Raw genomic sequence first — 56,479 nt, 5'->3', positions numbered from 1 at the left:
CGACGCGACACTCGGGCTGTCGGTCTGCCCGGCATCAGCCACCGAAAGCGAAACGGTCCGCCGACTCCGTCGGCGGACCGTCAAGAAAGATCGAGGTAAGTGATTGAATGCCATCGCGGCTGGCGAACCGTCCCGGGGGCTTGGCCGAGATGCCCCAAGGGCGACCGCTCGATAGCTAGGTGCTGGAGGATCCGTGGACCTGTCCCTGTCGACCGAGACCATGGGCGATCGCACGATCGTCAGGGTCGGTGGCGAAATCGACGTATATACCGCGCCCAAGCTGCGCGAGCAGCTGGTCGAGCTGGTGAACGACGGCAGTTTCCACCTTGTCGTCGACATGGAAGGTGTGGACTTCCTCGACTCCACCGGACTCGGCGTGCTGGTCGGCGGCCTGAAGCGCGTTCGTGCCCATGAGGGCTCGCTGCGCCTGGTCTGCAACCAGGAGCGCATTCTCAAGATCTTCCGTATTACCGGCCTCACCAAGGTGTTCCCGATCCACACCTCGGTCGAGGAAGCGGTGGCGGCCACTGACTGACCACCCCGGTCCGGGCCGAAGCGCCCGGGCGGCAGAAGCGAACCAGGAGGCGGGCCGGGCTTTCGGCGGCCCGGCCTCTCCACAGCACGCCCGTAGTTGCGAGGGGGATGCATGGCCACCGTTGAACTCCGCTTCAGCGCGCTGCCCGAGCATGTCAGGACCGCCCGACTCGTGGCGGCGGCGGTTGCGCGCAGGGCCGGAGTGGACGAGGCCGTCCTCGACGAGGTCAGGCTCGCTGTCGGCGAGGCGTGCAGCAGAGCCGTGGGACTGCACCAGAACGGCGGCATCTCGGCACCCGTGAAGGTGCTGCTGATCGAGGAGGAGAAGCAGTTCTCCATCGAGGTCGGCGACGAGGCGCCCCACGCGGCCCCAGGTGAGCGGGCGTCCGGCGATGCCGAGGAGACCGAGGAGGACGAGATGGGCCTCGCGGTCATCAGCGGCCTCGTCGACGATGTCGAGGTCAGCGCAGGGGAGCAGGGCGGATCGATCCGCATGCGGTGGCCGACCGCGCCGCCGGCCACCCTCCTCGCCTGATCCGGTTCACTCGGACGGCGACTGTTTTTCCCGAAGGGCCCCCTCGTGGGGCCCTTCGGCATGTGCGGGTGCCGGTAATCGTGCTTACAGTGGTCTCGTGCGATTGATCGCGTGAATTCCTTCACGATCGATCGCCTCGTGAAAATGCGATCACGTGAATGCTCCGAAGGCATTACCGATTTCCGGTCGACGATGGTCCTGCGATCATTGAGGAAGAGTGGTTGCAGGCCATTTACATTTCACGCGCTCTGTTTTGATCAGGTTCCGGTACCTACAATCCCGTCCACATCTTGAGCTCAGCCCAAGCGTCAAGGAGGACGAATGGCGGGGCTTTCCATCTCACATGAGTCGGGCCAACCCACATCCCTCGCAGCCGCCGTGCTGACCGATGACAACCGCCTGCTCGTGGTGGTCATCGGCGTCGTCGCGCTGGCGGCGCTGGTGGTCGCGGGAGTCCTGGTGCGCCAGGTACTCGCGGCCGGCGAGGGCACCGACAGCATGAAGAAGATCGCCGCAGCGGTCCAGGAGGGCGCGAACGCCTATCTGGCCCGGCAGCTGCGCACCCTCGGCGTATTCGCCGTGATCGTGTTCTTCCTGCTCATGCTGCTGCCCGCGGACGACTGGAATCAGCGTGCCGGAAGGTCGGTGTTCTTCTTGATCGGAGCGGCGTTCTCGGCGGCCACCGGCTATATCGGTATGTGGCTCGCCGTGCGCAGCAATGTGCGGGTCGCGGCGGCGGCACGCGAAGCCACTCCGGCCGAAGGTGAGCCGGAAAAGGATCTCACCGCCGTCTCGCACAAAGCGATGAAGATCGCTTTCCGTACGGGCGGCGTCGTCGGCATGTTCACCGTGGGCCTCGGCCTGCTGGGCGCCACCTGCGTGGTGCTGGTGTACGCGGCCGACGCGCCGAAGGTGCTCGAGGGATTCGGGCTCGGTGCCGCGCTGATCGCGATGTTCATGCGGGTCGGCGGCGGCATCTTCACCAAGGCCGCCGACGTGGGCGCCGACCTGGTCGGCAAGGTCGAGCAGGGCATTCCGGAGGACGATCCGCGCAATGCCGCGACCATCGCCGACAACGTGGGCGACAACGTCGGCGACTGCGCGGGCATGGCGGCCGACCTGTTCGAGTCGTACGCCGTGACCCTGGTGGCCGCGTTGATCCTCGGCTCGGCGGCGTTCGGCGACGCGGGGCTGGCGTTCCCGCTGCTGGTGCCCGCGATCGGTGTCCTCACCGCGATGATCGGTATCTTCGCGGTGGCCCCGAGACGAGCCGACCGCAGCGGCATGAGCGCGATCAACCGGGGATTCTTCATCTCCGCGGTGATCTCGCTCGTCCTGGTCGCGATCGCGGTGTTCGTCTATCTGCCGTCGTCCTACGCCGACCTCGACGGCGTCACCGATGCGGCGATCCAGGGCAGGGACGGCGACCCGCGGATCCTCGCGCTCGTCGCGGTGGCCATCGGCATCGTGCTCGCCGCCCTGATCCAGCAGCTCACCGGCTACTTCACCGAGACCACCCGGCGTCCCGTGCGGGACATCGGCAAGACCTCGCTCACCGGTCCGGCCACCGTCGTCCTCGCCGGTATCTCGATCGGTCTCGAATCCGCCGTCTACACCGCCCTGTTGATCGGCCTCGGCGTGTACGGGGCGTTCCTGCTCGGCGGTACGTCGATCATGCTGGCGCTGTTCGCGGTGGCGCTGGCGGGCACCGGACTGCTCACCACGGTCGGTGTGATCGTCGCCATGGACACCTTCGGTCCGGTCTCCGACAACGCGCAGGGCATCGCCGAGATGTCCGGCGACGTCCAGGGTGCGGGCGCCCAGGTGCTCACGAACCTGGACGCGGTCGGCAACACCACCAAGGCCATCACCAAGGGCATCGCGATCGCCACCGCCGTACTGGCGGCGGCGGCGCTGTTCGGCTCGTACCGGGACGCCATCACCACCGGCGCGCGGGAGGTGGGCGAGAAGCTCAGCGGTGAGGGCGCACCGATGAGCCTGATGATGGACATCTCCCAGCCCAACAACCTCGTCGGTCTGATCGCGGGCGCGGCGGTCGTCTTCCTCTTCTCGGGGCTGGCGATCAACGCGGTGTCGCGGTCGGCGGGTTCGGTGGTCTTCGAGGTGCGGCGGCAGTTCCGCGAGAAGCCAGGGATCATGGACTACAGCGAGCAGCCGGAGTACGGCAAGGTCGTCGACATCTGCACCAAGGACGCCCTGCGGGAGCTCGCCACACCCGGTCTGCTCGCCGTGATGGCGCCCATCTTCATCGGATTCACGCTCGGCGTCGGCGCCCTGGGATCCTTCCTCGCGGGTGCGATCGGCGCGGGCACGCTGATGGCGGTGTTCCTCGCCAACTCCGGTGGCGCGTGGGACAACGCGAAGAAACTCGTCGAGGACGGCCATCACGGGGGCAAGGGCAGCGAGGCGCATGCGGCCACCGTCATCGGCGACACCGTCGGCGACCCCTTCAAGGACACCGCGGGACCCGCGATCAACCCCCTGCTGAAGGTGATGAACCTGGTGGCGCTGCTCATCGCGCCCGCGGTCATCGAGTTCTCCTACGGGGCGGACCGGAGCATCGGGATGCGGGTGCTCATCGCGGTCCTGGCGCTGGCCGTGATCGTCGGCGCGGTGTACGTGTCCAAGCGGCGCGGCATCACCGTGGGTGACGAGGACAACTCCGAGCCGAAGCCCAAGTCGGCCGATCCGGCGGTGGTTTCCTAGAGAAGGGCAGTGAACGCCACGTCAAGGTGTGGGCGGGCAGCGCGTTGTGACGCGGTGCCCGCCCTTTCCCTGGGCGCGCACGCCCCGGCCGTGAGCCTTATCTCGCTTGGTGCAAATGGCTTCAAATGCGTCTTAGCGGACGTTCGGCGGGTGGGTGTAGCCCATCTGGCGTGTATGTTCCGGGGCCGAGAGCCATGGAAGGGACCAATCCGGTGAACAAGAAGCTCGCGGCCGCACTGTCCGGCGGTGCGGTACTGGTACTGGCGCTGACGGGGTGCGGCGGCGACGACACCAACGAAAAGCTGGACGCCTGGGCGAAGCAGGTCTGCGACGCCGTGCAGCCGCAGGCCGCGAAGATCAGATCGGCCAACGCCGCCATCCAGAAGGAGACCTCGGACAACAGCACGCCGGACGAGGTCCAGAAGGTCGACTCGAAGGCCTTCCAGGACATGTCCGACGCCTACAAGGCGATCGGTGCCGCCGTGACCAAGGCCGGGGCTCCGGACGTCGAGAACGGCGAGAAGAAGCAGACGGACGCGGTCAAGGAGCTCAACGGCATCTCCGCGTCGTACGCCTCGCTGAAGAAGCAGGTCGACGGCCTCGACACCGACGACCAGGCGAAGTTCGCCGACGGCCTCAAGGACATCGCCTCCGAGCTGGACAAGCTGAGCAAGAGCGGCAGCAACGCCCTCAGCGCGCTGGAGGAGGGCGAGGTCGGTTCGGCGATGTCCCGGCAGTCCAGCTGCCAGACGGCCACCGCGACGGCGCAGGCCACGAAGAGCTGACGCCGCGACAGTGGCCGCGGGGGCGCCGGGTGAGGGCGGCGGCCACAATGGAGGGTGTGAGTGACGCCAGCCTGCCGCCCCTGCCCTCGTCCGACCGTCCCGAAGCCGCCGCCCGGCTACGGGACGCACTGCTCGGAGCCTCCTTCACCGCCGACGGACTGCTCGAACTGCTGGGCGCTCCCGCGTACGCGGCGCTGGCCCGCAGCGAGACCGTGCCCGCCCTTCGGGTGACCCGCGGGGACACACCGCTGGAGCTGCTCGTACGGCTGTTCCTGTTGCAGCAGCCCGTCGCGCACGCGCGCGCGGCGGAGGTGCTGCCCGTCGACGTCTGCCTGGAGAGCGGGTGGCTGGAGCGCGCCGACGCGGACCGGGTCACCGCGACCGTGGACGTGCGCCCGTTCGGCGGGCCGGCCGGCGAGGACTGGTTCATCGTCTCCGATCTCGGGTGCGCGGTCGGCGGCGCCGGGGGCATCGGCAGCCGGGACGAAGCCGTCGTGCTCGGCGTCGGCGGGGCGTCCACGACCCTGGCCGGCATCACCGTCCGTACGCCCGTGGCCTCCGCGCTCGACCTCGGCACCGGCTCCGGCATCCAGGCGCTGCACGCCGCCCGGCACGCCACGCGCGTGACGGCCACCGACGTCAACCCGCGCGCGCTGCACATCACCGCGCTGACCCTGGCCCTCTCCGGGGTCCCGGCCGCCGACCTGCGTGAGGGGTCGCTGTTCACGCCGGTCCGGGACGACGAGACGTACGACCTGATCGTGTCCAACCCGCCCTTCGTGATCTCGCCGGGGGCGCGGCTCACCTACCGCGACGGCGGGATGGGCGGGGACGATCTGTGCCGGGTGCTCGTTCAAGAGGCGGGGGAACGGCTGAACGAGGGCGGGTTCGCGCAGTTCCTCGCCAACTGGCAGCACGTCGAAGGGGAGGACTGGCAGGACAGACTCAGGTCATGGGTGCCTCGCGGGTGCGATGCGTGGATCGTGCAGCGCGAGGTGCAGGACATCACCCAGTACGCCGAACTGTGGCTGCGGGACGCGGGCGACCACCGCGGGGACCCGGCCGCGTACCGGGCGCGCTACGACGCGTGGCTGGACGAGTTCGAGGCACGCAAGGTGACGGCGGTCGGCTTCGGCTGGATCACCCTGCGCAAGTCGGGCTCCGCCGTGCCGTCGGTCACCGTGGAGGAGTGGCCGCACCCGGTCGAGCAGCCGCTCGGCGAGACGGTCAGGGCGCACTTCGAGCGGCTCGACTACCTGCGGGCGCACGACGACGCGGCGCTGCTGGAGGCACACTTCAGGCTGGCCTCCGAGGTCGTGCAGGAACAGGTCGGGCTGCCCGGCGCCGAGGACCCCGAGCACGTCGTGCTGCGCCAGAACCGCGGGATGCGCCGGGCCACCCGGGTGGACACCATCGGCGCGGGCTTCGCGGGCGTGTGCGACGGCACGATGAGCGCCGGCCGGATCCTGGACGCCATCGCCCAGCTCCTGGGCGAGGACCCGGTGCTGCTGCGCGACCGTACGCCGACCCAGATCCGGCTGCTGGTGGAACAGGGGTTCCTGGAGCCGGCCGGCTGAGGTGCGCGGGTCGGGAAGCGGGGGCGGGCCGCGATGGTCCCATAAATCACATCACTGTCATAAGCCGCAGCTTTCACACGGGCACCAGTCGCCGCCCGGCCTTTTCCCATCGATCCGGAAATCTCCGTCGTGGAGATTCCGGGCCGGTTCCGGCCCACTCGCTCCGGCCCGCGGCCCCCGCGTTCACCTTCGGTTCGCCCGCCCGCCGCCCGGGCGTGGCAGCGTCCCCCTCGGGCCGGTACCAGCGCACGGGAAAGAGGGGGCCGGGGGCCATGGAGAGTGGACCGGCGATCTTCGCGGGGATGGTGTTCTGCCTGTTCGGAGCAGGGTTGCTGGCCTGGACCGTGACCCGCGCGCGGCAGCACCGACCCGTCGCCCAGGGTGTGAGCCCCGTCGCATCGGTCACCGTCGCGGGACTCGCCGCGATGATCTCCCTGGCCCTCGGCGCATGGTGCTTCACCCGCCTGTGAGGAGCGACGGAGCACAGCCGCTCCCGGTAACCGGTAGATCGCGCTCCGCATAAGGGCGGGCGGAGTCTGGACACTCCGGGCGGCAGGAACGGCGGTAGTCGGGTTACCGTTCGAGTGGCCGTTGCGGGCTTTTCCCGTTTGACACGGGGGCGGGATGTACCGTCACACTCCGCAGCGTCACCATGACCCGACCCCGGGGGATCGCCTGGGGAGGCCCCAGCGTCGACCGGAGAGAAGAGCGAAGTTGTCCCCGACCAGCGAGACCGCGAAGGGCGGCCGCCGACTCGTCATCGTCGAGTCGCCTGCCAAGGCGAAGACGATCAAGGGCTATCTCGGCCCTGGCTACATCGTCGAGGCGAGCGTCGGGCACATTCGCGACCTTCCCAACGGTGCCGCGGAAGTGCCCGAGAAGTACACCGGCGAAGTCCGCCGCCTCGGTGTGGACGTCGACCACGACTTCCAGCCGATCTATGTGGTCAACGCGGACAAGCGGGCCCAGGTCAAGAAGCTCAAGGACTTGCTGAAGGAGTCCGACGAACTCTTCCTCGCCACCGATGAGGACCGCGAGGGCGAGGCCATCGCCTGGCACCTGCAGGAAGTGCTCAAGCCGAAGATCCCCGTCAAGCGGATGGTCTTCCACGAGATCACCAAGGACGCGATCCGCGAGGCCGTGGCCAACCCGCGCGAGCTCAACCAGAAGCTGGTCGACGCCCAGGAGACCCGCCGCATCCTCGACCGGCTCTACGGCTACGAGGTCTCGCCGGTCCTGTGGAAGAAGGTCATGCCCCGGCTGTCCGCCGGCCGTGTCCAGTCCGTCGCCACCAGGCTGGTGGTGGAGCGGGAACGCGAGCGCATGGCTTTCCGTTCCGCTGAGTACTGGGACCTCACGGGCACCTTCGCGACCGGCCGGGCCGGGGACGCGAGCGACCCGTCGTCCCTTGTCGCCCGGCTGCAGACCGTCGACGGCAGGCGCGTCGCACAGGGCCGCGACTTCGACTCCCTGGGACAACTGAAGAGCGCGAACACCCTCCACCTCGACGAGGCGAACGCCCGCGCCCTGGCCGCCGCCCTGGAGAGCACGCGGTTCTCCGTCCGCTCCGTCGAGTCCAAGCCGTACCGCCGCTCGCCGTACGCCCCGTTCCGTACGACGACGCTGCAGCAGGAGGCGAGCCGCAAGCTCGGCTTCGGCGCGAAGGCCACCATGCAGATCGCGCAGAAGCTGTATGAGAACGGCTACATCACTTACATGCGTACGGACTCGACGACCCTGAGCGAGACGGCGATCGCCGCCGCCCGCGCCCAGGTCACACAGCTGTACGGCGCCGACTACCTCCCGCCGCAGCCGCGCACCTACGCGGGCAAGGTCAAGAACGCGCAGGAGGCGCACGAGGCGATCCGTCCCTCGGGCGACCGTTTCCGTACGCCCGCCGAGACGGGGCTGACCGGCGACCAGTTCAAGCTGTACGAGCTGATCTGGAAGCGGACCGTCGCCTCGCAGATGAAGGACGCCACCGGTAACTCCGTCACCGTGAAGATCGGTGGCAGGGCGTCCGACGGCCGGGACGTCGAGTTCAGCGCGTCCGGCAAGACGATCACCTTCCACGGCTTCCTGAAGGCGTACGTCGAGGGGGCCGACGACCCGAACGCCGAGCTCGACGACCGCGAGCGCCGGCTGCCGCAGGTCGGCGAGGGCGACGCCCTCACCGCCGAGGAGATCACGGTCGACGGGCACGCCACCAAGCCCCCGGCCCGCTACACCGAGGCGTCGCTGGTCAAGGAGCTGGAGGAGCGGGAGATCGGCCGCCCGTCGACGTACGCGTCGATCATCGGCACGATCCTCGACCGCGGCTACGTGTTCAAGAAGGGCACCGCCCTGGTGCCGTCCTTCCTCTCCTTCGCCGTGGTCAACCTGCTGGAGAAGCACTTCGGCCGGCTCGTCGACTACGACTTCACGGCCAGGATGGAGGACGACCTCGACCGCATCGCGCGCGGCGAGGCGCGGGCCGTGCCGTGGCTGAAGCGGTTCTACTTCGGCGAGGGTGCCAGCAACGGCGACGCGGCCGACGCCGGCAACGGCGACGGGGACCACCTCGGCGGCCTCAAGGAGCTCGTGACCGACCTGGGCGCGATCGACGCGCGCGAGGTGTCGTCGTTCCCGGTGGGCAGCGACATCGTGCTGCGGGTCGGGCGCTACGGCCCGTACATCGAGCGCGGCGAGAAGGACACCGAGCAGCACCAGCGCGCCGACATCCCGGACGACCTGGCACCCGACGAGCTGACCGTCGAGCTCGCCGAGGAACTGCTCGCCAAGCCGAGCGGCGACTTCGAGCTGGGCACCGACCCGGCGACCGGCCACGCGATCGTCGCCAAGGACGGCCGCTACGGCCCGTACGTCACGGAGATCCTGCCCGAGGGAACGCCGAAGACCGGCAAGAACGCGGTCAAGCCGCGCACGGCGTCCCTCTTCAAGTCGATGTCCCTGGACACGGTGACCCTCGACGACGCGCTGAAGCTGATGTCGCTTCCGCGGGTGGTCGGCGCCGACGCCGAGGGCCAGGAGATCACCGCGCAGAACGGCCGCTACGGGCCGTATCTGAAGAAGGGCACCGACTCGCGGTCGCTGCAGTCCGAGGAGCAGCTCTTCACGATCACGCTGGAGGAGGCGCTGGCGATCTACGCCCAGCCCAAGCAGCGCGGTCGTGCCGCGGCCAAGCCGCCGCTGAAGGAGCTGGGCACCGACCCGGTGAGCGAGAAGCCCGTCGTGGTGAAGGATGGCCGCTTCGGCCCGTACGTCACCGACGGCGAGACCAACGCGACCCTGCGCTCCGACGACAGCGTCGAGACGATCACGCCGGAGCGCGGGTTCGAGCTGCTCGCCGAGAAGCGGGCGAAGGGCCCCGCCAAGAAGACCGCGAAGAAGGCCACCACCAAGAAGACGGCGGCCAAGAAGGCGCCGGCGAAGAAGGCGACGGCCGCCAAGAAGACCGCGGCGAAGAAGACCACGACCGCGAAGAAGGCGACGGCGAAGAAGACCGCCGCCAAGAAGGCGACCGCCTCGAACGCGGCGGAGGACTGAGTCCTCCCGGGATCCCCGCCCGGGGATCTTCGCCAAGGGTTCGGAATGCGAACGCCCCGGCAACACTTCGGTGTCGGGGCGTGTGCATGTCAGGCGCGTCGTGCCGGGCTGTCGGCGCGGGCCGATAGGCTGAACGCATGACGCGAGCCGAGCCCCCGACGGCCCCACCACCCGCCCCCGACGACGCGCTTGTCGCGGACTCCCGAGAGCGCGCCGTCCGCGCCCTGCTGCGCCGGCCGCAGATGAAACGCCTGTGGAGCGCACAGCTCGTGGGCGGGGTCGGTGACGTCCTCGCCCTCCTGGTGCTGGTCCTCCTCGCCCTTCAGGCGGCGGTCGCCGAAGGTTCCTTCGGCGGGGGCTACCGGGGAGCGGCGTTCGCAGTGGCGACCGTTTTCGGGGTGCGCATCCTGGCGACGCTGCTGTTCGGCGCCGTGCTCCTCGGCCCGCTCACCTCGCTCACCTCGCAGGACGGCCCGCTGGACCGCCGCTGGACCATGGTCGGCGCGGACGGGTTGCGGGCGGCGCTGCTCATCGTGGCGCCGCTGTGGATCGACTGGACACCCGAGGACGCGCTGGCCGTCCTCCTCGTCACCGCCTTCGTGACCGGTGTCGCCGAGCGGTTCTGGACGGTGTGCCGTGAGAGCGCCGCGCCCGCGCTGCTGCCCGCGCCGCCCCCGGAGGGCGCGACCGTGCGGCCGCTGCCCGACCACATGGACGCGCTGCGCCGCCTGTCGCTGCGTACGAGCTTCGTGGCGATACCGCTCGCGGCCGTCACGCTCGTCGTCGCGGCCCTGTTCAACAACCTGCTGGGCACGGGCATCGACTGGTTCGGGGAACACCGGGCGGCCCTCGCCTCGTACGTCGCGGCCGGACTGTTCGCCGCGTCGCTGTCCGTCCTGACCTTCCTGGAACTGCCCGGCACGCGCACCCCCCGCCCCCGGTCGCCGCTGGAGGGGCTGCGCCGCCCGAAGAGCGTCGCCGGCGCCGAGAAGGGCCGCACCGGTGCGATGCCGCTGCTGGTGCTCGCGTCCGCGTCCGTCGCCGGCGCGGTGTCGGCCGCGGTCGCCGTGTCGGTGCTGCACGCCAAGGACCTGGGCGGCGGCCCCGTGCTCTACGGCCTGCTGGTCGGCGCGCTGACCGGCGGTGTCGTCATCGGCATCCGCACGGCGCCCGCCCTGTTGCCGGCCCTGTCGCGCCGCCGGCTGCTCGCGCTGACCCTCGCCTTCACCGGTGTCGCGCTGCTGGCCGCGGGACTCGTCCCGGACGTCACCAGCGTGCTGCTGATCATGGCGCTGGCCGGCGTCGGCGCGGGCATGGCCGCCAACACCGGGCACACCCTGCTCGACCAGGAGACCGAGGACCAGCGCCGGGCCCGCACGACCGGGCATCTGCACGCCGCGGTCCGGGTCCTCGTGGCACTCGGCGCGGTGATCGCCCCGGTCGTGGCCGCGGGCATCGGGCCGCACCGGCTGGAGAACGGCCGGTTCGTCTTCGCACACGGCGGCGCCGCGTTCACGCTGATGCTGGTGGGCGCCCTGCTGCTGCCGGTGGCCGCGCTCGTACTGGCCAAGGTCGACGACCGGTCCGGGGTGCCGCTGCGGCAGGACCTGCGCGACGCGCTGCTCGGCGGCGACGACCCCGAGCAGGCACCCGCCGCCGCCGGCTTCTTCATCGCCCTGGAGGGCGGCGACGGCGCCGGGAAGTCCACCCAGGCCGAAGCGCTCGCCGAGTGGATCAGGGCCAAGGGCCACGAGGTCGTGCTCACCCGCGAGCCCGGGGCGACACCGGTCGGCAAGCGGCTGCGCTCCATCCTGCTGGACGTCTCCAGCGCCGGTCTCTCGCACCGCGCGGAGGCGCTGCTGTACGCCGCGGACCGGGCCGAGCACATCGACACCGTCGTACGGCCGGCCCTGGAGCGGGGCGCGGTCGTCATCTCCGACCGGTACATCGACTCCTCGGTGGCCTACCAGGGCGCGGGGCGCGATCTGTCGCCGACCGAGATCGCCCGCATCAACCGCTGGGCGACCAACGGGCTGGTCCCCCACCTGACGGTGCTCCTCGACGTGGCGCCGGAGACCGCGCGGGAGCGCTTCACCGAGGCGCCCGACCGGCTGGAGTCGGAGCCCGCCGAGTTCCACGCGCGCGTGCGGGCCGGCTTCCTCACGCTGGCCGCGGCCGACCCCGGCCGTTACCTGGTGGTCGACGCCGGCCAGGAACCGGAGGCGGTCACCGCGGTGGTCCGGCACCGGCTCGACCACGTGCTGCCGCTGTCCGAGGCCGAGATCGAGGCCCGCGAGGAAGCCCGTCGCAAGGCCGAGGAGGAGGCCCGCCGCAAGGCGGAGGAAGAGGCGGCCCGCAAGGCCGAGGAGGAGCGCCTGGAGCGCGAGCGCCAGGAGCAGCTGGCGCGGCTGCGCGCCGAGGAGGAGGAGCGCAAGCGGCGCGAGCTGGAGGAGGCGCAGCGGCGCGAGGCCGAACGGCAGGCGGAGGAGGCCCGGCAGCGGGCCGAGGAAGCGCGCCGGCGTGCGGAGGAGGAGCGTCAGCGGTTGCTCGCCGAGGAGAAGGCGCGCGCCGAGGAGGAGGCCCGCCGCAGGGCCGAGGAGGAACGCCGCCGCAAGCAGGCCGAGGAGGAGGAGCGGCTGCGCGCCGAGGCCGAGGCACTGCGCATGGCGAAGCAGCGCGAGGCCGAGGAGGCGCTGCTGCGCGCGGAGGAGGCCCGGCGGCTGGCCGAACGGGCAGCGGCCGCGGCGGAGGCGGGACCGAAGGTGACGGGTGCCCCCGCCGTGGACCCACGGTCCTCCAGGAGCGGGACCGGGGCCGCCCGGCCGGCCGAGGACGCGGCGACCGTGCCGACGCCGGTGGTGACGCCGACGAACGTGTCGGGCGGGCCGGTGGACGAGACGGCGGTGCTGCCCCGGGTGCCGGACGAGGCCGCCGGGCGGCGGTCCGGCGCCTCCGGTGTGTCCGACGCCGAGGTGACGACCGAGCTTCCGAAGCCGCCGGTTCCGACGGGCGCGGCCGACGAGACGGCGGTGCTGCCGTCCGTGGCGCCGGGTGCCGCGGACGAGACGGCGGTGCTGCCTCCGGTGCGCGGCGACGAACAGGGGCCCGCGGACCGCGTTCCGCCCGGCTACTTCCGGGACGAGCGTCAGGCGAGCGGGTACGACGGTCACGGCGGGTACGACGGTCACGGCGGATCCGACGGTCACGACGGACCCGAAGGTCCTCAGGACCGTACGCGCGAGCTGCCGCAGGTCGATCCCGAAGGCCCGTCCCGCCGACGCCGGCAGCGTTCCGACTGGGCCGAGGAGACCCCGCTGGACGATCTGCCGACGCTGGCGGACGAGCTGCTGGGCCCGCGCGACGACGAGGACGGCGGACGGGGCCGTCGGCGCTGAGCGGTCCCGGGGGCGCCGTCGCCGACCGGTTCCTGAGCCGTCGGCGCCGACCGGTCCCGGGACCGGTCGCGCTCACCGGGCCCGGGGTCCGGCCGTTGTCAGTGCCCACCCGCACAATGGATCCCGAAGGACGGACGTGGCGGATGTGACGGAAGGGCGGGCTGACCCATGACCGTGTGGGACGACCTCGTCGGGCAGGAGCGGGTGAGCGAGCAGCTCGCCGCCGCCGCCCGGGACGCCGACGCGCTCGTCACCGCCGTGGCGACCGACGCGCCCCCGCCCGAGGCGTCGAAGATGACGCACGCCTGGCTGTTCACGGGCCCGCCCGGCGCGGGGCGCAACCAGGCGGCGCGAGCCTTCGCCGCCGCGCTCCAGTGCGTCAGCCCCGACCGCGCCCTCGGCGGATCCCCCGGCTGCGGTTTCTGCGACGGCTGTCACACGGCATTGGTCGGTACCCACGCCGACGTCTCCTCGGTCGCCGCCGTCGGGTCGGAGATCCTCGTGAAGGACATGCGCGACACCGTCCGCAAGTCGTTCACCTCCCCGGCGAACGGCCGCTGGCAGGTGATCCTCGTCGAGGATGCCGAGCGGCTGAACGAGAAGTCCGCCAACGCCGTCCTCAAGGCGGTGGAGGAGCCCGCCCCCCGCACCGTCTGGCTGCTGTGCGCCCCCTCCATCGAGGACGTCCTGCCGACGATCCGCTCCCGCTGCCGTCACCTCAACCTGAGCACGCCCTCGGTGGACGCCGTGGCCGACATGCTCGTACGACGCGAGGGCGTCGAGCCGGACGTCGCCGCCGCCGTCGCCCGTGCCACCCAGGGGCATGTCGACCGGGCCCGCCGCCTGGCCACCGACCCCGCCGCCCGCGAACGCCGGGCCGCCGTGCTGAAGCTCCCGCTGCGGGTCGAGGACATCGGCGGCGCGCTCAAGGCCGCCCAGGAGCTCGTGGACGCCGCCGCCGAGGATGCCAAGCAGCTCGCCGAGGAGATGGACGGCAAGGAGACCGAGGAACTGAAGGCGGCCCTCGGCGCGGCCCAGGGCGGCCGCTTGCCGCGCGGCACGGCAGGCGTGGTCAAGGAACTGGAGGACATGCAAAAACGCCGCAGAACGCGCACCCAGCGCGACAGCCTGGACGTCGCCCTGACCGACCTGACCAGCTTCTACCGCGACGTCCTCGCCCTCCAGCTCGGCACCCGCATCGCCCTCGCCAACGCGGACGCCGAGGACGCGCTGGAGCGACTGGCCCGCGGCAGCTCCCCGGAAGCCACACTCCGCCGCATCGAGGCGATCGCCGCGTGCGGCGAGGCCCTCGACCGCAATGTGCCCCCGCTCCTCGCGGTGGAGGCGATGGCGATGGCCCTCAGAGCCGGCTGAGGAAACCTCCGGGGCCGCCGCGCCGACAGCTTGATGTCGTCACTCGTACGAGGCGCGGCATGCACGTAAAGCACTCATGTCGTTGCACAGGGTTACGCTCACGGTATGTACACAAGGAGCATTCTCCGCAGAACCCGTACCCGAGCCTGTCTGCTCGCCGCCGCCGCGCTGCTGGTCTCCGGCTGCTCCTCCGGGAGCGCGACGAGTTCCGGTTCGGCGGCGGCTGCGGAGGAGGCGGCTGTGGAGGAGGCGGCCGCCCTCGCCCCCCTGCCCCGCTCCACACCCGCGGCCCTCACGCCGTACTACGAGCAGAAGCCGGCCTGGCGCGACTGCGGTGTCCCCGGCTTCCAGTGCGCCACGTTGAAGGCCCCGCTCGACTACGCCGAACCGTCCGCGGGTGACGTCCGTCTCGCCGTCACCCGCAAGAAGGCCACGGGCCCGGGGAAGCGGCTGGGCTCGTTGCTGGTCAACCCCGGCGGCCCGGGCGGCTCGGCGATCGGCTACGCCCAGGCGTACGCCGGGATCGGGTACCCGGTCGACGTGCGCGCCCGCTACGACGTGGTGGCCGTCGACCCCAGGGGCGTGGCCCGCAGCGAACCCGTCGAGTGCCTGGACGGGCCCGAGATGGACACGTACACACGCACGGACGGCACACCGGACGACGCGAAGGAGACCGACGCGCTGGTCGCGGCGTACAAGAAGTTCGCCGAGGGCTGCGGGGCGGACGCGCCGAAGCTGCTGCGCCACGTGTCCACCATCGAGGCGGCCCGCGACATGGACATCGTGCGGGCCGCGCTGGGCGACGAGAAGCTGAACTACGTCGGCGCCTCGTACGGCACCTTCCTCGGGGCGACGTACGCGGGGCTGTTCCCGAACCGCGCGGGCCGTCTCGTCCTGGACGGCGCGATGGACCCCTCGCTGCCCGCGCGGCGGCTCAATCTCGAGCAGACGGCGGGCTTCGACACGGCGTTCACCGCCTTCGCCAAGGACTGCGTACGGCGGAGCGACTGCCCCCTCGGGGGCCGGGACGCGGGTCCCGGGCAGGCCGGCAAGAAGCTCAAGGCGTTCTTCGACGGCCTCGACGCCCGGCCGATTCCCACCGGCGACGCCGACGGCCGCAGGCTCACCGAGTCGCTGGCGACGATCGGCGTGATCGCCGCCCTGTACGACGAGGGCGCCTGGCCGCAGTTGCGCGAGTCGCTGACCGCCGCGATGCGCGAGAACGACGGCGCCGGACTCCTCGTCCTCTCCGACAGCTACTACGAACGTGACGCCGACGGCGGCTACACCAACCTGATGTTCGCCAACGCGGCCGTGAACTGCCTCGACCTCCCGCCCGCGTTCGACTCCCCGGACGAGGTGCGGCGGGCGCTCCCCGACTTCGAGAAGGCGTCCCCGGTCTTCGGCGAGGGCCTCGCGTGGGCCTCGCTGAACTGCGCGTACTGGCCGGTGCGGGCCACGGGGGAGGCGCGGCGCATCGAGGCGAAGGGCGCGGCCCCGATCGTGGTCGTCGGCACCACCCGGGACCCGGCGACCCCGTACCGCTGGGCCGAGGCCCTGGCCGGCCAGCTCTCCTCGGCCCGCCTGCTGACCTACGAGGGCGACGGCCACACCGCCTACGGCCGCGGCAGCGCCTGCGTCGACTCCGCGATCAACGCCTATCTGCTCCACGGGAGGCCGCCCGCGGACGGGAAGCGCTGCTCATAGCCGGTGCCACTACCCCGGAGGCAGCCCCTCCGACCCGCCTCCGGGGCCGGTACGAAGCACCCTCGGAAACTGTGTAGACTTACCGGCGTTGCTGATCGCACCATGGTGCACACAGCGCGCCGCCTTAGCTCAGATGGCCAGAGCAACGCACTCGTAATGCGTAGGTCTCGGGTTCGAATCCCGAAGGCGGCTCAGAGGTGGATCCGCTGGTCAACGGCGGTATGTGAGGGGCCCGGTCAAGATTGCTGACCGGGCCCCTACGCATGCGGTACACCCTCTTCGGCTGCCTGATCCAGGTGCCGGTGAACGGGACCGTGAAGAAGCTCGGACCGGTTACCGTCTCGGTCCCGCGACGGCGTAGGCCGCGGTGCCGGTGACCGTGAGGGCCAGGGCCGTCCAGGTGCCCGCTGCCGTGCCGGGTGGCAGCAGCATCCAGGTCGCCACCTGCATCGGCACACTCGTCGGGGGCGGCGCGAAGAACGAGAGCGAGAGCCAGGCGAACGGCAGCGTCCACGCGTACTGGCCGCCCGACAGCGCCGCGCCCAGGGCAGCCAATCCCATCAGGCCCGCGCTGTCCCGGACCACGAACGCGGTGGTGGCCGGGTCCGCGCCCACGGTCCGCACGGTCAGCAGCACCGTGGCGACGACCGCGCCGGCGAGCAGCACGTGCGCCGCTCTGCGGGGCCCCCAACGGATCGCGGCCGTCCGGTCCAGCGCGAGGTCCTGCCCGCCCAGCCCGATCGAGGCCGCCATCACCCCCGTGGCGAGGACGAGTACGGGCAGCCGCGGATCCCCGGGCCCCTCGCCCCCGTCCCGGGCGAGCGCCCACACCGCCACCGCGCTGATCACCACCGCGGCGAGCGAAGCCGGTACCTGACGGGAACGCGCGTACAGGGTCAGCCATCTCACCGGGACGCACCGCCGTTCAGCGCCTGGAACGCGTCGCCCTCGCAGGAGAACGCGGCGGCGCGCATCGCGTTGATCCGCGCGAGCTGTTCGTCCCGCGGCAGCGCCTTGAGTTCCTTCCACGCCGGGCGGGACTCGGCGTCGACCTCGCGGCGCCAACTCGCCGGCTCCGTGCCGGGAAGTGACGTGAGGTCCCCGAGGACCCAGCCCACCGCGACGGTCCGCGCGAACGTGTCCCGCCCCACGCTGGTCCAGCCGACGGGGGAGCACCCCGGCACCATGGCTTCGGCGATCAGGGCCCGGGTCAGCTCCTCGCCCTGCGCGGCGGCGATGATCTCGTCGTCGAAGTCGAAGAGAACGGTCGTGCGGGACCACTGCGGCATGGCGCCGTGCGGCAGTACGGCGGTGTTCTCCCGGACCGCGACCGGCGCCTGGTCGCCCAGGGCGCCGCGCAGCAGGCGCAGTGCCTCCTTACCCGGGCCCGCCAGGTCGTCGAGTCGCTCCTGGTGCATCGTGGTCACGCACACCGGGCCGTCGCACACCAGCTCCGCCGCTGCCTCGTCGACGACATACATCCGGCGCGGGTCGGAGGGGAGGACGAGCAGGGCGAGCGCCACGCCCGCCAGGACGGGCGTCAGGGCGAGAAGCCGGGCGCGCGGGGTCGCGGCGACCAGCAGCGCGAAGCCGGTCACGGCCAGGCCGAGCAGCCAGACCGTCTGCCCGACGTGCACGGAGGCGGAGAGCGTGACGAGTGCGTCGCGCACCTCCTGCACGGCCGGTGACAGCAGGGAGACCAGGTTCGGCTCCGTGCTCGGGACCTCCGCGGTCGTGGTCGTCCGTGTCCGGCCCAGCGACGTGTGCATGAGGGCCGTGAACACGAAGGCGCCCATGGCCAGCGCGGGCGGGGTGAGCGCGGACGGCAGGGTTCGCCCGGCCCCCATGCCCAGTACGGCACCCGCGACGAGGGAGAGCGCCCCCACCAGCGAGATGGGCAGCCACCCGAGGTGCGTGTACTCGGTGTTGCCGGGCACCTGGACCGCGCCCACGAGGACGAGGAGCGTGAAGGCCGAGGCCAGCGTGATCGCCGTCGTGCCCGTCAGCGTGGCCGCGCGGTGCCGGACGGGCCTCGGTGTGCTCGTCAGCAGCTCGGACATCTTCGAGCGGTGGTCGCGCAGGCCCTGCAGCGCTCCGAACCCGACGGCGAGCGGCCAGAGGTAGTACAGCAGGGAGCGGGTCCACAGGGCCATGGGCGTCCACTGGTTGGTCCACATCGCGGTGCCCTTCCACCACGGACCGGGGATCAGGTACAGGAACGCCAGCGCGGCCGCCAGGACCACGGCCCCGGCCCACGGTGCGACGGAGCGCCTCAGTTCGATGCGCAGGACACGGAGGTTCACCAGTTGCCCCTTCCCTGCTCGGGGTCCTGCAGCAGTGCCGAGTAGCCGCGCTCCAGCGGGCTGTCGCCCACGTGCCCAGGGCCGCCCGCCGCGGCCAGCTCGTCCGGGGCGCCCTGGAAGACCAGCCGGCCCTCGGCGAAGAGCACCACGTCGGTGCAGGCGGCGGCGACGTCCTCCACCAGGTGGGTCGAGACGACCACACAGGTGTCCGTACCGAGCTGCTGCAGCAGCTCGCGGAACCGCAGCCGCTGCGCCGGGTCCAGGCCGACCGTCGGCTCGTCGAGCAGCAGGATCGACGGGTCGTTGACGATGGCCTGGGCGATGCCCACCCGCCGCACCATGCCGCCGGACAGGGCCTTCATCCGCTCGTCGGCGCGGTCCGCCAGGCCGACCCGCTCCACGGCGCGCTGGACCGCCGCGGGGATGTCCGCCTTGGGCACCTCCTTCAGCCACGCCATGTACTCGACGAACTCGCGCACCGTGAAGCGCTTGTAGTAGCCGAACTCCTGCGGCAGATAGCCGATCCGGCGGCGCAGCGCACGGTGTTCCCCCATGCCGCCCACGGACGTGCCGAGCAGTTCCAAGGTGCCCCCGGCGGGGCGCAGTACGGTGGCCAGCGCCCGGATGAGGGTGGTCTTGCCCGCCCCGTTGGGGCCGAGCAGGCCGTGTACGCCGGTGCCGAGCGACAGGTCGAGCCCGTCGACGGCCATTCGTTTCCTGCCAACCCTGACCTTCAGCCCGGTGGCCTGGATCTGCCAGGCGTAGGCCGTCGGTGCGATGTCGGCCGCGCTCACCGCGGGCGTCATGTGGGTCCTTCCCGTAGTCATCGATGGGCTTCCAGCACGGAGTACGCGCCCCTGCGGGCGATCACGACACCGATGCCGAGCGCGAGGATCAGTCCCCACACAGGCAGAGCGCCCGTCTGCAGGGCGACGGCCGTACGGCTGGCGGCCAGGGTCGGCGCCACGACCACGGCGGCCCACACGGCCACCAGTGACACGGCGGCACGGGTCACGCCGACGACACCGCCGAGCGCCAGGGTCGTCGAGGTGAAGGCCAGACAGGGCAGCAGCCACTGCGCGGCCGTCACCCCCGTCGCCCATCCGCCCACCAGCAGCGCGGGCACGACCACGGCGAGCACGGACATGGTGCGCCGCAGCACCAGGTACAGTCCCGCCCTCGGCGCGGAGGCCGTCAGCTCGTACGCCGGGTCCAGACCGCGCGCCCACGACGCCGCGACGCCGAACACGGGCAGGACCGGGGCCAGCAGCAGCACCAGCGACACCTCGCCGGGGGCGGTGTCGGCCAGGTCCAGCAGCAGCGCGAGCAGTGTCACGCTCACGGCCATGGCCAGCCACGGCACCATGGTGGGCGTCAGCCACCTCGACAGCCGCGCCGCCCAGCGCCGTCGGCGCGGCATCACGGCGGTGGCGGCCAGCCGGGGTCCGAGGCCGGCCCACACGGTGTCGACCAGCGCCACCACGGCCGGCGCCTGCGCCGCGACGGCGGCCGACAGCCGGTCACGGCACACCCGGCACGCCTCCAGATGAGCCTCCAGGGCCCACACCTCGTCGGCGGCGATGTCCGTGCCGCCGCGCGCGTAACCGTCGATGATCCGCACCGACGCGTGTTCCCCGCTCATGCCAGCGCCTTCCGCATCGCGATCCGGGCCCGGCGGGCACGGGTCTTGACGGTCCCCTCGGGCAGCCCGAGCAGGACCGCGGTCTCCCGGACGGACATCCCGTCGAGCACCATGGCCTGCAGTACCTGTCTGAGCTCCGGCGCGAGGCGGCGCAGCGCGTCCCCGACGTCACCTCCGACGGTCGCCGCGAGCACCTCCTCCTCGGCGGCGGGCGCCACGGTCCGCGAGGCGGCCGCGGGCGGCGGCTCCGCGTGGTGGGCCCTGCGCCGGAACGCGTCGACGAGGCGGCGCGCGGCGATCGTCCACAGCCAGCCGACGGCCGTACCTCCGGCCGCGGCCCCGGCGAACGCACCCGCCGCGCGCCACACCGCCAGATACGTCTCCTGCATGACCTCGGCGACGATCTGCTCGTCCGCACAGCGGCGGCGCAGCCGCACCGCCAGCCACGGCGCGGTGCGCCGGTACAGCTCCTCGAACGCGGCCCGGTCGCCCTTGGCCACCAGCCGGACGAGACGTTCCTCGTCCAGCTCGCCCGGTGCCTTCCTGACTGATCTCACGCCTGCTAGACGCCGGGCACGGACGGCGAGTTTTCCCTCTGGCGTGACCCCCGTCACATGTGGGTGCGGCCCGGGGCGATGGATGCGTGGGTGGTCTCGCGGATCGTCGGTGTCGTCGTGGGCCCGGTCGGCCGGCGCACCCAGCGACGTGCGATGTGCGGATCCGGCAGGGTGACCCGCCCACCGGCGGGCGTACTTGGGGAGTCCTCACTGTGAACGGCTGGCATCGCCCGTCAGCGGAGTCGCCGGTCGCAGTGGGGTGAGGGACATGGAGACGCCGAGGATCGCCGTCGCCGTGGTGACCATGGGGAACCGGCCCGCCGAGGTCGACGCGCTGCTGGAGTCCGTGGCCAAGCAGGACGTCCCGCCCGTGCGGATCGTGATCGTGGGCAACGGCTGCCCGCTGCCCGAGTTCGCCCGGCGGCTGTCCCTGCCCGGCGAGGTCACCACCGTCGAGCTGGAGGAGAACGTCGGCTGCCCCGGCGGCCGGAACGCGGCGATCGCGCGGTTGCGGGAGTTCGGGGACGTCGATGTCGTCGTCGAACTGGACGACGACGGTCTGCTCGTCGACGCCGACGTGCTGCGCCGCGTGCGGGAGCTGTACGCCTCCGACGAGCGGCTCGGGGTCGTCGGATTCCGCATCGCCGACGAGCTGGGGGAGACCCAGCAGCGCCATGTGCCCAGGGTCGGGCGGTCGGATCCGATGCGGGGCGGGTACGTCACCGGATTCCTCGGCGGCGGGCACGCGCTGCGGATGACGATGCTCGACGAGATCGGCGACTGGCCCGCCGCGTTCTTCTTCGCGCACGAGGAGACCGACCTCGCCTGGCGCGCCGTCGACGCCGGGTGGCGGATCCTCTACGTGCCCGAACTCCTGCTCCAGCACCCGCGTACCTCACCCGCCCGGCACGCCATCTACTACCGGGTGAACGCCCGGAACCGGGTGTGGCTGGCCCGCCGGCGGCTGCCGCTCGTGCTCGTACCCGTCCATCTCGGGGTGTGGGTGCTGCTCACCCTGGTGCGGAACCGGTCGGGCGGGGGGGCTGCGGGCCTGGTTCGGCGGATTCGTGGAAGGTCTGCGGGAGCCGGCCGGGGAGCGGCGGGCCATGCGCTGGCGGACGGTGTGGCGGCTCACCCGGCTGGGACGGCCGCCGGTCATCTGAGGCGCCGGTCATCTGACCCGTCGGTCTTCTGTGGGCGGGAGATCTCGCCAACGGATCGCGGTGCTGGAAGAACTGCGCGCGCGGGCGGTTGGACGCCTGCCGGCAGACGGGCTGATCACTTGGCGTCCGCATAGCACTCCACCACCGCCGTCGTGAACGGGAACCGCACCGGCGTCTGTCCGAACGTCAGCCGGCCCGCCAGGTCAGCGGCCTGCCGGATCGCCGCAGTCACCGCCTCCGCCTCCTCGGCGGGACAGTGCACGATCACCTCGTCGTGCTGGAAGAAGACCAGTTCGGCCGCCATGTCGCTCAGGGTGCGCCGCAGTGCGGCGAGCAGCAGCAGGGCCCAGTCGGCCGCGCTGCCCTGGACCACGAAGTTGCGGGCGAAGCGGCCACGGGCACGGGAGTTGGTCGAGGCGTAGCCCGGTACCCAGGGGCGGGAGTCGGACGCCTGGTCCGCCTCCGCGACGGGGATGCCCGCCTCCTCCACCGCGTCGTCCGTCGTACGGGCGGCCGGCGGGGAGGTGCGGCCCAGCCAGGTCCGTACGAGCCGGCCCTCCTCACCCGCGCGGGCGGCCTCGTCGACGTAGGCCACCGCCTTGGGGAAGCGGCGTCTGAGGGCGGCGAGGTTCTTCAGACCGTCGCCCGAGGTCTGGCCGTAGACAGCGCCGAGGACGGCGAGTTTGGCCTGGGCGCGGTCGCCGGAGAAGGCGTGGTCGGAGACCGACTGGTACAGGTCGGTCTCCCGGCCGGCCACCTCCATCAGCCCGGGGTCGCGGGAGATGGCAGCCAGTACCCGGGGCTCCATCTGGTCGGCGTCGGCCACGACCAGCCGCCAGCCCGGGTCGGCGACGACAGCGCGGCGGATCACCTTGGGGATCTGCAGGGCGCCCCCGCCGTTGGTCACCCAGCGGCCGGTCACGGTGCCGCCCGCGAGGAACTCCGGCCGGAACCGGCCGTCACGCACCCAGTCCTGCAGCCAGGACCAGCCGTGCGCGACCCAGATCCGGTACAGCCTCTTGTACTCGATCAGCGGTTTCACGGCCGGGTGGTCGACGGACTCGATCTCCCAGCGGCGGGTCGAGGAGACCTTGATGCCCGCCTGTGCGAAGGCCTTGACGACCTCGGCCGGCAGATCGGGCCGCACCCGGCGGCCGAAGGCGGCGGACACCTCGTCGGCGAGCTCGGCGAGCCGGCGCGGCTCGCCACCGCCCGTGTACCGCTCGCCGAGCAGGTCGTGCAGCACCGCGCGGTGCACGTCCGCCCGCCAGGGCAGCCCCGTGCGGTTCATCTCCGCGGCGACCAGCATCCCCGCCGACTCGGCGGCCGTCAGCAGTCGCATCCGGTCGGGGCGCGCGGTCGCGTCGGTCCGTCGCTGCTGCTCGGCGTAGACCGCGAGGAGGTCGGTCAGCGGCAGCGGGACGCCCCGGGGTTCGAAGAGGGATGACTGGGCGCCCGGTTCGGCCGGGCGCTGCGGCGGATCGGGCGGTACGGGGCCACCGCGCAGCCGGGCCAGCGCTGCCGCGGCCGAGCGGGGTTCCCCGTAGCGGCCTTCGTGACCGAGCAGGAGCGTCTCGGCGGCCTCGATGTCGTAGCCCCGCTCCACTCGCACCCCCGTGGCGAGCAGGCGCGGGTAGACCTCGGCGGTGGACCGCCACACCCACCGCGTGACACCGGGACGGCTCCGCACGGCTTCGGCGAGGTCCGCCTCCCGCCGCACCGGACCGGCGGGCAGCCCGTCCGGACCGAGGGGGGCGACGTCCACGCCACCGTCCTCGGCCGGAGCGAGCGCCCACCGGTCGGCCATGCTGCGAGTGTGGCAGGAGGGTCTGACATTGACGCTGATACGCGGGTTCCGATCAGTCCTCCTGTGAGGACTCGGGTGCCTCCTCGCCCTCCGTCCGCGTCTCGACGAACTGCGCGAGCATCTCGCCCACGTACCGCTCGGTGGTGGCCTTGTCGATGCCCAGACCGCTGAGCAGGCCCTTGCCGTTCTCGTGTTCGAGCAGGGCGAGCAGGAGGTGCTCGGTGCCGATGTAGTTGTGGCCGAGGCGGAGGGCCTCGCGGAAGGTGAGTTCCAGGACCTTCTTGGCCGCCGGGCCGTACGGCACCAGCTCGGGAGCCTCCTCGACGGCCGGCGGGAGCGCCGCGCGCGCGGCCTCGCGGACCGCCTCCACGGAGACGCCCTGCTCGGTGATCGCCTTCACCGCCAGGCCCTGCGGCTCGGCCAGCAGACCGAGGACCAGGTGCTCGGGGAGGCCCTCGGCGTTGCGTGCGGCCTGGGCCTCGTTGTGCGCGGCCATGACCGTGTTGCGGGCGCGGGGCGTGTAGCGGCTGAAGCCCTGGCTCGGATCGAGGTCGGTGCTCTCCTTCGGTACGAAGCGCTTCTGGGCGGCCTGCCGGGTGACGCCCATGCTCCTGCCGATGTCCGTCCAGGAGGCGCCCGAGCGTCGGGCCTGGTCCACGAAGTGGCCGATCAGGTGGTCGGCCACGTCGCCGAGGTGCTCGCCCGCGAGCACCGCGTCCTGAAGCTGTTCGAGGGGCTCCTCGTGGACCTTCTTGATGGCCGCGATGAGGTCGTCGAGACGCACGGATGACTTGATGGCTGGGTTCGTCGTCATGTGTCAACCGTAGGTTGACAGTCGGCGGGCGTCAACCCGAAGTTGACACCTTCGGGTGAATCCCCGCGGCATGGCACGATCGGCCCCGTGAGTACGTCCAGCACCGTCGACCGCGCCTTCCGGGCCGCCCTCTACGACGCCACCGACGCCGGCCTCGACACCGGCGCGTCCCTGCTCGCCGCCGATCCGGCGGCCGACGCCGAACTCGCCCGCCGGGGCGAGGAGTTCGTCGCGACCGCCTGGCGGCGCGGCTGGCAGCCGGCCGACGTCGTACGGATCGTCGGGCGCGAGCTGGACGACGTCCACGTGCGGCTCGTCTCGGCGCTGATCCGCGCCCAGGGCCCGCACGACGACCGGCCGCGCGGGCCCCGATGGCAAGCCCAGCTCGACGCGCTGAGCACGGAACCCGCCCCGCGCGCCGACCGCTTCTCGTACGTCACGGCCGTGCTGGAGCTGTACCGCCTGCTGCTGCGCCTGCCCGCCCTCGAACCCCTCGACGAGGCGGTGACCCCGAGCCCGGGTGCGGGGGACCCGCGGCCGGAGTCACGCATGCTCGGACGCATCCGAGCGCTGCTCGCCAAGGCGGAGGCGACCGGGTTCCCCGAGGAGGCGGAGGCGCTCAGCGCCAAGGCGCAGGAGCTGATGGCGCGGCACAGCGTCGACGAGGCGCTGCTCGCCGCGCGGGCGCCCTCGGCCGAGACGCCGGACGCGTGCCGGATCGGGGTGGAGCCGCCGTACGAGCAGGCCAAGGCGGTGCTGCTGGACGCGGTCGCCGGCGCGAACCACTGCCGGGCCGTGTGGAACGAACCGCTCGGCTTCTCCACCGTGGTCGGCTTCGCCACCGACCTGGAAGCGGTCGAACTCCTCTACACCTCACTGCTGGTGCAGGCCACGACCGCGATGACCAAGGCGGAGGCCGCGCAGAGGGCGGGCGGACGCAAACGGACCAAGACGTTCCGGCAGTCCTTCCTCGCGGCCTACGCCCACCGCGTGGGGACGCGTCTCGCGGCCGCCGCCGAGTCGCAGGTGAGCGACGATCTGCTCCCGGTCCTCGCCTCCCGCGCGGTGGCGGTCACCGACCGGACGGACCGGCTGTTCCCGGAGACGACGACCACGCGGCTGCGCGGGGTGAGCGATGCGGCGGGCTGGGAGGAGGGCGCGCGGGCGGCGGACGACGCGCAGGTCGGGACACACCCGCGCCTCCCGTGAGGCGGGCCGATCGTCAGTCGCCCGCCTGCTGGTAGGCGCTTACGGACACCATGTGGCCGCCCTGTCCGTCGGCGGCCACCGGGCCGTACGACCATCGGAAGCTCTTGGAGCCGGAGCCGGAGCCGGAGCCGGAGCCGGAGCCGGAGCCGGAGCCGGGCAGAGCGACGTGCAGGTTCTCGGCGTCGAAGGCTCCGTCGCCGCGCGTGCCGCGTTCGTAGGTGAGGGTGAAGGTCGCGGAGTCGCCCTTCGCCAGCGTCAGCTTCTGGGCCCTGGCGCCCTCGGTCGGCGGCACCTCGACGGTGGCCGCGTCGCCCACACCGGCCAGCCGTACCTCGGGGAAGCCGTCCAGGGTGCATGCGGCGTTCTGGTTGGTGAGGCCGACGGGAACCTCACCGGTGTCCCCGGCGGCCGGCGCGACGCTCGCGGGCCCGACCTCCACGCTCACCGCTTCGATCGAGCAGGCGGTGCTCTCCTGCTTCCCGTCGCCGTCCGTGACGCCGCCCTGGACGCCGTCCCTGTCGCCGCCTGTGGTGCCGCAGGCGGTCAGCAGGAGGAGGACGGCGGTGAGGGTCGGAACGGCGATCGGCGTGGCGCGCATGAGTGATCCTCGGGGGTTCGTGGAGGGGCTTGTGGATCATCATCACGCACGTGCCGTCGATTCCGCCCGCCGACGGGAACGGGCCGGGTCTACGATCCCGGCCCCGCCGTCGGCAACCCCGTCGGGAGGGTGCCGCCCTCGGCCTTGGTGTAGGTCTCGGCGCCGAGGGCGCCCTCCCACGTGACCTTCAGGGAGGTCTTGTCGACGGAGTCGACCGTGCCGTTCGTCCGGTCCCCGGTCCCGGCCGGGCACTTCAGGCGGATCGACCGGGTCCCGCCGCTCTCCCGGGCGGTGCCGCTGCACACGGTGCCGCCCGTGGCGAAGAGGGCGGCCTCCTCGCCGTCGAACATCAGGACGACGGCCTTGCCCTCGGCGGTGGTGAGCCAACTGCCCTCCAGCCCGCCCGCCGGGGCCCCGCTCGCGCCGGAACCTCCCGTGCCGCCGCCGGAGTCCGCGGTCGCCGTGGCCGACGGGGTGGGGGCGGCCGTGGAATCGCCCGAGCCGTCGGAGCCGTCCCCGCCGCATGCCGTCAGCGCGAGCGCGCCGGCCAGGCCCAGGGCCGCGGCCGCGACCCGTGCGCGCCGGGACCGGGACGCGAGCGATGCCGGCGATGCGGGCGGGTACGTCACCGATGCCTCCGAATTCACTGCAAGCCCCCTAGCTGTGGACGGCCCTCCGTCGGCCGGACGACCGCAGTCAGCTAACAGGAACCACCAGTCGGCCCACCAGCCCCCCGTGACAGACCTCGCACCCCCGTGGGGTCACGCGCTCACAGGAGGGCGCTCGCCAGAAGGCACCCACCGAAGTCCACACACCGGAAGCCGCTTGCCGAAGGCACACACCGAAGGGCACCCACCGAAGGGCACCCACCGAAGCGCACACACCGAAGCGCACACACCCAAGGGCACCCGAGAAGCCGCTACCAGGAAGCCTTGCGCACCCCCGGCAGATAACCCGCGTGCGCCTGTTCCCGTACGCCCACGCGGGAGAGCCCGAACGCCCGGAGGTACCCGCGCGGACGGCCGTCCACCTGGTCCCGGTTGCGCACCCGGGTGGCGCTCGCGTCACGCGGCTGCCGACGCAACTCGCGCTGTGCCGCCGCCCGTTCCTCCGCCGTGGCGGACGGCCGCCGGATGATCTCCTTCAGCTCCGCCCGCCGCGCGGCGTACCGCGCGACGATCTCCTGCCGCTGCTCGTTCTTCGCGATCTTGCTCTTCTTCGCCATGCCGGTACTCCGTATTCTCCGTCTTTTCCGTCTTCCCCGCGCCGGCCGTCCGTCTTCTCCGTCAGACCTTCACGCCGCGCGCGCGGATGCGCGCCACCGCCGCCTCGACCCCGATGGTGTCGACCGTCTTGATCCCCTTCGTGCTCAGCCGCAGCCGTACGTGACGGCCCTCGCTCGGCAGCCAGTAGCGCTTGGTCTGGATGTTCGGATCGAAGCGGCGGGACGTGCGCCGGTGGGAGTGGGAGATCCGGTTGCCGAAGCCCGGCCGGGCGCCGGTGAGCATGCAGTGCGCGGACACGAGTGATGCACCTCTCTCGGAAGTCGTTCCCACACCATTATATAAATGGGAATCATTTTCAGTAAGGTATCAGCATGGCACGCAACGAACTCCGCCCGGTCATCAAGCTCCGGTCCACCGCCGGCACCGGCTTCACCTACGTGACCCGCAAGAACCGCCGCAACGACCCGGACCGCCTGACCCTGCGCAAGTACGACCCGATCGCCGGACGGCACGTCGACTTCCGAGAGGAGCGCTGAACCACCGCCATGCGCAAGGGAATCCACCCGGCCTACGGCCCCGTCGTCTTCCGCGACCGCGCCGCCGGCCACGCCTTCCTCACCCGCTCCACCATGACGAGCGAGAAGACCGTCGAGTGGGAGGACGGCCACACCTACCCGGTCGTCGACGTCGAGATCTCGAACGTCAGCCACCCCTTCTACACGGGCACCGCGCGCGTCATGGACACCGCGGGCCGCGTGGAGCGGTTCGAGCGCCGCTACGGCAAGCGAGGTGCCGAGTGACACTGTCCGTGGTCGTCGTCGGCGGACTGCACGCCGACGCCCGCAGGGCAGCCGTCGCCCGGCTGCTCGCCGACGTGCCCGGCAGCGTCGTACTCCACCACGACCTGGAGACGGCCACGGCGGGCACGGTCGTGCGGACCGTCCGGGACGCCACCGGCCTGCTCTCCGCCGGCGAGGCGCCCCTCGTCAACGACTGCGCCTGCTGCGCCCTGCGCGAGGACCTCGTCCCCGAGCTCGAACGGCTCGCGGACGCGGGGGACACCCCGCTCGCGATCGTCGAACTGTGGGACTCCGTCGAGCCGAAGGCCATGGCGGAGGTGGTCACCGCCGGCGGGTTCACCGTCACCGGGGTGATCACCGCCGTCGACCCGGCACTGCTGTTGCCGTATCTGGGCAACGGCGACGACCTCGCCGAGGGTGGGCTCGCCGCCGCGCCGTCCGACCAGCGCACCGTCGCCGACACCTTCGCGCGCCAGCTGGAGTACGCGCCCGTCCTGGCCCTCGCCGACTCCCCGGAAGCGGACGAGGAGGATCGGGAACTGCTCGCCCAGCTGCATCCGACGGCCCACCGGGTCCCGATCGACGAGGAGGCCCCGGCGGGCGCTCGCTCGCTCCTCGCGGGAGCCGCGCTCGCCGGTTTCGACGTGGAGGTGGCCGCCGCCGCCCAGCACCCGGCCTGCGCGCTGCTGCCCGCCGAGGCCGACGCGCACGGCGTCTCCACCCTCGTCTGGCGCCGGCACCGCCCCTTCCACCCCGAGCGGCTGTACGCCGCGCTGGAGGACCTGACCTGCGCGGCGGCGCGCAGCCGGGGCCGGTTCTGGCTCGCCGACAAGCCGGACACGCTGTACCACTGGGACGCGGCGGGCGGCGCCCTGTGTGTGGAGAGCGCCGGCCCCTGGCTGGGCTCGCTGCCGGACGCGGCCTGGGAGATGGTCCCGCCGGTGCGCCGGGCCGCCGCCGCGCTGGACTGGCACCCCGAGCACGGCGACCGCTGTCAGCACCTCGTCTTCACCTCGCCCGGCCTCGACCGCGACGGGCTCGAACGGCTCCTGGAGTCCTGTCTGCTGACCGACGCCGAGTACGCCGCCGGGCCCGCCGCCTGGCAGCGGCTGCCGCACTCCTTCGACACCCTCCTGGAGGTCTGACCACCATGTCCCGTACGCCCGAGCGCCGGCCCGCCAAGGCCCGCCCCAACCCCCTCGACCAGGCGGGGATCACGTACATCGACTACAAGGACACCGACCTGCTGCGCAGGTTCGTCTCCGACCGGGGCAAGATCCGCAGCCGTCGCGTCACCCGGGTGACCGCCCAGCAGCAGCGGCAGCTGGCCAGGGCCGTCAAGAACGCCCGGGAGATGGGACTGCTGCCCTACTCCACCCGCTGAACCGAAAGCCACCACGCCCGCCCGCATGAGGACGACACACATGAGGGCGGCACAAAGGGAAACACGATGGAACACGAACGGCCCCGCGTGCGTCTCTAAGGTGAGCGGGGTTCAGTAAAACGTCCGTCAAAGTGGGTACCGCACGACCGCCCAGGCTGTAACCGCAGCAACACCCCGCGTGCACGTGCATCTGCTCATGCATCCGCACATGAACGAAGCTATGATCCGGGTCAGTTGACTATTGCATCAATGGCCACACCAGCCAGTGCACCAGCGGGGAGCGACCTGTGGACCACGACGTGTACGACGGTGACGTGGACGTGGACGTGCGCGACGGTATCTGCGCGTCCGGCGTGTACAACGGCATGGCGGCCACCGGGCTGGACGGTGTGGCCTGGCAGAAGAGCCGGCACAGCAACTCGCAGGGGTCCTGCGTGGAGTTCGCCCGGCTGCCCGGCGGAGAGGTGGCCGTGCGCAACTCCCGCTTCCCCGACGGCCCCGCGCTCGTCTACACCCGCGCGGAGATCGAGGCCATGCTGCTGGGCGTCAAGGACGGCGAGTTCGACCACCTGGTCGCCGGCTGAGCGTTCCGGGGCGGGACCCCGGCGCCTTGAGGCGCTCCGGACGACCGGCGCCGAGCCCTCGAACCGTTCCGGAAGGGGCGCGGGACGCCCGGGAGGCGACGGCACGCGTGGAACCGCGGCGCCCTGATGCGCCGCGGTTCGTCATGCGCCGGGAGAGGGACGGTCGGGCCGGTGGTGGCCGGGACGGGGAGGGTCGGGCCGGTGGTGGCCGGGGCGGGGGCGGTCCCCGGCGGGGCGCTGGAGCCGGAACAGGGCCCAGACCACCTTGCCGCTGAGCGCACCCGCCATGGGGTGCCAGCCCCAGCTGTCGCTGAAGGAGTCGACCAGGAACAGTCCGCGACCCGACTCGGCGGAGAAGTCGTCCGAGTCGCGGGCGACGGGACTGTCGTCGCTGGGGTCGCGCACCGCGCACACCAGCCGCTCGGTCCACCGCAGCAGATGCAGCCGTACCGGCGGGTCCTGTGCCGTCAGTCGCGGGGTGCCGGCGGGCAGCGCGTGCCGCAGGGCGTTGGTGACCAGTTCGGAGACCACCAGACACACATCGTCGAAACGGTCGCTCAGTTCCCACTGGTCGAGTGTCTTGCGGGTGAACTGCCGAGCCTCGCGCACCGCTTCGTAGCGGGCGTGGAGTGCGCAGGAGGCGGCGTCGGACGCGGCCGCGAAGTTCAGCGGCGGAAGGCCCTGCCGTAACGGCTCGAGCATGGTCGATCCATTCGTCCCCATGCGAGGCACTCCCGGGAATTCGCGGTCGTAGCGAGGCGGCGGTGGTGCGGGGACCATGGTTTCGGATGCGTACACCAGATGCAAGGGCAGATGCACGTGCAGCTGACCAGAATCAGCCTTCCCGTACCGGTTTGTTGGCCAATTTTTCCGTCATCTTCGTGTCTCCCCCCGGTTTTCCGTCATCTTCGTGTCTCCCCCCGGCTGTCCCGCTGCCGCCTCTTGTTCCTTCCGCGCTCCCTCCTGCGCCGATTCAGCGGCTTGATTCCGTTTCCGTAACCGGGCGAGTACTGCTCGAAGTGTTTTAGTGGCAGACTGCGGGCCCTGAAGACGTTGGGGAGGCTGGCGAACGTGAGCGCGGGAGAGCCGGGATCGGTGGTGCGGCGCATGCTGCTCGGATCACAACTCAGGCGACTGCGTGAGGCGCGGGGCATCACGCGCGAGGCGGCGGGCTATTCGATCCGCGCCTCCGAATCGAAGATCAGCCGGATGGAGTTGGGCCGGGTGAGCTTCAAGACCAGGGACGTCGAGGACCTGTTGACGCTGTACGGCATCACGGACGAGCAGGAGCGCACCTCGTTGCTCTCCCTCGCCAGGGAGGCCAACGTGGCGGGATGGTGGCACAGTTACTCGGACGTGCTGCCCAGCTGGTTCCCGACGTATGTGGGCCTGGAGGGCGCGGCGTCGCTGTTGCGGGCCTACGAGGTGCAGTTCGTGCACGGCCTGCTGCAGACCGAGGAGTACGCCCGCGCGGTGGTGCGGCGCGGCATGAAGGGCGCGAGCGAGGAGGACGTCGAGCGGCGGGTGGCGCTGCGCCTGGAGCGGCAGAAGTACCTGGTCTCCGAGAACGCCCCCGAGTTCCACGTCGTCCTCGACGAGGCCGCCCTGCGCCGGCCGTACGGCGACCGCGCGGTGATGCGCGGCCAGCTCCAGCACCTGATCGAGGTCTCCGAGCGGCCCAGCGTGCGGCTGCAGGTCATGCCGTTCAGCCTCGGCGGTCACTCCGGGGAGTCGGGCGCGTTCACCATCCTCAGCTTCCCCGAGTCCGACCTGTCGGACGTCGTGTACCTGGAGCAGCTCACCAGTGCGCTGTACCTGGACAAGGCCGAGGACGTGGCCCAGTACGAGAAGGCGCTCAAGGAGCTCCAGCACGACAGCCCGGGACCGGCGGAGAGCCGGGACCTCCTCCGGGGTCTGCTGCAACTGTCCTGAGACCCCTTCGCATGACATGTGAGGAATCCCTCAACTCACCTGCGACACAAGTACGATGACATGTCATCAGACCGTGCAGTGGGTCAGTGCATCTGCTGATGCAGCAAGGATCGAGGGATCACATGTCGTCGTACTTCACCGACCTGGCTCAGCAGTACATCGACGGTGAGTGGCGCCCGGGCAGCGGGGCCTGGGACCTCATCGACCTCAACCCGTACGACGACGAGAAGCTCGCGTCGATCACCATAGCCACCGTCGACGAGGTCGATCAGGCGTACAGGGCGGCCGCCCGCGCGCAGAAGGAGTGGGCGGCGACCAATCCGTACGCCCGCCGCGCGGTGCTCGAGAAGGCGCTCAGGCTCGTCGAGGAGCGCGAGGAGGAGATCTCCGAGGCGATCGTCGCCGAGCTGGGCGGCACGCGTGTGAAGGCCGCCTTCGAGCTGCACCTCGCCAAGGAGTTCCTGCGCGAGGCGGTCCATCTGGCGCTGCGCCCCGAGGGCCGGATCATCCCCTCGCCGGTGGACGGCAAGGAGAACCGCGTCTACCGGGTGCCCGTCGGTGTCGTCGGCGTGATCAGCCCCTTCAACTTCCCGTTCCTGCTGTCGCTCAAGTCGGTCGCCCCCGCGCTCGCGCTCGGCAACGGCGTGGTGCTCAAGCCGCACCAGGACACGCCGGTCGTCGGCGGCTCCCTGGTCGCGAAGATCTTCGAGGACGCGGGCCTGCCCGCCGGTGTGCTGAACGTCGTCATCACCGACATCGCGGAGATCGGCGACGCCTTCCTGGAGCACCCGGTCCCGAAGATCATCTCCTTCACCGGCTCGGACGAGGTCGGCCGCCATGTGGCCACCGTCTGTGCCTCCCACTTCAAGCGCTCGGTCCTCGAACTCGGCGGCAACAGCGCGCTGGTGGTCCTCGACGACGCCGACCTGGACTACGCCGTGGACGCGGCCGTCTTCAGCCGGTACGTCCATCAGGGGCAGGTCTGCATGGCCGCCAACCGCGTGCTGGTCGACTCCTCGGTGGCCGAGGAGTTCACCGGGAAGTTCGTCGCCAAGGTCAAGTCCCTCAAGGCCGGCGACCCGCGCGACCCGGAGACGGTCATCGGCCCGGTGATCAACTCCCGGCAGGCGGACGCCCTGTCCGGCGTCGTCGCGCAGGCGCTCGCCGAGGGTGCCACCGCCCTGGTGCACGGCGGCCGCACCGACAACCTGGTCGAGCCGTCCGTACTGACCGGCCTGCCCGCCGACTCCGCCCTGCTGCGGCAGGAGGTCTTCGGGCCCGTCGCCTTCCTCGTGCCGTTCGACGGCGAGGAGGAGGCCGTACGCATCGTCAACGACACCCCGTACGGGCTGAGCGGCGCCGTGCACACCGGTGACATCGAGCGGGGCGTGCACTTCGCCCAGCGGATCGACACCGGCATGTTCCACGTGAACGACGGCACCGTGCACGACGAGCCGATCGTCCCCTTCGGCGGCGAGAAGCACTCCGGCATCGGGCGGCTGAACGGCGACACCATGCTGGACGCCTTCACCACGGTGAAGTGGATCTCGGTACAGCACGGCAGGAGCGGCTTCCCGTTCTGAGTACCGGTGCCTGTGCACCTGTACTGCGTAATGGGCAGTTTTCAGAGGCTGTGTCCGCGTCGTTCGCGGTGGCCGATTCGGGTCCGGCGCCCGGTGTGACTGTTGATCTCGGCGGCTGAGGCCGCTTCACTCGACGTCGGCGTGCGCTTGCGCACGCGGGTACGGGGCGACGAAGGAGTGGACCGTGAAGAGACGAAGGCTGCTGGGCACGGCGGCGGCAGCGGCCGGTGTGGCGCTGTTACCGGGCAGGGCCATGGCGGCGGGGGACGGTCTGGCCGCGAGGGTGCGGCCCTACCTCGACCGCGCGCTGGCCGCCGGCGCCCCGAGCGCGGTGTTCGGGGTCATCCGCGGTGGGCGGCGGTATGTGGCCGGTGCCGGCCAGGACGGCCCCGCCCCCGACGGCAGGACCGTGTTCCAGCTCGGCTCGATCGGCAAGACGCTCACCGCCACCGCGCTGGCGCGCGCGGTGGATGCGGGTACGGTGCGCCTGGACACGCCGCTCAGCCTGCCGTCCGGAGTCACCGTCCCGCGCGGGGAAACCCGGCCAATCACCCTGCGCGACCTGGCGACCCACTCCTCCGGCCTGCCCCGCCTCCCCGCCAACCTCCTGACCGGGGCGGACCCGTACAACCCGTACGCGCACTACACGCTGGAGGACCTGGCCGCCGGTCTGGCCCAGACCCCTTTGGACAACGAGCCGGGCAACGCGTACGCGTACTCCAACCTGGGCTTCGGGCTGCTCGGCCAGGCGCTGGCCTTCGACCGCGTGGACGCGATGCTGTGGCGCCGGGTGGCCGCACCGCTGGGCATGCCGGACACGACCACGACCCTGCGACCGGACATGGCCTCCCGCAAGGCCGTCGGCCACATGGCCGGGGAGGCCGTTCCCGACTGGCGCGACCGCGTCCTCAGTGGTGCGGGCACCTCGATGTACAGCACCGCCGACGACGTGCTCCGGTACCTGGGTGCCCAGCTGCGTCCGGAGCGCTCGCCGCTGCGGGACGCGATCGAGCTGACGCAGCGGCACCACTTCACCGACCCCGCCACCGGCCTGCGGATGGGGCTCGGCTGGCACCTCGGCACGCTGTCCGACGGCCGGACGGTGCCGTGGCACAACGGCGGCACCTATGGCTTCAGCGCCTGTGCGGCGTTCGACCGGGAGAGCGGAACGGCGGTCGTGATGATGGTGAACACCTACAGCGATGAAGCACGTCCGTTCGATGGGCTGGTCTTCGCCCTGCTCGACGAGCTCGGCTCCTGAGCCCACCGCCGGGGCGCCGGGTGCCCGGCCCCGGACGGCACGCCGTGGGCCGCCCGGGGCCACCACATCGGCGCCACCGCCTTCGAGCCGGTCGTGAAGGAGCAGGGCAGCTCCTGGGAGTGACCGCGTGCGGCCTACGCTGGAGCGCATGTCAGTGATCCGTCTCCTCGTGCTCGGCGCGGTGCGCCAGCACGGGCGGGCCCATGGGTATCAGGTGCGCAACGACCTGGAGTACTGGGGCGCGCACGAGTGGTCCCATGCCAAGCCGGGCTCGATCTACCACGCCCTGAAGCAGATGGCCAAGCAGGGGCTGCTGCACGCGCACGAGGTCGCCCCGTCCACGGCGGGCGGCCCGCCGCGCACGGAGTACGAGATCACCGAGCAGGGCACCGAGGAGTTCTTCCGGCTGCTGCGGGAGGCCCTGACCTCCTACGACCAGAAGCCGGACGTGCTCTCGGCCGGGCTCGGCTTCATGGTCGACCTGGGCCGTGAGGAGGCCCTCGCGCTGCTGGAGCAACGGGTGCGGGCCATCGAGCAGTGGCGCACGTCCGTCACCGAGTACTACACGCCCGAGGACGGCCCCGGCCGGCTCGGCCACATCGGGGAGATCATGGACCTCTGGGTCCACTCCGCCGACACCGGTGCCGCGTGGACGCGCGCGCTCATCGAGCGCGTCCGGGGCGGCGCCTACACCTTCGCCGGGGAGGGCGAGCCGTTCGTCGGCGTCCTGGCCGAGGGCGAGGAGAACCCGTACGCGACGGGGGAGCGGCACCCCGGGGACCGCCATTAATCAAGTTTGACCAATAGGTGGGGAGGTCTTACGCTCGAGCTTGTAGTCAACTTTGACTAGCGAGGGGGTCCCAGTGGCCGACGCGGCGATCACCGTCGAGGACGCACGCAAGACATACGGCGGAAGCGGTGGGAAACACGGCAAACCCGCACTGGACGGGCTCGACCTGACGGTCGCGCGCGGCACGGTGCACGGAGTGCTCGGCCCCAACGGGGCGGGCAAGACCACCCTGGTCCGCATCCTGGCCACCCTGCTGCGGCCCGACGCGGGCCGGGTCGAGGTGGCAGGACACGACGTCGTGCGCGAGGGCTACGCCGTGCGCCTGCGCATCGGCCTGCTCGGCCAGCACGCGGCGCTCGACGAGGAGCTCGGCGGCCGGCAGAACCTGGAACTGTTCGGCCGCCTGCACCACCTGGGCGCGCGGCGCGCACGCGCGCGTGCCGACGAGCTGCTGGAGCGCTTCGGGCTCTCCGGCACCGGACACAAGGCGGTGAAGCAGTACAGCGGCGGTATGCGGCGCCGGCTGGACCTCGCCGCCTCCCTGATCACCGACCCGGAGGTGCTCTTCCTGGACGAACCGACCACCGGCCTCGACCCGCGCGGCCGCGCGGAGGTGTGGGACTCGGTCCGCTCCCTGGTCGGCGGCGGCACCACGGTGCTGCTCACCACGCAGTACCTGGAGGAGGCCGACCAGCTCGCCGACCGGATCTCGGTGGTGGACGGCGGCCGGGTCGTCGCCGACGGCACGGCGGACGAGCTCAAGGCCGCCATCGGCGGCGACCGCATCGACGTCGTGCTGCGCGACGCCGGGCAACTGGGCGCGGCCGTCGCCCTGCTGCCCGTACCGCGGGACGCGGTCACCGTGGACACCGACCGCCGGCTGCTGAGCGCCCCGGTCACCGACCGCATGGCGGCCCTGGCCGGGGTCGTCCGCGCGCTGGAGGAGTCCGGAGTCGACGCCGAGGATATCGCCCTGCGCAGGCCCACCCTCGACGAGGTGTTCCTGAGGCTGACCGGCACCGGCGACCGGCCGAAGGAGGCCGCATGACCACCCCGACGTACGTCCTGACCGACTCCTGGACCATGACCCGCCGCGAACTCGCCCGCTGGGGGCGGCAGCCGGTCACGGTGGTGGTGAGCCTGGTCTTCCCGGTGATGCTGCTGCTGATGTTCGGCTACCTGGTCGGCGGCGGCCGGGGCGTGAGCGGCGAGTACCTCGACTTCCTGGTCCCCGGCATGCTCGCGCTCACCATGGCCTTCGGGCTGGAGGGCACGATGGTCGCCGTCACCCAGGATCTGAACAAGGGCGTCATCGACCGCTTCCGCTCCATGCCCATGACGAGCGGCGCGGTCCTCGTGGGCCGTTCCGCCGCCGACATGCTCCAGTCGGCGCTCGGCCTGGCGGTGCTCCTCGCCGTCGCCGCCGCGCTCGGCTGGCGCGCTCAGGGCGGTCCGGCCGGCTTCCTCGGCGCCGTGGGACTGCTCCTGCTCTTCCGGTTCGCGATGCTGTGGATCGGCATCCATCTGGCGCTGGTGGCCGGGAAGCCGGAACTGGTGCAGGCCGTGCAGATCCTGGTCTGGCCGGTCGGCTTCCTGTCCAACGCCTTCGCGGCCCCCGAGTCCATGCCCGACTGGCTGGGCACGGTCGTCCAGTGGAACCCCATGTCGCAGACCGCCACGGCCGTACGCGACCTGTTCGGCAGCCCGGGCGGGGAGCCGGGGCACGTGTGGGCCGCCGTCGTATGGCCCCTGGCGCTGCTGGCGGTGTTCTTGCCGCTGGCGGTACGGCGGTTCGCGCGGCTCGGCCGTTAGGCCGGGCCCTGGGCGGTGTCGTTCGGATCAGGCCGACTCCGGGAAACGGCGCCTTGCAGCCGAGCGACCCCGGCACGATCCGAACGGCACGCCCTAGTGGTGGAAGCCGGTGGCCGCCTTCCTGTCGTGGGTGAGGGGACTCTGCTGCCGGCGCAGTTCCGGCAGCAGCCGGGAGAGGTCCTCGGCGAACAGGTCGGCGAGGTCCTCGGAGAAGCCGTTGCGGCACACCACCCGCAGCACCGACAGGTCCTCACGGTTCGCCGGGAAGGTGTACGCCGGCACCAGCCAGCCGCGCTCCCGCATCCGCCGGGACACGTCGAAGACGTCGTACGACGTCACCCCGGGCGCGGTCGTGAACGCGAACACCGGGAGCTGGTCGCCCCGGGTGAGGAGCCGGAAGTCGCCGAGCGCCGCGATCCGCCGCGCGATCCGCCCGGCCACGTCCCGCGCCGCCTGCTGCACCGCGCGGTAGCCGTCGCGGCCCAGCCGCAGGAAGGTGTAGTACTGCGCCACCACCTGCGCGCCCGGCCGGGAGAAGTTCAGGGCGAAGGTCGGCATGTCGCCGCCCAGGTAGTTCACCCGGAAGACCAGCTCCTCGGGCAGCGCGTCCGCGTCCCGCCACAGCGCCCAGCCGACGCCCGGGTAGACCAGCCCGTACTTGTGCCCCGAGGTGTTGATCGACGCCACGCGCGGGAGACGGAAGTCCCACACCAGGTCCTCGTCGAGGAAGGGCGCGATCATCCCGCCGGACGCCCCGTCGACGTGCACCGGGATGTCGAGACCGGTGCGCTCCTGGAGCCCGTCCAGCGCCGCGCACAGCTCGGCGACCGGCTCGTACGACCCGTCGAAGGTGGAGCCCAGGACGCCGACGACCCCAATGGTGTTCTCGTCGCACAGCTCGGCGGCGGCCCCCGGGTCGAGGTGGAACCGGTCGCCCTCCATGGGCACCTGACGGGCCTCCACCTCCCAGAACGCGCAGAACTTCTCCCAGCAGACCTGGACGTTGACGCCCATGACGAGATTCGGGCGGGCTTCCGGCGACGGATACCGGTCCGCGTTCCCGCGCGCCCAGCGCCGCTTCAGCGCCATCCCGGCGAGCATGCACGCCTCGCTCGAACCGGTCGTCGAACAGCCCACGACCGCCGACGGGTCGGGCGCGTTCCACAGGTCGGCGAGCATCGCCACACAGCGTCGCTCCAGCTCGGCCGTGCGCGGGTACTCGTCCTTGTCGATCATGTTCTTGTCCCGGCACTCCGCCATCAGGGTCCCGGCCTCCGGCTCCATCCAGGTGGTGACGAAGGTGGCCAGGTTCAGCCGCGCGTTGCCGTCCAGCATCAGCTCGTCGTGCACGAGCTGATAGGCCGTCGAGGGCGCCATGGGAGCGGCGGGCATCCGGTGCTTGGGCGGCGCCTCGGTCATGTCCCCCACCGGGTTCGCCGGTCCCAGGAAGGGATTGACGTACACCGGGCGCTCGTCCTGTTGCGGGCCTTCATGGAGCGGCATGGATGCCTCCTGATCTCGGGAACGACGGGGACGACGGGAATGTGCGCTGTGCTGGGCCACGCGCACACGATAGGCGGACATAACGGGTGAAATCGGGAAGCGGCTCGCATCTCACGTCGGGTGAGGACACCCGAGGAGACGTTCGAGGTGTTCGGGGACTTCGCCCGGACCGGTACGAGGACGAGGCGCGCGACCGCTGGGGCGACACCGACGCCTACCGGCGGTCCCGGGAGCGGACCGCTTCCCGCGCCGAGGACGACGGGAAACGCGTCACCGAGGAGTTCGACGCCATCCACCGGCGTATGGCCGACCTGACGGCCGCCGACATCCCGGCCACGCCGCCCGGCACACCTCCCGAGCGTCGTGGCCCGGCTCCCTCCCGGGCCACGACCGGCGCGTATCGCCTGCGACGCCGGCTCACGGCTTTCTCCGGGGCGGGCCACAGGGCATCCTGGGTACCCCCGCGGAACCTGGGTCTCGACGGCTGCGTTCATAATTTGGGCAGCCAGCCCAGCCCGTTACCCCCCAGCTGCAGGAGCCACATCCCCGTGACCACGCTTGCGCTCGGCCCTGAGTGGCTGAGCCCGGACTACCTGATCGAGACCTTCAGCCTTCCCGGCATCCTGCTGATCGTCTTCGCGGAGTCCGGACTCTTCGCGTTCCTGCCCGGTGACTCCCTGCTGTTCACGGCGGGTCTCTTCGTGGCCGAGGGCACTTACATCAGCCAGCCGCTCTGGCTGGTGTGCACGCTGATCGTGCTGGCCGCCGTCATCGGCGACCAGGTCGGTTACATGATCGGCAAGTTCTTCGGCCCGAAGCTGTTCAACCGCCCCAACTCCAAGCTCTTCAAACAGGAGAACCTGGAGAAGGCCCACGAGTTCATGGAGAAGTACGGGCCCAAGGCCATCGTCCTGGCCCGCTTCGTCCCCATCGTGCGCACCTTCGCCCCCATCGTGGCCGGCGCCGGCCGCATGAAGTACCGCACCTTCTTCATGTACAACCTGATCGGCGGTGTCGCCTGGGGATGCGGCGTCACCCTCGCCGGTTACTGGCTCGGCCAGATCGAGTTCATCAAGACCAACGTCGAGCCGATCCTCGTTCTGATCGTCTTCGTCTCCGTGGTGCCGATCATCGTCGAGTACCTGCGCGAGCGCGGGAAGAAGAAGCGCGCCGCCGCCGAGGCCCCGGCGGTCGCCCCGCAGCAGCACCCGCAGGCCCCCGTCATGGACGACGCCACGACCCAGCTGCGCCGCATCACCCCGGCCGCCCCGCAGCAGCCCCAGCAGCCCCAGCAGCACTACGGCGACCAGGGCTACCCGCAGCAGGGCTACCCGCAGCAGCCGTACGGCGACCAGGGTTACCCGCAGCAGCAGCCCCAGCAGCAGCCCCAGCAGCAACCCCAGCAGCAGCCCCGGCATCCGTACGGCAACGACCAGTACTACGACCAGAACCAGCAGCAGCCGTACAACCGCGGTTACTGAACCGCCCGCGAGAGGGGCGCGGGGCGACTAGAGGGCCTGTCTGACGATTCCCGCCTGCCTCGCGACGCCATGCACGCACTCTCGCGGCACCGGGCGCAGAGCCGAGTACATCCCGTACGAGGCTCTGCGCCCGGCACGCCGAGAGCACGCACCTGACGCCGCGAGGCCGCCCTGCGGGCGACGACGCGAATGGTCAGACAGGCCCTAGAACCCCCGCGTCCGCTTCGCCGCCCGGCGCTTCTCGGCGGAGCCGATCCGCAGGAACATCCGCGAGATCTCCGACCCGAGGTTCACCCCGATCGCGATGGCCATGGCGAGCGCCACGGCCTGTGTGAGGTAGACCAGCCCGGAGTCGACCTCGTTCTGGGCGATCCCCAGCAGACCGAAGTACGTGGCGGAACCGGGCAGCAGCGGCCCGATCGCCGCCGTGGTGTACGGCAGCGCGGACGCGAACCGGTACCGGGACAGCAGCTGGCCGAACAGGCCCACCACCCCCGCCGCCACGGCCGTGGACGCCACCGGTGAGATGTCGCCCGCGTAGCGCATCGCGCCGTACACCACCCAGGCGACCCCGCCGTTGAGGGTCACCATCGCCACAGTGGATCGTTCCTGCTGGAGCAGGACCGCGAAGGTCAGCGACAGCAGCATCGACGCGGCGATCTGCCACAGCGGCCGCTCGGAGACGCCGAGCGCCGCGTCCGGGTTCAGTTTGGCGCCCAGCTGCACGCCGAAGTACAGCACCGTCAGCACCCCGGCCACGATGCCCACGAAGAAGTACAGGACCTCCAGCAGACGCGCGGACGCCGTGATGTAGAAGCCGGTCAGACCGTCCTGCACGCCCGCCACCAGCGCCCGCCCGGGCAGCAGCGCGAACAGCCCACCGGTGATCACCGCGGACGCCTTCACATCCGCGTGCGCCAGGGTCAGCGCGACCCCGATCGCGGCCGGGGGCATCGCGGCCACCGTGAACTGGTAGAACTCCGGCAGCCCGCGCCCCGCGCACAGCCAGGCCAGCCGGTCGCCCAGCATCGCGCCGATCGCGGCGGCGACGAACACCAGGTAGTTACCGCCCACGAGCACCGAGGCCGCGCCCGCGAGCAGCCCGCTGGCCCCCGTCAGCACCCAGCCGGGGTACGGATGCCGGTTGCGGCGGATCTCCGCCAGCCGCCCGTACGCCTCCTCCAGGGAGACGTGGGTCTCGTCGTCGCTGAGGTCGTCCACCAGCCGGTACACGGCCGCCAGCCGCGTGTAGTCGGGGCTCCGGCGGCGCACCGTGCGCGACGCGGTCACCGGGTCGTCGACCAGGGAGGGCTGGTGGGAGATCGACAGCAGGGTGAAGGTGACGTTGGGCTCGCAGCGGTCCAGGCCGTAGGAGCGGCACACGGCGAACATCGCCGCCTCCACGTCCTCGGCGCCCTCACCGCCGGCCAGCAGCAGCTCCCCGATACGGAGGGTCAGGTCGAGCACGCGCGGCACGGCCGGCCCCGCCTCGTCGTGCCGCTGCACCAATTCCGGCGCAGGCCGCTCGGTCACCGGCATGCGCAGCATCGTGCGCATCCGGTCCTGCCAGGGCACGTCCTTGGTGAGGCTGACGAGCGGTATCCCGCTGGGCGGGGTGAACGCCGCCGGCGGCTGCTTCGCGCTGTAGGTGCTCGGCACGGTGAATGCCGACCCCTCCGCCTCGTGCGGCTGCGGCGGGGGCACGCCCAGACCGTCCGGAACGGCGAACTCGGAGGTCGTCTCGGAGTCCGTACCGGTGGTCTTCGGGACGGCCAGCCCTTCGGGGAGGGCGAACTCGGAAGTCGTCTCGGAGTCCGTACCGGTGGTCTTCGGAACGGCCAGCCCCTGGGGGAGGGCGAACTCGGACGTCGTCGACGACTCGCCGTCGGCCGGCGCCGCGACACCGGCGGGAGGCACGAACGTTCTCCTCGCCTCGTCCGACTGCGGCTTGCGGTCCTCCGCGTCCGTCACCTGCTCCGCTCTCCTCGTACGACACCGTCCGTAGCCGTCCTAAGCCTGCCCCCTACAGCCTCAGTATGCGCAAGCACACCAGAACGGGCCGCACGCGTGCGCGTACGGCCCGGTCTGCTGCGGTTGCGTGAGGGCTCAGTGGCCGCCCTGCTCCTTGGCGCGCTTGTAGGACCGCTCGATCTCGGCCTCCGCGTCCACCCGGCCCACCCAGTTGGCGCCCTCGACCGACTTGCCCGGCTCCAGGTCCTTGTAGACCTCGAAGAAGTGCTGGATCTCCAGGCGGTCGAACTCGGACACGTGGTGGATGTCCCGCAGGTGCTCCACGCGCGGGTCCGTCGACGGGACGCACAGCAGCTTGTCGTCGCCGCCCGCCTCGTCCGTCATGCGGAACATGCCGATCGCGCGGCAGCGGATCAGGCAGCCCGGGAAGGTCGGCTCGTCGAGGATGACCAGCGCGTCCAGCGGGTCGCCGTCCTCGCCGAGGGTGTTCTCGACGAAGCCGTAGTCGGTCGGGTAGGCGGTCGAGGTGAAGAGCCGACGGTCCAGGCGGATCCGACCCGTCTCGTGGTCCACCTCGTACTTGTTCCGCGAACCCTTCGGGATCTCGATCGTGACGTCGAACTCCACCGGACGCTCCTCCATGATCAGCACATAGTTCTGGTGGTTAAGTGTCCCTCACGCAGGTGGGTGATCGCGAAAGGGGCTGGTGGTCGTGCCAGAGCTGGGGCCTTGGCGGGCCGCGAGACCGCACGTCGTGCGGATCACGGACGCCGTACGGCCGCGTCTCGCCCGGGCCGCGGAGACCGTACGACCACGTCTGGCGCGCCTCGCCGCGGCCGCGGGGCCACGGTTCGCGCGGCCGGAACGGCCCAGTTCACCGCGGGTCCCGCGGGTCGCACGGCCGAAGGCCTGGCGGTTCACCGCGACCGCCGCCACCGCCGGTCTGGCGCTGGCCGCGGGAGTGGTGACCGCCGCCGGTCCCTGGGACTCCTCGGGTCAGCGTACGGCCGAGCGGGACCGGGCCGTGGCCCTCGAAGCCGCGCGTGGCACAGATCACGGCGGCGCCCGTGCCCACGCCGGTACGCCGCCGCGCGGACCGCAGGCCGCCCCGCCCGCCGCGTCCGTGCTCACCGGCCTCGGCGGTACCGCCACCGCCGTGCGGTCGGCGCCCGGCGGCAAGGCGCTCACCGGCGTCCTCGACCCGCTGCTGAACACCCCGGCGCTCGGCCGCCGCTCCGCGGCCGTGGTCGACGTGGCCACCGGCGAGCGGCTGTACGGCACCGGCGCGGGGGACGCGCTCACCCCCGCCTCGACCACGAAGATCGCCACCGCGGTCGCCGCGCTCTCCGCCCTGGGCCCGGACCACCGCCTCACCACCCGCGCGGTCTACGAACCCGACACCAAGGAGGTCGTCCTGGTCGGCGGCGGTGACCCCACCCTCACCGCCCGCGAGGAGGCCCACGGACTCGCCGACCTGCGCGACCTCGCCGAGCGGACCGCCGCCGGCCTGGCCAGGCGCGGCGTGCGCGAGGTGACCCTCTCCTACGACACGACCCTCTACAAGGGCGGCACGATCCACCCGATCGGGGTCAACCCGAACCTCGCCGCCGTCACCCCCCTGATGGTCGACGAGGCCCGCACCGACGGCTCCACCAGCGGCCCGGCCCCGCGGGTCCCGGACCCGGCCGCCGACGCCGCGCGGACGTTCGGCGACCTCCTGAAGGAACACGGCGTCAAGGCCACGCCCCCCGGCCCGTCGAAGTCCACCACCCGCGCGTCCACCCTCGCCACGGTCTCCTCGCCCCCGCTCGCCGCCCTCGTCGAACGGATGCTGACCAACAGCGACAACGACCTCGCCGAGGCCCTCGCCCGGCACACCGCCCTCGCCACCGGCAGGCCGGCCGACTTCGCGGGCGCCGGCGAAGCGATCACCGCCCGGCTGAAACAGCTCCGCCTGCCCGTGCAGGGCGCCGACGTCAAGGACGGCAGCGGCCTCGACCGGCGCGACAGGCTCAGCGCCGACCTGCTCGCCGCCCTGCTCGTCAAGGCCGGCGACCCCGCCCACCCCGAACTGCGCCCCGCCCTCACCGGGCTGCCCGTCGCCGGCTTCACCGGCACCCTGGCCGGCCGCTACGCCGACGGCGCGGCCGGCGTCGTACGTGCCAAGACGGGGACGCTCACCGGTGTGAACACCCTGGCGGGCACCGTCGTGGACAAGGACGGCCGGCTGCTGGCCTTCGCGTTCCTGGCGAACGGCACCGGCGGCCCGGCGGCGGCCCAGTCCGCCCTGGACGAAGCGGCCACCGCGCTGGCGGCGTGCGGCTGCCGGTGACCGTCTGCCCCGGCTGCCTCGCCGCCCTGCCCCGAGCCGGTGCCCTCACGTACCGTTGACGCATGACGAGCATCGGTGGTGCTGCCTCTTCCGGGATGGTCGACTGGAATCTCGCGGTCGCGACCGCGACCCGGCTCATGCGGCCGGGCCCCGACGTGAGCCGCGACGAGGCCAGGGCCGTCGTCGCGGAACTGCGCCGGCACGCGAAGGCCTCGGAGGAACACGTCCGGGGCTTCACTCGTCTGGGCACCGAGGAGACCCACGACACCCCCGTCCTCGTGGTCGACCGCCCGGGTTGGGTCCGGGCCAACGTCGCGGGCTTCCGCGAACTCCTCAAACCGCTCCTCGACAAGATGCAGGAACGGCGCGGCACCGGCCCCGGCAACGCGGTCCTCGGCGCCGTCGGCGGCAAGGTCACCGGCGTGGAACTGGGCATACTGCTGTCCTTCCTCGCCTCCCGCGTCCTCGGCCAGTACGAGACCTTCGCCCCCGCCACCCGCGACCTCCCGGCCGGTGCGAACGGCGGCGGCCGGCTGCTGCTCGTCGCCCCCAACATCGTCCACGTCGAACGCGAACTCGACGTCGAACCGCACGACTTCCGGCTGTGGGTCACCCTCCACGAGGAGACCCACCGCACCCAGTTCACCGCCGTGCCCTGGCTGCGGGACCATCTGGAGGGCGAGATCCAGTCGTTCCTGGCGGAGACCGACGTCGACCCCATGACCGTGCTGGAGCGCGTCCGCGAAGCGGCCCAGTCCCTCGCCGGCGGCCGGCCCGAGGGCGAGGAGGGCGACGAGGGGCGCTCCCTCGTCGAGATCGTGCAGACCCCCGCCCAGCGCGAGATCCTCGGCCGGCTCACCGCCGTCATGTCCCTGCTGGAGGGCCACGCCGACTTCGTGATGGACGGCGTGGGACCCCAGGTCGTGCCGAGCGTCGCCGAGATCCGCGAGAAGTTCCAGCAGCGCCGCGCGAAGGGCGCCTCCCGCCTGGACCTCGCCCTGCGCAAGCTGCTCGGCCTGGACGCCAAACTCCGTCAGTACCGCGACGGCGAGCGCTTCGTGCGCGCCGTCGTCGAGGAGGTCGGCATGGACGGCTTCAACCGCGTGTGGACCTCGCCCAACACGCTGCCCACCAAGGCGGAGATCTCCAAACCGGCGGACTGGATCACAAGGGTGCACCGCAAACCGGAAGCGTGAACCCCGCGCACCGTCATGCGACACATCCGGCCGACGGCAGACGGACGCCCCTTCAATCACCCGTCCGAGGGACCGTGAGGCCCGGGTAGGCGTGCAATGCTCGGGGAACGGCCCGGTTCTGTCACCATCTACACACTCTGAGTGACCGGCATCGGGTTCACCCCCCGAAAACTTCATGAAGGGAACCGGACATGGGTCCCCATCCTGCGGTCGCGGCGATACGCCTGGCGGTCCGCCGCGTCCTGACCGACATCCTCGACGACCACGGTCGGCCCCCCGGCCGCCCCGCGCACGAGCAGCCCCCCACCCCGCTCGTGCTCGTGGCCTGCTCCGGCGGCGCCGACTCCATGGCGCTCGCCTCCGCCCTCGCCTTCGAAGCCCCCCGGCTCGGCATCCGTGCCGGCGGCGTCACCGTCGACCACGGCCTCCAGGCCGGCTCCGACCTGCGCGCCGCCGAAGTCGTCCTGCGCCTGCGCGAACTCGGCCTTGACCCCGTCGAGTCCGTCGCCGTCACCGTCGGCCGCGGCGGCGGACCCGAGGCAGCCGCCCGGGACGCCCGCTACGCCGCCCTGGACGCCGCCGTCGAACGGCACGGCGCCGCCGCCGTCCTGCTCGGCCACACCCGCGACGACCAGGCCGAGACCGTCCTGCTCGGCCTCGCCCGCGGCTCCGGCATCCGCTCGCTGTCCGGAATGGCCGCGGTCTCGGGGGCCGGCGGCCGTTACCGCCGCCCCTTCCTCCAGCTCGACCGGCAGACCGCCCGCAAGGCCTGCATGGTCCAGTCCCTGCCCGTCTGGGACGACCCGCACAACACCGACCCCGCCTACACCCGCTCCCGGCTCCGCCACGAGGGTCTGCCCGCCCTGGAGAAGGCCCTCGGCAAGGGCGTCGTCGAGGCCCTCGCCCGTACGGCCCAGCTCTCCCGGGACGACGCCGACGCCCTCGACGCCTGGGCCGGCCGCGCCGAGGCAGGCGTCCGCGACGCCGACGGCCGCCTGGAGTGCGCCGCGCTGTACGCCCTGCCGCCCGCCGTACGCCGCCGTGTGCTGCGCCGGGCCGCCATCGAGGCCGGTGCCCCGGCCGGTTCGCTGTTCGCCCGCCACATCGAGGAAGTCGACCGGCTGATCACGGGCTGGCGCGGTCAGGGGGACATCAATCTCCCCGGCCGAGTCGTCGCCCGTCGGCAGGGTGGCAGACTGGTCATTCGGCAGGGCTGATTCCGGACCCCACCGACCCGTACGAGTCGCGGGGCGGACCGGACCGGCCGGTGGGACGACGGAAAGTGATGCGGGTGGACGCGAAAGACATGGGTGCCGACCTCGAGAAGGTGCTCATCACCAAGGAAGAGATCGACGCCAAGCTGGTGGAGCTGGCCGCGAAGATCGACGCGGAGTACGCGGGCAAGGACCTGCTGATCGTCGGCGTCCTCAAGGGCGCGGTGATGGTGATGGCCGACCTCGCCCGGGCGCTGTCCACTCCCGTCACGATGGACTGGATGGCCGTGTCCTCGTACGGGGCGGGCACCCAGTCCTCCGGTGTGGTGCGGATCCTCAAGGACCTCGACACCGACATCAAGGGCAAGCACGTCCTGATCGTCGAGGACATCATCGACTCCGGCCTTACCCTGTCCTGGCTGATCTCCAACCTCGGCTCGCGCGAGCCCGCCTCCCTCAAGGTGTGCACGCTGCTGCGCAAGCCCGAGGCCGCCAAGGTCGCCATCGACGTGGAGTGGGTCGGTTTCGACATCCCCAACGAGTTCGTCGTCGGCTACGGCCTCGACTACGCCGAGAAGTACCGCAACCTCCCGTTCGTCGGTACGCTCGCGCCCCACGTCTACGGGGGCTGAGGCCCGGGGCCCGGCCGCCGTACGGTGATCGGGAACCCCGGCGGGCTCCGCGGCGTTGGAGCATGCGTGGACGCGATTGCCGGCTGTCCCCCGCAGCTTCGGGGGGCAATGCTGGGGTACCGTCCGAAGAACAGCCTTTATCAAACTCACTATGGCAGGAGGGACGGGGCGGCACCGCTCCGTATGGATGGACGTGAAGCGATACTTCCGTGGGCCGGTCATGTGGATCGTGCTGGCCGTCCTTGCCGTGGTCGTGTTGATGCAGGTCGTCGGCTCGTCCGGCGGCTACAAGACGGTGGACACGGGCCAGGTCGTCCAGGCGATCAACGAGAACAAGGTCGAGTCGGCCAAGCTGACCACCGGTGACGAGCAGATCATCAAGGTCTCGCTCAAGGACGGCGCAAAGGTCGAGGACAGCTCGAAGATCCAGGCGAGTTACATCGGTGACCAGGGCGTCACCATCGCCAGCACGCTGCAGGACAAGTTCCAGAACAAGCAGATCCCGGACGGCTACACGGTTTCGCCGTCCAAGCAGAACCCGTTCGTGAGCATTCTGCTGTCGCTGCTGCCGTTCGTCCTCATCGTCGTTGTCTTCCTGTTCCTGATGAATCAGATGCAGGGCGGCGGCTCCCGCGTCATGAACTTCGGCAAGTCCAAGGCGAAGCTCATCACCAAGGACACCCCGAAGACGACGTTCGCCGACGTCGCGGGATCGGACGAGGCGGTCGAGGAACTCCACGAGATCAAGGAGTTCCTGCAGGAGCCGGCGAAGTTCCAGGCCGTCGGGGCGAAGATCCCCAAGGGCGTGCTGCTGTACGGCCCGCCCGGAACCGGCAAGACGCTGCTCGCGCGTGCCGTCGCGGGCGAGGCGGGCGTGCCGTTCTACTCGATCTCCGGTTCCGACTTCGTCGAGATGTTCGTCGGTGTCGGTGCCTCCCGGGTCCGTGACCTGTTCGAGCAGGCCAAGGCCAACGCCCCCGCGATCGTCTTCGTCGACGAGATCGACGCGGTCGGCCGCCACCGCGGCGCCGGCCTCGGCGGTGGTCACGACGAGCGCGAGCAGACCCTGAACCAGCTCCTCGTGGAGATGGACGGCTTCGACGTCAAGGGCGGCGTGATCCTCATCGCCGCGACGAACCGGCCCGACATCCTCGACCCGGCCCTTCTGCGGCCCGGCCGTTTCGACCGCCAGATCGCGGTCGACCGCCCGGACATGCAGGGCCGGCTGGAGATCCTCAAGGTGCACCAGAAGGGCAAGCCGGTCGCCCCGGACGTCGACCTGTCGGCCGTCGCCCGCCGCACCCCCGGCATGACCGGTGCCGACCTGGCCAACGTGCTCAACGAGGCCGCGCTGCTGACCGCGCGCAGCGATCAGAAGCTGATCGACAATCACATGCTGGACGAGGCGATCGACCGTGTGGTCGCGGGCCCGCAGAAGCGGACCCGGATCATGTCGGACAAGGAGAAGAAGATCACCGCGTACCACGAGGGCGGACACGCCCTGGTCGCGGCGGCCTCCCCGAACTCCGACCCCGTCCACAAGATCACGATCCTGTCGAGAGGCCGCGCCCTCGGCTACACCATGGTCCTGCCCGACGAGGACAGGTACTCGACCACGCGCAACGAGATGCTGGACCAGCTGGCCTACATGCTGGGCGGCCGCGCGGCCGAGGAGCTCGTCTTCCACGACCCGACCACCGGTGCCGCCAACGACATCGAGAAGGCCACCGGACTGGCCCGCGCGATGGTCACGCAGTACGGCATGACCGAGCGGCTCGGCGCGATCAAGTTCGGCGGCGACAACACCGAGCCGTTCCTGGGCCGTGAGATGGCTCACCAGCGGGACTACTCGGAAGAGGTCGCCGCGCTGGTCGACGAAGAGGTCAAGAAGCTCATCGAGACCGCGCACAACGAGGCGTGGGAGATCCTGGTCGAGAACCGCGACGTCCTCGACAACCTGGTCCTGGCCCTCCTCGAGCGGGAGACGCTGGGCAAGGAGGAGATCGCCGAGGTCTTCGCGCCGATCGTCAAGCGCCCGCCCAGGCCCGCCTGGACCGGTTCCTCTCGCCGTACGCCGTCCACCCGTCCCCCGGTCCTCTCCCCCAAGGAGCTGGCCCTGACGAACGGGGCGAACGGCGCGACGCCGGCCATCACCACCGCCAAGAGCACCGCGGCGGAGCCCGCCCCGGCGCCCGAGCGGACCCCGGAGGACCGCCCCGAGAGCTGATCCCGAGGCTCTCGGTGGCCCCACCGGGCCCGGAATGGATGCCGCGCCCCCCAGGTTCTAGCCTGGGGGGCGCGGCATTTGTGTATCCGCAGTTGAGACGCGTGCCCCTCACGCGTGAAGCCACAGGAACGAGGCACCTCATGACCGACCCCGTGACGCTGGACGGCATAGCTCCCGTCGGTGAGTTCGACGAGAAGCGGGCCGAGAACGCCGTACGCGAACTGCTGATCGCGGTCGGCGAGGACCCGGACCGGGAGGGTCTGCAGCAGACTCCGGCACGGGTGGCGCGGGCGTACCGGGAGATCTTCGCGGGACTGTGGCAGAAGCCCGAGGACGTGCTGACGACGACGTTCGACATCGGTCATGACGAGATGGTGCTGGTCAAGGACATCGAGGTGTACTCGACCTGCGAACATCACCTGGTGCCGTTCCGGGGTGTGGCGCACGTCGGGTACATCCCGGCCACCAGCGGGAAGATCACCGGCCTGTCGAAGCTGGCCCGGCTGGTGGACGTCTACGCCCGCCGCCCGCAGGTGCAGGAACGACTCACCACGCAGATCGCGGACTCCCTGATGGAGATCCTGGAGCCGCGCGGCGTTATCGTGGTCGTGGAGTGCGAGCACATGTGCATGTCGATGCGCGGTATCCGCAAGCCCGGCGCGAAGACCCTCACGTCGGCCGTGCGCGGTCAGCTGCGGGACGCGGCGACACGCAACGAGGCGATGAGCCTGATCATGGCTCGCTGACGCCCCCGGTTCATGCCGCCGGGGCCGTCCCCGGGCCGTTGTGGTCGTCTTCGTCCTCCGGGAGCTTGCAGACGCGCTCCAGGAAGATGGCCGCCGCTATGACGCCGACGCCTGCCAGGACCGAGAAGCCGGCGTAGATGGCCTGGTCGCGTCGGGCGGGGATGTCGAGGGACTCCAGCAGGAAGACGCCCACACCGCCGTACATGCCGGCGACGAGGGCGGCGACCAGGGCGCTGGCCTGGCCGAAGACGACCGCGCGGGCCGCCATCAGCGGGTCGACCCCCTTGGCGTCGGGCTGCCGCTCGCGCTGGGCCTTGAGGCGGGCGCGCAAGGAGAGCGCGGTGGCCGCGAGGACCACCGCGATCAGCGCGAGGACGATGGGCGCGGCCACGGGCACGCTCGGGAGGGTCCCCAGGGAGTTCCACAGGCGGGCGCCCGCCCAGGACAGGATTCCGGCCACGGCGAAGACGCCGGCCAGCACCCGGATGCGCAGCTCTCTCACGGTGTCCCTTCGCGTTCCCCCGGACCGGTGCCCCGGAAAGTGGTCGTGTCGACCTTAACGGCTACTCGGGCAGCCTGAGTTCCAGGTCCGCGCGGGGAGTGACGCCCTCGCGGGTGACCGCGTCGAGGAGCTCGGCGACCGGGCCCCGGCCGGGGAGCTCCGCCTCCGGGTCGACGTCGTGCCACGGGGCGAGTACGAAGGCGCGCTCGTGGGCGCGGGGGTGCGGGAGCGTGAGCTGCGGGTCGTCGGAGCGCAGATCGGCGTAGGCGACGATGTCCACGTCCAGGGTGCGCGGGCCCCAGCGCTCGTCCCGGACCCGGTGGAAGGCCTCCTCGACCGCGTGCGCCCGCTCCAGCAGGGAGGACGGGGGCAGGGTGGTCTTCAGGACCACGACCGCGTTGAAGTACGAGGGCTGGCTGCGGGGCTCGACGCCCCACGGCTCCGTCTCGTACACGGGGGAGACGGCCTTGACGCGGATGCCGGGGGTGTCCTCCAGGGCGTCGACGGCCCCCTGGAGGGTCTCCAGGCGGTTGCCGAGGTTGGCGCCGAGGGAGACCACGGCCCGCTTCGGGTTGTGCAGGGTGGTGTCGGCGGCGTCGACCTGTTCGACCACGGAGGCGGGGACGGGCTGCACGGTCGGGTCGGTGTGGCCCTGGGTGGACGGCCTGGTCATACGCGGCTCCGGGTGATGGTGACGGTCACGTCGTCGAAGGGCACGGTGATCGGCGCGTCCGGTTTGTGGACGCACACCTCGACCTCCCGCACCACGTCGTGCTTCAGACAGACCTGGGCGATGTGCTCGGCGAGGGTCTCGATGAGGTTGACGGGCTCGCCCTCGACGACCGCCACGACCTCCTCCGCCACGATGCCGTAGTGCACGGTTTTGGTCAGGTCGTCGTCGGCCGCGGCCGGCCGGGTGTCCAGGCCGAGCACGAGGTCCACGATGAAGGTCTGGCCCTCCTCGCGTTCCTTGGGGAACACGCCGTGGTGCCCGCGGGCCTTCAGGCCGCGCAGCGCGACACGATCCACGCGAATCACTCCTGCAGTCGTCGGTCCGGCCGGTCGGTGCCCTGTGCGGGCGGCACACCGGCCCGATGTCGAATCTACCTGCGGGCACCGACAGGGCCGGGCCGCCGGGGGCGGGGGCGCGGGCCCGTACCGGGAGGTTTCACCGTGCGTTTGCCCCGGGGAGACCGGGCGCTCACCGGTTGGTGGCGACCCCTACCCGCGCGGTCGTGATTCCAACCACTTTGCCGTCGTGGCGGCCGCCGCGGACCCTGGGACGTGTTCCTGTGGCCCCCGTCACTCAGGTGGGGGTGTCGTCCTCCTCCTCGTCCTCGGTCTCGGCGAGGACCGGGGAGGCGTGGTGGGACCAGAGCTTCCAGCCCGCCGGGGTGCGACGGAACACGTTGGTGGCGACGACGAGCTGGCCGACCAGGGGGCCGAGCTCCTCGCCGGCCTCGGGGGCGGGGCCGCCGCTGAGGATGTTCTCGGTGCAGGTCACCACGGCGGTGTCGCCGGTGACGGAGACATGCACGTCGGTGAGGAAGAACTGGATGTAGTCGGTGTTCGCCATGATCAGGGCGTACGACCGCAGGACCTCGCCGCGTCCGGTGAGCACGGGCCAGCCGGGGTGCACGCAGGAGACCACGCCGGAATCCGCCGGGTCGTGGTACGTCTCGTCGACGCCGAGGTCGGCCGGGGTGAGCCAGAGCGACGCCACCTCTTCGAAGTCGCCCCGTTCGAGCGCCTCGTAGAAGGCGGTGTTGGCGGCCTCGACCTGCTCGACATCGGTGTGGGGTGCGCTCACCGGGCTCCTTCTGCGCCGTGCGCGCGGCGTGCGGGGGGTGTGGTGTCCGCTGTGCGCGCCCGTTCTATGGCACGCGTGACCCGTACGGCGTCCGCGGTCGCGCGTACCTCGTGCACGCGGACCGCCCATGCGCCGGCCTGCGCGGCGAGGGCGGAGACGGCGGCGGTGGCCGCGTCGCGTTCCCGCGCGGGCGGGGGCGCGCCGTCCGGGGCGGCCAGGACGCGGCCGAGGAACCGCTTGCGGGAGGCGGCGACGAGCAGCGGGTGGCCGAGGGCCAGGAGACGGTCGAGCCGGGCGAGCAGGGCCAGGTCGTGTTCGGCGCCCTTGGAGAAGCCGAGGCCGGGGTCGACGATCACCCGGTCGGCGGCGACACCGCCCTCCAGAACGGCCGCCACGCGCGCGTGGAGCTCGTCGACGACCTCGGTGACCACGTCGGCGTACACGCCCATGACGTTGCCGCCCTCCAGGAAGCCGCGCCAGTGCATGACGACGAAGGGGGCGCCGGCGTCGGCGACGACACGGATCATGGCGGGGTCGGCGAGGCCGCCGCTGACGTCGTTGACGAGGGCGGCACCGGCCGCGAGGGACTGTTCGGCGACGGAGGCGCGCATGGTGTCGACGGAGACGGTGACGCCTTCGGCGGCGAGGCCGCGGACGACGGGGATGACGCGCTTGAGCTCTTCGGACTCGTCGACGCGGGTGGCGCCGGGCCGGGTGGACTCGCCGCCGACGTCGATGAGATCCGCGCCCTGGGCGACCAGGTCGAGGCCGTGCTTGACGGCGGTCGTCGTGTCGAACCAGCGGCCGCCGTCGGAGAAGGAGTCGGGGGTGACGTTCACGACTCCCATGACCGCACAGCGGTCCCAGTGAGGAAGGCCCGCGACCCGGCGGCGTCCGCTGTGGTTGCTCATATGTTCAGCGTAGGCCCCCGGGAGCGACCGGGGTGCGCCCGGCCCGGCGGGGCGCACGCGGCCTCACGACGATGCCCGCGCGCGTGCGTCGGGCCGCGCGGGTGATGTTTTCCGCCAGGTCGGGGGGCGTTCCGCCGTCGTCCGGTGGGTGCGGGGACGCGGCGCGGACGGGCGGCGGCGCACGAAACGGGAACGCGCGGGGCGGGATTGACGAAACCTCGCCGTATGCATTGCGGAGGAGTCGGCGCGCGGCCGGTCGGCCACGGCGCGGTGGACCATGGAACGCGGTTCCCGGCGCGACCGGAACGGGGTGTCGAACGTGTCCGGGGATTCGATCCGGAACCAGCGGGAAAGAAAGACCGGCAGTTCGCGTGGGGCTTGGAGCGCCGGCCCCGCGTCGGGCTTCTCGCCGTGCGGGTGACGAGCGGAACGGGCGAAATCGAGCGGGACGCGCGCGATGCCGAATGCCGGGTGCGGTTCGGGGCGCGGTCACGATCAGCGGCTCGTTGGTCCCCGGGCCGGCCGGCCGGGCGGTCACGGCGCATCAGGGCCGGTGAGGGCGCATCAGGTCCGGTGAGGGCGCCGTCGGTGTCCCACGGGACGCAGTGCCGGATCGCCTTCAGGTCGCCGTGGGAGCCCGGCTCGGTCTCCGCCCGTCCGTCGGCCACCACCGTCCTGCCTGAGCCGCTGTGTGCCGCCCCTTCACCTCTGTGCGCGGTGGCGACGAGACAGTCGCCGTCCGCCGGGTCGCCGACGCGGGTCGGCGGGGGGAGAGACCGCGTTCGGCGCCGGTGCCGCGCCGGGCGTCGGCGGCGCGGCGGATCCGCTCCGGCTCGGCCTCGCCGAAGTCACGGAGACGTCGTACCCGGATCCGGTGGCCGGCCCGTTCGATGCGCTGCACCCTCCGGCGCGCGGTGCGCATCGAGCGGCCGGCGGGGGAGAAATCCGCGACGTCCACCACCGCCTCGTCGCCCAGTGGCAGGGCGTCCAGCCCGGTCTCCCGGGCCCACACCTCGCGGCCGGCCTCCGAGCAGCCCATGACGGCGGGGGTCCAGGAGCGGGCTCTGGCCTCGTCCATGAAGCGTTCGATGGCGCCGGGCCACGCCTCGACGTCCCCGACCGGGTCGCCGCCGGCCAGCATGACCCCACGGACCACGCGATAGGTGACCGCCGCCTTGCCGCTGGGGGAGAAGACGACAGCCTGGTCACGGCGCAGCGCGAACCGGCCGGGGGAGTCCTGGGAGCCGTGCCGGGCGAGCAGGGTACGCAGCCGCGTCGCGTCGTCCTCGGTGAGGCGGGCGGCCGGGTGTCCGGGCCGGAGGGCCAGGCAGACGGTGGTGACGGTGGTGAGCAGACCGAGCGCGCCCAGGGAGAAGGCGACCGTCCGGGAGGCGTCGCCCCGGTAGTCGACCGGGCCCTCGACGCCGATCAGGCCGTACAGCGCGTGGGTGAGGCGGTCGGCCAGGCTGGGATCACCGACCAGCGGGCCGGGGTGGGCGTTGACCACGACCAGCCCCAGCAGCAGCGAACCGGCACCCATGAGCACGAAGGCGGCGAGCGCCCGCCCCCTGCCGCGCGGGACGGGCAGCGCCGAGAACCGGTCGCGGTGGCGCAGCAGGGGCGCGAGCACCACCAGCGTGATCAGGACGCCCAGGAGGGAGTGGCGGTAGGCGAACTGGGCGACCGCGCCGGCCGGCAGCAGGACGACGGCGGCCCGCCAGGCCCGGCGCTCGCCCCGCTCGAGTCCGTGCGCGAGCAGCAGCAACAGCACGCCGGCGCTGAGCGCGAGGGCGGCCGCGGACGGGCCGAGCGCGCCGGGCGGCACCTCGGCGACGGCGTGCATACGGCTGTGCCGGAAGCGGGGCAGGACGCCCGCGGCGACGTCGAGGAGGCCCGCCAGGGCGCACGCCCGGCCGGCGAGGACGGGGACCGTCTCGGGGCGCGGTCCGCGCAGCCGGCGGCGTACCGTCCGGACGTCCCGTGCCACCGCGGCGTCACGTGGTCGGGCCGTGGGGTTCGGTGCTCTGCCCGCCATGTCCTCATCCGTCCTGACAGACATCGTATTGCGCCCTCTAGGACGGAGTCCCCGGGGCGGAGGTTCCCTCCGTGCGGGTGGTTGTCCGGACGGGCGGTCCGGTGGTGCGGACATACGGAAGTGGAATGCGGCGAAAGCGACTTCACCGTCTTCGCGACCATGTCCGGAAGCGCCTTCGGAAGACGGTCCGGTGATGAAATGATCTTGATGAAATTGGGCAATGTGTCTATTCGCGCTTGAGTCGAGTTCCCTGATGCCCTGTGAAACCCTCGGT

At 71.8% G+C, this 56,479-nt stretch carries 49 protein-coding genes, 1 tRNA gene and 3 pseudogenes; 32 read left to right on the top strand and 21 right to left on the bottom strand.

Annotated elements, in window-relative coordinates; genetic code table 11:
• Window positions 1-193 precede the first annotated feature (193 nt).
• The 11 genes from bldG (at window position 194) to IE178_RS29405 (ending at window position 16,372) form a co-directional block, all read left to right on the top strand.
• Complete coding sequence (bldG, locus tag IE178_RS29455; RefSeq protein ID WP_003991900.1) at window positions 194-535, top strand: anti-sigma factor antagonist BldG; 342 nt, start codon at window positions 194-196, stop codon at window positions 533-535.
• 111 nt (window positions 536-646) lie between these two features.
• Window positions 647-1,069, top strand: coding sequence for an ATP-binding protein (locus tag IE178_RS29450; protein WP_184765059.1), 423 nt, complete (start codon window positions 647-649; stop codon window positions 1,067-1,069).
• Between the two features lie 321 nt (window positions 1,070-1,390).
• Window positions 1,391-3,796, top strand: a complete 2,406-nt coding sequence (locus IE178_RS29445; protein WP_193514404.1) for a sodium-translocating pyrophosphatase — start codon at window positions 1,391-1,393, stop codon at window positions 3,794-3,796.
• A 194-nt stretch (window positions 3,797-3,990) separates the two neighbouring features.
• Window positions 3,991-4,581: a small secreted protein gene (locus tag IE178_RS29440; RefSeq protein ID WP_184765061.1), complete on the top strand. Its 591-nt coding sequence runs from the start codon at window positions 3,991-3,993 to the stop codon at window positions 4,579-4,581.
• 47 nt (window positions 4,582-4,628) lie between these two features.
• The gene (locus IE178_RS29435; RefSeq protein WP_193514403.1) at window positions 4,629-6,158 is read left to right on the top strand and encodes a DUF7059 domain-containing protein; all 1,530 of its coding nucleotides are present in this window, start codon (window positions 4,629-4,631) and stop codon (window positions 6,156-6,158) included.
• 272 nt (window positions 6,159-6,430) lie between these two features.
• Window positions 6,431-6,628, top strand: a complete 198-nt coding sequence (locus IE178_RS29430) for a hypothetical protein (RefSeq protein ID WP_184765063.1) — start codon at window positions 6,431-6,433, stop codon at window positions 6,626-6,628.
• A 244-nt stretch (window positions 6,629-6,872) separates the two neighbouring features.
• Window positions 6,873-9,704, top strand: coding sequence for a type I DNA topoisomerase (gene topA, locus IE178_RS29425; protein WP_193514402.1), 2,832 nt, complete (start codon window positions 6,873-6,875; stop codon window positions 9,702-9,704).
• A 137-nt stretch (window positions 9,705-9,841) separates the two neighbouring features.
• Window positions 9,842-13,099, top strand: coding sequence for a dTMP kinase (gene tmk, locus IE178_RS29420; protein ID WP_193514401.1), 3,258 nt, complete (start codon window positions 9,842-9,844; stop codon window positions 13,097-13,099).
• A gap of 168 nt (window positions 13,100-13,267) precedes the next feature.
• Window positions 13,268-14,473 (top strand): DNA polymerase III subunit delta', encoded by a 1,206-nt coding sequence (locus IE178_RS29415; RefSeq protein ID WP_193514400.1) that lies wholly within the window; start codon window positions 13,268-13,270, stop codon window positions 14,471-14,473.
• Window positions 14,474-14,578: 105 nt separating this feature from the next.
• On the top strand, window positions 14,579-16,180 hold the full coding sequence (locus IE178_RS29410; RefSeq protein WP_193514399.1) for an alpha/beta hydrolase: 1,602 nt from the start codon (window positions 14,579-14,581) through the stop codon (window positions 16,178-16,180).
• A 118-nt stretch (window positions 16,181-16,298) separates the two neighbouring features.
• Window positions 16,299-16,372 (top strand) — tRNA-Thr (locus tag IE178_RS29405).
• A gap of 141 nt (window positions 16,373-16,513) precedes the next feature.
• Here the strand turns inward: IE178_RS29405 and IE178_RS29400 are convergent.
• From IE178_RS29400 to IE178_RS29380, 5 genes are read right to left on the bottom strand one after another with little or no spacing between them, the layout of a single operon-like run.
• Window positions 16,514-17,089: a hypothetical protein gene (locus IE178_RS29400; RefSeq protein ID WP_184765068.1), complete on the bottom strand. Its 576-nt coding sequence runs from the start codon at window positions 17,087-17,089 to the stop codon at window positions 16,514-16,516.
• Window positions 17,086-18,483, bottom strand: coding sequence for a hypothetical protein (locus tag IE178_RS29395; RefSeq protein ID WP_193514398.1), 1,398 nt, complete (start codon window positions 18,481-18,483; stop codon window positions 17,086-17,088). The genes IE178_RS29400 and IE178_RS29395 overlap by 4 nt, the downstream gene beginning before the upstream one ends.
• The gene (locus IE178_RS29390; protein ID WP_318280315.1) at window positions 18,480-19,289 is read right to left on the bottom strand and encodes an ABC transporter ATP-binding protein; all 810 of its coding nucleotides are present in this window, start codon (window positions 19,287-19,289) and stop codon (window positions 18,480-18,482) included. The genes IE178_RS29395 and IE178_RS29390 overlap by 4 nt, the downstream gene beginning before the upstream one ends.
• 17 nt (window positions 19,290-19,306) lie before the next feature.
• Window positions 19,307-20,125 (bottom strand): zf-HC2 domain-containing protein, encoded by an 819-nt coding sequence (locus IE178_RS29385; RefSeq protein ID WP_193514397.1) that lies wholly within the window; start codon window positions 20,123-20,125, stop codon window positions 19,307-19,309.
• Window positions 20,122-20,682, bottom strand: a complete 561-nt coding sequence (locus IE178_RS29380) for an RNA polymerase sigma factor (protein ID WP_184765072.1) — start codon at window positions 20,680-20,682, stop codon at window positions 20,122-20,124. Before IE178_RS29380 ends, IE178_RS29385 begins: the two co-directional genes overlap by 4 nt.
• 268 nt (window positions 20,683-20,950) lie before the next feature.
• Between IE178_RS29380 and IE178_RS29375 the strand changes: the two are divergent.
• Window positions 20,951-21,845, top strand: a pseudogene (locus IE178_RS29375) (glycosyltransferase family 2 protein).
• Between the two features lie 115 nt (window positions 21,846-21,960).
• On the opposite strand, the gene IE178_RS29370 reads toward IE178_RS29375, so the two are convergent.
• Both IE178_RS29370 and IE178_RS29365 read right to left on the bottom strand, forming a co-directional pair.
• Entirely contained in the window at window positions 21,961-23,652 is a 1,692-nt protein-coding gene (locus tag IE178_RS29370; RefSeq protein WP_193514396.1) for a bifunctional 3'-5' exonuclease/DNA polymerase, read from the bottom strand.
• A 52-nt stretch (window positions 23,653-23,704) separates the two neighbouring features.
• On the bottom strand, window positions 23,705-24,466 hold the full coding sequence (locus IE178_RS29365; protein WP_193514395.1) for a Clp protease N-terminal domain-containing protein: 762 nt from the start codon (window positions 24,464-24,466) through the stop codon (window positions 23,705-23,707).
• Window positions 24,467-24,553: 87 nt separating this feature from the next.
• Between IE178_RS29365 and IE178_RS29360 the strand changes: the two genes are divergently transcribed.
• Window positions 24,554-25,675, top strand: a complete 1,122-nt coding sequence (locus IE178_RS29360; protein WP_193514394.1) for a DUF2786 domain-containing protein — start codon at window positions 24,554-24,556, stop codon at window positions 25,673-25,675.
• A gap of 13 nt (window positions 25,676-25,688) precedes the next feature.
• Here IE178_RS29360 and IE178_RS29355 read toward each other — a convergent pair whose 3' ends face one another.
• From IE178_RS29355 to rpmB, 4 genes are all read right to left on the bottom strand, one after another.
• Window positions 25,689-26,273 (bottom strand): DUF4232 domain-containing protein, encoded by a 585-nt coding sequence (locus IE178_RS29355; RefSeq protein ID WP_193514393.1) that lies wholly within the window; start codon window positions 26,271-26,273, stop codon window positions 25,689-25,691.
• Window positions 26,274-26,362: 89 nt separating this feature from the next.
• Window positions 26,363-26,902 carry a hypothetical protein gene (locus IE178_RS29350; RefSeq protein ID WP_318280314.1) on the bottom strand — a complete coding sequence of 180 codons (540 nt, stop codon included), beginning with the start codon at window positions 26,900-26,902 and terminating at the stop codon, window positions 26,363-26,365.
• Window positions 26,903-27,192: 290 nt separating this feature from the next.
• A complete protein-coding gene (gene rpsN, locus IE178_RS29345; protein ID WP_184765078.1) occupies window positions 27,193-27,498 on the bottom strand; it encodes a 30S ribosomal protein S14 in 306 nt (101 codons plus the stop codon).
• Window positions 27,499-27,559: 61 nt separating this feature from the next.
• Window positions 27,560-27,796 (bottom strand): 50S ribosomal protein L28, encoded by a 237-nt coding sequence (gene rpmB / locus IE178_RS29340; RefSeq protein WP_193514392.1) that lies wholly within the window; start codon window positions 27,794-27,796, stop codon window positions 27,560-27,562.
• Window positions 27,797-27,870: 74 nt separating this feature from the next.
• Here rpmB and rpmG point away from each other — a divergent pair, with 74 nt between their 5' ends.
• From rpmG to IE178_RS29315, 5 genes are all read left to right on the top strand, one after another.
• Window positions 27,871-28,035: a 50S ribosomal protein L33 gene (rpmG, locus tag IE178_RS29335; protein ID WP_145868058.1), complete on the top strand. Its 165-nt coding sequence runs from the start codon at window positions 27,871-27,873 to the stop codon at window positions 28,033-28,035.
• 9 nt (window positions 28,036-28,044) lie between these two features.
• Window positions 28,045-28,299 carry a type B 50S ribosomal protein L31 gene (locus tag IE178_RS29330; RefSeq protein WP_184765080.1) on the top strand — a complete coding sequence of 85 codons (255 nt, stop codon included), beginning with the start codon at window positions 28,045-28,047 and terminating at the stop codon, window positions 28,297-28,299.
• On the top strand, window positions 28,296-29,444 hold the full coding sequence (locus tag IE178_RS29325; protein WP_193514391.1) for a CobW family GTP-binding protein: 1,149 nt from the start codon (window positions 28,296-28,298) through the stop codon (window positions 29,442-29,444). The genes IE178_RS29330 and IE178_RS29325 overlap by 4 nt, the downstream gene beginning before the upstream one ends.
• Before the next feature lie 5 nt (window positions 29,445-29,449).
• Window positions 29,450-29,683 (top strand): 30S ribosomal protein S18, encoded by a 234-nt coding sequence (gene rpsR / locus IE178_RS29320; protein WP_184765082.1) that lies wholly within the window; start codon window positions 29,450-29,452, stop codon window positions 29,681-29,683.
• A 287-nt stretch (window positions 29,684-29,970) separates the two neighbouring features.
• Window positions 29,971-30,267 carry a DUF397 domain-containing protein gene (locus tag IE178_RS29315; protein ID WP_229876183.1) on the top strand — a complete coding sequence of 99 codons (297 nt, stop codon included), beginning with the start codon at window positions 29,971-29,973 and terminating at the stop codon, window positions 30,265-30,267.
• A 141-nt stretch (window positions 30,268-30,408) separates the two neighbouring features.
• Here the strand turns inward: IE178_RS29315 and IE178_RS29310 are convergent, their stop codons facing one another.
• Window positions 30,409-30,969, bottom strand: coding sequence for an ATP-binding protein (locus IE178_RS29310; protein ID WP_318280313.1), 561 nt, complete (start codon window positions 30,967-30,969; stop codon window positions 30,409-30,411).
• A gap of 393 nt (window positions 30,970-31,362) precedes the next feature.
• Between IE178_RS29310 and IE178_RS29305 the strand changes: the two genes are divergently transcribed.
• From IE178_RS29305 to IE178_RS29280, 6 genes are all read left to right on the top strand, one after another.
• Entirely contained in the window at window positions 31,363-32,199 is an 837-nt protein-coding gene (locus tag IE178_RS29305) for a Sco1979 family transcriptional regulator (protein WP_498370648.1), read from the top strand.
• 122 nt (window positions 32,200-32,321) lie between these two features.
• Window positions 32,322-33,782 carry an aldehyde dehydrogenase family protein gene (locus tag IE178_RS29300; RefSeq protein ID WP_193514390.1) on the top strand — a complete coding sequence of 487 codons (1,461 nt, stop codon included), beginning with the start codon at window positions 32,322-32,324 and terminating at the stop codon, window positions 33,780-33,782.
• 184 nt (window positions 33,783-33,966) lie between these two features.
• Window positions 33,967-35,043, top strand: a complete 1,077-nt coding sequence (locus IE178_RS29295; protein ID WP_193514389.1) for a serine hydrolase domain-containing protein — start codon at window positions 33,967-33,969, stop codon at window positions 35,041-35,043.
• Between the two features lie 148 nt (window positions 35,044-35,191).
• Entirely contained in the window at window positions 35,192-35,833 is a 642-nt protein-coding gene (locus tag IE178_RS29290) for a PadR family transcriptional regulator (RefSeq protein WP_184765085.1), read from the top strand.
• 73 nt (window positions 35,834-35,906) lie between these two features.
• Window positions 35,907-36,881 carry an ATP-binding cassette domain-containing protein gene (locus IE178_RS29285; RefSeq protein WP_184765086.1) on the top strand — a complete coding sequence of 325 codons (975 nt, stop codon included), beginning with the start codon at window positions 35,907-35,909 and terminating at the stop codon, window positions 36,879-36,881.
• A complete protein-coding gene (locus IE178_RS29280; RefSeq protein ID WP_193514388.1) occupies window positions 36,878-37,645 on the top strand; it encodes an ABC transporter permease in 768 nt (255 codons plus the stop codon). The genes IE178_RS29285 and IE178_RS29280 overlap by 4 nt, the downstream gene beginning before the upstream one ends.
• Before the next feature lie 93 nt (window positions 37,646-37,738).
• On the opposite strand, the gene gad is transcribed toward IE178_RS29280, so the two are convergent.
• Window positions 37,739-39,148 (bottom strand): glutamate decarboxylase, encoded by a 1,410-nt coding sequence (gene gad / locus IE178_RS29275; protein ID WP_184765099.1) that lies wholly within the window; start codon window positions 39,146-39,148, stop codon window positions 37,739-37,741.
• An 86-nt stretch (window positions 39,149-39,234) separates the two neighbouring features.
• Here gad and IE178_RS36650 point away from each other — a divergent pair.
• Together IE178_RS36650 and IE178_RS29270 are read left to right on the top strand one after the other, a co-directional pair.
• Window positions 39,235-39,465 (top strand): annotated as a pseudogene (locus IE178_RS36650) (TipAS antibiotic-recognition domain-containing protein); the annotation flags it as partial.
• Window positions 39,466-39,696: 231 nt separating this feature from the next.
• Entirely contained in the window at window positions 39,697-40,629 is a 933-nt protein-coding gene (locus tag IE178_RS29270; RefSeq protein WP_318280312.1) for a DedA family protein, read from the top strand.
• Between the two features lie 204 nt (window positions 40,630-40,833).
• Here IE178_RS29270 and IE178_RS29265 read toward each other — a convergent pair whose 3' ends face one another.
• The gene (locus IE178_RS29265; RefSeq protein WP_193514386.1) at window positions 40,834-42,600 is read right to left on the bottom strand and encodes a threonine/serine exporter family protein; all 1,767 of its coding nucleotides are present in this window, start codon (window positions 42,598-42,600) and stop codon (window positions 40,834-40,836) included.
• 135 nt (window positions 42,601-42,735) lie between these two features.
• A complete protein-coding gene (locus IE178_RS29260; protein WP_184765139.1) occupies window positions 42,736-43,227 on the bottom strand; it encodes an inorganic diphosphatase in 492 nt (163 codons plus the stop codon).
• A gap of 127 nt (window positions 43,228-43,354) precedes the next feature.
• Between IE178_RS29260 and dacB the strand changes: the two genes are divergently transcribed.
• The 6 genes from dacB to folE all read left to right on the top strand — a co-directional run bounded on the left by dacB (window position 43,355) and on the right by folE (window position 50,947).
• Window positions 43,355-44,932, top strand: coding sequence for a D-alanyl-D-alanine carboxypeptidase/D-alanyl-D-alanine endopeptidase (gene dacB, locus IE178_RS29255; RefSeq protein ID WP_318280311.1), 1,578 nt, complete (start codon window positions 43,355-43,357; stop codon window positions 44,930-44,932).
• A gap of 62 nt (window positions 44,933-44,994) precedes the next feature.
• On the top strand, window positions 44,995-46,128 hold the full coding sequence (locus IE178_RS29250) for a zinc-dependent metalloprotease (protein WP_193514384.1): 1,134 nt from the start codon (window positions 44,995-44,997) through the stop codon (window positions 46,126-46,128).
• A 191-nt stretch (window positions 46,129-46,319) separates the two neighbouring features.
• Window positions 46,320-47,345, top strand: coding sequence for a tRNA lysidine(34) synthetase TilS (gene tilS, locus IE178_RS29245; RefSeq protein ID WP_193514383.1), 1,026 nt, complete (start codon window positions 46,320-46,322; stop codon window positions 47,343-47,345).
• A 68-nt stretch (window positions 47,346-47,413) separates the two neighbouring features.
• Complete coding sequence (hpt, locus tag IE178_RS29240; protein WP_145871989.1) at window positions 47,414-47,974, top strand: hypoxanthine phosphoribosyltransferase; 561 nt, start codon at window positions 47,414-47,416, stop codon at window positions 47,972-47,974.
• A gap of 187 nt (window positions 47,975-48,161) precedes the next feature.
• Window positions 48,162-50,201 (top strand): ATP-dependent zinc metalloprotease FtsH, encoded by a 2,040-nt coding sequence (gene ftsH, locus IE178_RS29235; protein WP_184765140.1) that lies wholly within the window; start codon window positions 48,162-48,164, stop codon window positions 50,199-50,201.
• 140 nt (window positions 50,202-50,341) lie between these two features.
• The gene (folE, locus tag IE178_RS29230) at window positions 50,342-50,947 is read left to right on the top strand and encodes a GTP cyclohydrolase I FolE (RefSeq protein ID WP_184765105.1); all 606 of its coding nucleotides are present in this window, start codon (window positions 50,342-50,344) and stop codon (window positions 50,945-50,947) included.
• Window positions 50,948-50,957: 10 nt separating this feature from the next.
• Here the strand turns inward: folE and IE178_RS29225 are convergent, their stop codons facing one another.
• From IE178_RS29225 to IE178_RS29200, 6 genes and pseudogenes are all read right to left on the bottom strand, one after another.
• Window positions 50,958-51,449 carry a DUF3180 domain-containing protein gene (locus IE178_RS29225; RefSeq protein WP_184765106.1) on the bottom strand — a complete coding sequence of 164 codons (492 nt, stop codon included), beginning with the start codon at window positions 51,447-51,449 and terminating at the stop codon, window positions 50,958-50,960.
• 61 nt (window positions 51,450-51,510) lie between these two features.
• The gene (gene folK / locus IE178_RS29220) at window positions 51,511-52,122 is read right to left on the bottom strand and encodes a 2-amino-4-hydroxy-6-hydroxymethyldihydropteridine diphosphokinase (protein WP_193514382.1); all 612 of its coding nucleotides are present in this window, start codon (window positions 52,120-52,122) and stop codon (window positions 51,511-51,513) included.
• Window positions 52,119-52,478 (bottom strand): dihydroneopterin aldolase, encoded by a 360-nt coding sequence (folB, locus tag IE178_RS29215; RefSeq protein WP_193514381.1) that lies wholly within the window; start codon window positions 52,476-52,478, stop codon window positions 52,119-52,121. Before folB ends, folK begins: the two co-directional genes overlap by 4 nt.
• 277 nt (window positions 52,479-52,755) lie before the next feature.
• Entirely contained in the window at window positions 52,756-53,259 is a 504-nt protein-coding gene (locus IE178_RS29210) for a nuclear transport factor 2 family protein (protein WP_184765109.1), read from the bottom strand.
• Window positions 53,256-54,170, bottom strand: coding sequence for a dihydropteroate synthase (folP, locus tag IE178_RS29205; RefSeq protein WP_184765110.1), 915 nt, complete (start codon window positions 54,168-54,170; stop codon window positions 53,256-53,258). The genes IE178_RS29210 and folP overlap by 4 nt, the downstream gene beginning before the upstream one ends.
• Before the next feature lie 63 nt (window positions 54,171-54,233).
• Window positions 54,234-56,205: pseudogene (locus IE178_RS29200) on the bottom strand (phosphatidylglycerol lysyltransferase domain-containing protein).
• Window positions 56,206-56,479 lie beyond the last annotated feature (274 nt).

Source organism: Streptomyces griseoloalbus (assembly GCA_014650015.1).
Taxonomy (GTDB): domain Bacteria; phylum Actinomycetota; class Actinomycetes; order Streptomycetales; family Streptomycetaceae; genus Streptomyces; species Streptomyces griseoloalbus.
Note: the sequence above shows the minus strand (reverse complement) of the source record. Positions and strands in the feature narration are given on the sequence as shown.

Coding starts and splice junctions, on each gene's coding strand:
- IE178_RS29450 (WP_184765059.1), top strand. CDS start 647: ATGGCCACCGTTGAACTCCGCTTCAGCGCGCTGCCCGAGCATGTCAGG.
- IE178_RS29445 (WP_193514404.1), top strand. CDS start 1,391: ATGGCGGGGCTTTCCATCTCACATGAGTCGGGCCAACCCACATCCCTC.
- IE178_RS29440 (WP_184765061.1), top strand. CDS start 3,991: ATGGAAGGGACCAATCCGGTGAACAAGAAGCTCGCGGCCGCACTGTCC.
- IE178_RS29435 (WP_193514403.1), top strand. CDS start 4,629: ATGGAGGGTGTGAGTGACGCCAGCCTGCCGCCCCTGCCCTCGTCCGAC.
- IE178_RS29430 (WP_184765063.1), top strand. CDS start 6,431: ATGGAGAGTGGACCGGCGATCTTCGCGGGGATGGTGTTCTGCCTGTTC.
- tmk (WP_193514401.1), top strand. CDS start 9,842: ATGACGCGAGCCGAGCCCCCGACGGCCCCACCACCCGCCCCCGACGAC.
- IE178_RS29415 (WP_193514400.1), top strand. CDS start 13,268: ATGACCGTGTGGGACGACCTCGTCGGGCAGGAGCGGGTGAGCGAGCAG.
- IE178_RS29410 (WP_193514399.1), top strand. CDS start 14,579: ATGTACACAAGGAGCATTCTCCGCAGAACCCGTACCCGAGCCTGTCTG.
- IE178_RS29390 (WP_318280315.1), bottom strand. CDS start 19,289: ATGACGCCCGCGGTGAGCGCGGCCGACATCGCACCGACGGCCTACGCC.
- IE178_RS29385 (WP_193514397.1), bottom strand. CDS start 20,125: ATGAGCGGGGAACACGCGTCGGTGCGGATCATCGACGGTTACGCGCGC.
- IE178_RS29370 (WP_193514396.1), bottom strand. CDS start 23,652: ATGGCCGACCGGTGGGCGCTCGCTCCGGCCGAGGACGGTGGCGTGGAC.
- IE178_RS29365 (WP_193514395.1), bottom strand. CDS start 24,466: ATGACGACGAACCCAGCCATCAAGTCATCCGTGCGTCTCGACGACCTC.
- IE178_RS29355 (WP_193514393.1), bottom strand. CDS start 26,273: ATGCGCGCCACGCCGATCGCCGTTCCGACCCTCACCGCCGTCCTCCTC.
- rpsN (WP_184765078.1), bottom strand. CDS start 27,498: ATGGCGAAGAAGAGCAAGATCGCGAAGAACGAGCAGCGGCAGGAGATC.
- rpmG (WP_145868058.1), top strand. CDS start 27,871: ATGGCACGCAACGAACTCCGCCCGGTCATCAAGCTCCGGTCCACCGCC.
- IE178_RS29330 (WP_184765080.1), top strand. CDS start 28,045: ATGCGCAAGGGAATCCACCCGGCCTACGGCCCCGTCGTCTTCCGCGAC.
- rpsR (WP_184765082.1), top strand. CDS start 29,450: ATGTCCCGTACGCCCGAGCGCCGGCCCGCCAAGGCCCGCCCCAACCCC.
- IE178_RS29310 (WP_318280313.1), bottom strand. CDS start 30,969: ATGCTCGAGCCGTTACGGCAGGGCCTTCCGCCGCTGAACTTCGCGGCC.
- IE178_RS29300 (WP_193514390.1), top strand. CDS start 32,322: ATGTCGTCGTACTTCACCGACCTGGCTCAGCAGTACATCGACGGTGAG.
- IE178_RS29290 (WP_184765085.1), top strand. CDS start 35,192: ATGTCAGTGATCCGTCTCCTCGTGCTCGGCGCGGTGCGCCAGCACGGG.
- IE178_RS29280 (WP_193514388.1), top strand. CDS start 36,878: ATGACCACCCCGACGTACGTCCTGACCGACTCCTGGACCATGACCCGC.
- gad (WP_184765099.1), bottom strand. CDS start 39,148: ATGCCGCTCCATGAAGGCCCGCAACAGGACGAGCGCCCGGTGTACGTC.
- IE178_RS29250 (WP_193514384.1), top strand. CDS start 44,995: ATGACGAGCATCGGTGGTGCTGCCTCTTCCGGGATGGTCGACTGGAAT.
- tilS (WP_193514383.1), top strand. CDS start 46,320: ATGGGTCCCCATCCTGCGGTCGCGGCGATACGCCTGGCGGTCCGCCGC.
- hpt (WP_145871989.1), top strand. CDS start 47,414: ATGCGGGTGGACGCGAAAGACATGGGTGCCGACCTCGAGAAGGTGCTC.
- ftsH (WP_184765140.1), top strand. CDS start 48,162: ATGGACGTGAAGCGATACTTCCGTGGGCCGGTCATGTGGATCGTGCTG.
- folE (WP_184765105.1), top strand. CDS start 50,342: ATGACCGACCCCGTGACGCTGGACGGCATAGCTCCCGTCGGTGAGTTC.
- folK (WP_193514382.1), bottom strand. CDS start 52,122: ATGACCAGGCCGTCCACCCAGGGCCACACCGACCCGACCGTGCAGCCC.
- folP (WP_184765110.1), bottom strand. CDS start 54,170: ATGAGCAACCACAGCGGACGCCGCCGGGTCGCGGGCCTTCCTCACTGG.